44 protein-coding genes (2 of these 44 cut by a window edge) are annotated in these 57,671 nt (G+C 68.2%); 37 read left to right on the top strand and 7 right to left on the bottom strand.

All coding sequences use genetic code 11. The features are described 5' to 3' along the window. The 5 genes from AC3WMR_RS11625 to cysW all read left to right on the top strand — a co-directional run. Positions 1 to 221: the end of a MarR family winged helix-turn-helix transcriptional regulator gene (locus tag AC3WMR_RS11625; protein WP_492263222.1), read on the top strand. It extends 250 nt beyond the left edge of the window; the window shows 221 of its 471 coding nt (coding positions 251-471); the start codon falls outside the window, past its left edge; it ends in the stop codon at positions 219 to 221. Positions 222 to 268: 47 nt separating this feature from the next. Beyond that, positions 269 to 1,834: an MFS transporter gene (locus AC3WMR_RS11620; protein WP_492263221.1), complete on the top strand. Its 1,566-nt coding sequence runs from the start codon at positions 269 to 271 to the stop codon at positions 1,832 to 1,834. Positions 1,835 to 1,974: 140 nt separating this feature from the next. Then, a complete protein-coding gene (gene cysP, locus AC3WMR_RS11615) occupies positions 1,975 to 2,991 on the top strand; it encodes a thiosulfate ABC transporter substrate-binding protein CysP (RefSeq protein ID WP_492263220.1) in 1,017 nt (338 codons plus the stop codon). 74 nt (positions 2,992 to 3,065) lie between these two features. Next, positions 3,066 to 3,908, top strand: coding sequence for a sulfate ABC transporter permease subunit CysT (gene cysT / locus AC3WMR_RS11610; RefSeq protein ID WP_492263219.1), 843 nt, complete (start codon positions 3,066 to 3,068; stop codon positions 3,906 to 3,908). A gap of 3 nt (positions 3,909 to 3,911) precedes the next feature. After that, entirely contained in the window at positions 3,912 to 4,721 is an 810-nt protein-coding gene (cysW, locus tag AC3WMR_RS11605; RefSeq protein ID WP_492263218.1) for a sulfate ABC transporter permease subunit CysW, read from the top strand. 21 nt (positions 4,722 to 4,742) lie between these two features. On the opposite strand, the gene AC3WMR_RS11600 is transcribed toward cysW, so the two are convergent. Then, positions 4,743 to 6,068 (bottom strand): LLM class flavin-dependent oxidoreductase, encoded by a 1,326-nt coding sequence (locus tag AC3WMR_RS11600; RefSeq protein WP_492263217.1) that lies wholly within the window; start codon positions 6,066 to 6,068, stop codon positions 4,743 to 4,745. Positions 6,069 to 6,220: 152 nt separating this feature from the next. Here AC3WMR_RS11600 and AC3WMR_RS11595 point away from each other — a divergent pair, with 152 nt between their 5' ends. Beyond that, positions 6,221 to 7,042 (top strand): IucA/IucC family C-terminal-domain containing protein, encoded by an 822-nt coding sequence (locus AC3WMR_RS11595; RefSeq protein ID WP_492263216.1) that lies wholly within the window; start codon positions 6,221 to 6,223, stop codon positions 7,040 to 7,042. 57 nt (positions 7,043 to 7,099) lie between these two features. Here AC3WMR_RS11595 and AC3WMR_RS11590 read toward each other — a convergent pair whose 3' ends face one another. Continuing rightward, positions 7,100 to 7,972, bottom strand: a complete 873-nt coding sequence (locus AC3WMR_RS11590; RefSeq protein ID WP_492263215.1) for a GntR family transcriptional regulator — start codon at positions 7,970 to 7,972, stop codon at positions 7,100 to 7,102. A 212-nt stretch (positions 7,973 to 8,184) separates the two neighbouring features. Here AC3WMR_RS11590 and AC3WMR_RS11585 point away from each other — a divergent pair, with 212 nt between their 5' ends. The 23 genes from AC3WMR_RS11585 to AC3WMR_RS11475 all read left to right on the top strand — a co-directional run bounded on the left by AC3WMR_RS11585 (position 8,185) and on the right by AC3WMR_RS11475 (position 44,066). Further along, entirely contained in the window at positions 8,185 to 9,348 is a 1,164-nt protein-coding gene (locus AC3WMR_RS11585; RefSeq protein WP_492263214.1) for a C45 family autoproteolytic acyltransferase/hydrolase, read from the top strand. 5 nt (positions 9,349 to 9,353) lie between these two features. After that, positions 9,354 to 10,298: an ABC transporter permease gene (locus tag AC3WMR_RS11580; RefSeq protein ID WP_492263213.1), complete on the top strand. Its 945-nt coding sequence runs from the start codon at positions 9,354 to 9,356 to the stop codon at positions 10,296 to 10,298. After that, on the top strand, positions 10,295 to 11,113 hold the full coding sequence (locus AC3WMR_RS11575; RefSeq protein WP_492263212.1) for an ABC transporter permease: 819 nt from the start codon (positions 10,295 to 10,297) through the stop codon (positions 11,111 to 11,113). Before AC3WMR_RS11580 ends, AC3WMR_RS11575 begins: the two co-directional genes overlap by 4 nt. Beyond that, positions 11,110 to 12,837, top strand: a complete 1,728-nt coding sequence (locus AC3WMR_RS11570) for a dipeptide ABC transporter ATP-binding protein (protein WP_492263211.1) — start codon at positions 11,110 to 11,112, stop codon at positions 12,835 to 12,837. Before AC3WMR_RS11575 ends, AC3WMR_RS11570 begins: the two co-directional genes overlap by 4 nt. Beyond that, the gene (locus tag AC3WMR_RS11565) at positions 12,834 to 13,688 is read left to right on the top strand and encodes an alpha/beta hydrolase (protein WP_492263210.1); all 855 of its coding nucleotides are present in this window, start codon (positions 12,834 to 12,836) and stop codon (positions 13,686 to 13,688) included. Before AC3WMR_RS11570 ends, AC3WMR_RS11565 begins: the two co-directional genes overlap by 4 nt. A 38-nt stretch (positions 13,689 to 13,726) precedes the next feature. Next, positions 13,727 to 15,280, top strand: coding sequence for an ABC transporter substrate-binding protein (locus AC3WMR_RS11560; RefSeq protein WP_492263209.1), 1,554 nt, complete (start codon positions 13,727 to 13,729; stop codon positions 15,278 to 15,280). A 64-nt stretch (positions 15,281 to 15,344) separates the two neighbouring features. Further along, entirely contained in the window at positions 15,345 to 16,781 is a 1,437-nt protein-coding gene (locus tag AC3WMR_RS11555; protein WP_492263208.1) for an amidase, read from the top strand. Between the two features lie 153 nt (positions 16,782 to 16,934). Next, complete coding sequence (locus AC3WMR_RS11550) at positions 16,935 to 19,100, top strand: laminin G domain-containing metallophosphoesterase family protein (protein WP_492263207.1); 2,166 nt, start codon at positions 16,935 to 16,937, stop codon at positions 19,098 to 19,100. Between the two features lie 167 nt (positions 19,101 to 19,267). Next, complete coding sequence (locus AC3WMR_RS11545) at positions 19,268 to 19,843, top strand: sigma-70 family RNA polymerase sigma factor (protein ID WP_175195063.1); 576 nt, start codon at positions 19,268 to 19,270, stop codon at positions 19,841 to 19,843. Continuing rightward, positions 19,843 to 20,928, top strand: a complete 1,086-nt coding sequence (locus AC3WMR_RS11540; protein ID WP_492263206.1) for a FecR domain-containing protein — start codon at positions 19,843 to 19,845, stop codon at positions 20,926 to 20,928. Before AC3WMR_RS11545 ends, AC3WMR_RS11540 begins: the two co-directional genes overlap by 1 nt. A gap of 100 nt (positions 20,929 to 21,028) precedes the next feature. After that, positions 21,029 to 23,479, top strand: coding sequence for a TonB-dependent siderophore receptor (locus AC3WMR_RS11535; protein WP_492281569.1), 2,451 nt, complete (start codon positions 21,029 to 21,031; stop codon positions 23,477 to 23,479). A gap of 8 nt (positions 23,480 to 23,487) precedes the next feature. Beyond that, a complete protein-coding gene (locus AC3WMR_RS11530; protein ID WP_492263204.1) occupies positions 23,488 to 24,465 on the top strand; it encodes an alpha/beta hydrolase in 978 nt (325 codons plus the stop codon). Between the two features lie 189 nt (positions 24,466 to 24,654). Next, positions 24,655 to 26,175, top strand: coding sequence for an amidohydrolase family protein (locus AC3WMR_RS11525; protein ID WP_492263203.1), 1,521 nt, complete (start codon positions 24,655 to 24,657; stop codon positions 26,173 to 26,175). A gap of 28 nt (positions 26,176 to 26,203) precedes the next feature. Next, complete coding sequence (locus AC3WMR_RS11520; protein ID WP_492263202.1) at positions 26,204 to 27,418, top strand: ABC transporter substrate-binding protein; 1,215 nt, start codon at positions 26,204 to 26,206, stop codon at positions 27,416 to 27,418. A gap of 14 nt (positions 27,419 to 27,432) precedes the next feature. After that, on the top strand, positions 27,433 to 28,278 hold the full coding sequence (locus AC3WMR_RS11515; RefSeq protein ID WP_492263201.1) for an ABC transporter permease: 846 nt from the start codon (positions 27,433 to 27,435) through the stop codon (positions 28,276 to 28,278). Then, positions 28,275 to 29,105 (top strand): ABC transporter permease, encoded by an 831-nt coding sequence (locus tag AC3WMR_RS11510; RefSeq protein ID WP_492263200.1) that lies wholly within the window; start codon positions 28,275 to 28,277, stop codon positions 29,103 to 29,105. Before AC3WMR_RS11515 ends, AC3WMR_RS11510 begins: the two co-directional genes overlap by 4 nt. Positions 29,106 to 29,124: 19 nt before the next feature. Then, positions 29,125 to 29,991: an ABC transporter ATP-binding protein gene (locus AC3WMR_RS11505; RefSeq protein ID WP_492263199.1), complete on the top strand. Its 867-nt coding sequence runs from the start codon at positions 29,125 to 29,127 to the stop codon at positions 29,989 to 29,991. Between the two features lie 108 nt (positions 29,992 to 30,099). Then, positions 30,100 to 31,491: an LLM class flavin-dependent oxidoreductase gene (locus tag AC3WMR_RS11500; RefSeq protein ID WP_492263198.1), complete on the top strand. Its 1,392-nt coding sequence runs from the start codon at positions 30,100 to 30,102 to the stop codon at positions 31,489 to 31,491. Between the two features lie 213 nt (positions 31,492 to 31,704). Next, positions 31,705 to 35,061 carry an autotransporter family protein gene (locus AC3WMR_RS11495; protein WP_492263197.1) on the top strand — a complete coding sequence of 1,119 codons (3,357 nt, stop codon included), beginning with the start codon at positions 31,705 to 31,707 and terminating at the stop codon, positions 35,059 to 35,061. A gap of 199 nt (positions 35,062 to 35,260) precedes the next feature. Then, positions 35,261 to 38,560, top strand: a complete 3,300-nt coding sequence (locus AC3WMR_RS11490) for an autotransporter family protein (RefSeq protein WP_492263196.1) — start codon at positions 35,261 to 35,263, stop codon at positions 38,558 to 38,560. 239 nt (positions 38,561 to 38,799) lie between these two features. Continuing rightward, entirely contained in the window at positions 38,800 to 41,583 is a 2,784-nt protein-coding gene (locus AC3WMR_RS11485) for an autotransporter family protein (RefSeq protein ID WP_492263195.1), read from the top strand. Between the two features lie 169 nt (positions 41,584 to 41,752). Beyond that, positions 41,753 to 42,472 carry a glutamine amidotransferase gene (locus tag AC3WMR_RS11480; RefSeq protein WP_492263194.1) on the top strand — a complete coding sequence of 240 codons (720 nt, stop codon included), beginning with the start codon at positions 41,753 to 41,755 and terminating at the stop codon, positions 42,470 to 42,472. A gap of 64 nt (positions 42,473 to 42,536) precedes the next feature. Beyond that, positions 42,537 to 44,066, top strand: coding sequence for a hypothetical protein (locus tag AC3WMR_RS11475; RefSeq protein ID WP_492263193.1), 1,530 nt, complete (start codon positions 42,537 to 42,539; stop codon positions 44,064 to 44,066). 50 nt (positions 44,067 to 44,116) lie between these two features. Here the strand turns inward: AC3WMR_RS11475 and copD are convergent, their stop codons facing one another. Together copD and copC are read right to left on the bottom strand one after the other, a co-directional pair. Next, positions 44,117 to 45,004, bottom strand: coding sequence for a copper homeostasis membrane protein CopD (gene copD, locus AC3WMR_RS11470; RefSeq protein WP_492263192.1), 888 nt, complete (start codon positions 45,002 to 45,004; stop codon positions 44,117 to 44,119). Between the two features lies 1 nt (position 45,005). Then, a complete protein-coding gene (copC, locus tag AC3WMR_RS11465; RefSeq protein ID WP_492263191.1) occupies positions 45,006 to 45,365 on the bottom strand; it encodes a copper homeostasis periplasmic binding protein CopC in 360 nt (119 codons plus the stop codon). A gap of 235 nt (positions 45,366 to 45,600) precedes the next feature. On the opposite strand from copC, the gene AC3WMR_RS11460 reads away from it, so the two are divergent. Then, on the top strand, positions 45,601 to 46,371 hold the full coding sequence (locus tag AC3WMR_RS11460; protein ID WP_492263190.1) for a ProQ/FinO family protein: 771 nt from the start codon (positions 45,601 to 45,603) through the stop codon (positions 46,369 to 46,371). An 81-nt stretch (positions 46,372 to 46,452) separates the two neighbouring features. Here AC3WMR_RS11460 and AC3WMR_RS11455 read toward each other — a convergent pair whose 3' ends face one another. Both AC3WMR_RS11455 and garD read right to left on the bottom strand, forming a co-directional pair. Beyond that, complete coding sequence (locus AC3WMR_RS11455) at positions 46,453 to 47,430, bottom strand: Bug family tripartite tricarboxylate transporter substrate binding protein (RefSeq protein WP_492263189.1); 978 nt, start codon at positions 47,428 to 47,430, stop codon at positions 46,453 to 46,455. 146 nt (positions 47,431 to 47,576) lie between these two features. Then, a complete protein-coding gene (gene garD / locus AC3WMR_RS11450; RefSeq protein WP_492263188.1) occupies positions 47,577 to 49,154 on the bottom strand; it encodes a galactarate dehydratase in 1,578 nt (525 codons plus the stop codon). Positions 49,155 to 49,400: 246 nt separating this feature from the next. Here garD and kdgD (AC3WMR_RS11445) point away from each other — a divergent pair, with 246 nt between their 5' ends. The 3 genes from kdgD (AC3WMR_RS11445) (at position 49,401) to kdgD (AC3WMR_RS11435) (ending at position 53,072) form a co-directional block, all read left to right on the top strand. After that, on the top strand, positions 49,401 to 50,315 hold the full coding sequence (gene kdgD / locus AC3WMR_RS11445) for a 5-dehydro-4-deoxyglucarate dehydratase (RefSeq protein WP_492263187.1): 915 nt from the start codon (positions 49,401 to 49,403) through the stop codon (positions 50,313 to 50,315). Positions 50,316 to 50,379: 64 nt separating this feature from the next. Continuing rightward, entirely contained in the window at positions 50,380 to 51,960 is a 1,581-nt protein-coding gene (locus AC3WMR_RS11440) for an aldehyde dehydrogenase (NADP(+)) (protein WP_492263186.1), read from the top strand. A 197-nt stretch (positions 51,961 to 52,157) separates the two neighbouring features. Then, positions 52,158 to 53,072 carry a 5-dehydro-4-deoxyglucarate dehydratase gene (kdgD, locus tag AC3WMR_RS11435; protein ID WP_492263185.1) on the top strand — a complete coding sequence of 305 codons (915 nt, stop codon included), beginning with the start codon at positions 52,158 to 52,160 and terminating at the stop codon, positions 53,070 to 53,072. Positions 53,073 to 53,121: 49 nt separating this feature from the next. On the opposite strand, the gene AC3WMR_RS11430 is transcribed toward kdgD (AC3WMR_RS11435), so the two are convergent. Then, entirely contained in the window at positions 53,122 to 53,670 is a 549-nt protein-coding gene (locus AC3WMR_RS11430; protein ID WP_492263184.1) for a MolR family transcriptional regulator, read from the bottom strand. 148 nt (positions 53,671 to 53,818) lie between these two features. Between AC3WMR_RS11430 and AC3WMR_RS11425 the strand changes: the two genes are divergently transcribed. The 4 genes from AC3WMR_RS11425 to AC3WMR_RS11410 form a co-directional block, all read left to right on the top strand. Beyond that, a complete protein-coding gene (locus tag AC3WMR_RS11425; protein WP_263914633.1) occupies positions 53,819 to 54,541 on the top strand; it encodes a FadR/GntR family transcriptional regulator in 723 nt (240 codons plus the stop codon). 503 nt (positions 54,542 to 55,044) lie between these two features. Next, positions 55,045 to 56,061: an amino acid ABC transporter substrate-binding protein gene (locus AC3WMR_RS11420; RefSeq protein ID WP_492263183.1), complete on the top strand. Its 1,017-nt coding sequence runs from the start codon at positions 55,045 to 55,047 to the stop codon at positions 56,059 to 56,061. A 144-nt stretch (positions 56,062 to 56,205) separates the two neighbouring features. Next, entirely contained in the window at positions 56,206 to 57,414 is a 1,209-nt protein-coding gene (locus AC3WMR_RS11415) for an aminotransferase class I/II-fold pyridoxal phosphate-dependent enzyme (RefSeq protein WP_492263182.1), read from the top strand. A 3-nt stretch (positions 57,415 to 57,417) separates the two neighbouring features. Further along, on the top strand, positions 57,418 to 57,671 hold the start of the coding sequence (locus AC3WMR_RS11410; protein ID WP_492263181.1) for an amino acid ABC transporter permease. 934 nt of this gene lie beyond the right edge of the window; 254 of the gene's 1,188 nt are visible here — the first part of the coding sequence; it begins with the start codon at positions 57,418 to 57,420; the stop codon falls past the right edge of the window.

Genomic DNA, 57,671 nt, shown 5'->3' with positions numbered 1-57,671 from the left:
TCGAGCGCCTGGAAGACCCCGACGACCGCCGCGCCAAGGCGCTGGCCATCACGGCCCAGGGGCGCCAGCTGGTGCGGCGGGTCAATACCGTGTCCGCCGCGCTGGAACGCGAGCTGCTGCACGGCATGGCGCCCGAAGACGTCGACGCCGCGCACCGCGTGCTGGAACGGCTGGGCAGCCTGCTGCTGGATATGAACGGCGCCACTCAGGCCCGCGCTTGATGGCGCTGCCGTCCGCGCCTGAACTTGCACACTGACGTCCCCCCACCGTGACCGCCGCCGCGCCCACCCCAGCCTTGCCGGATGCCCCGGCCGCCAGCGGCCTGCGCTCGCTGTTGTTTCCGCTGGCGATCGCGCTGGCCGTGGGGCTGGACTATTTCGACAATTCCGCCTTTTCGTTCTTCATCAGCGACATCGCCGGCGGCATCGGCGCCCCGCCCGATGAACTGATCTGGTCGTCCAGCGCCTACGCCGTGGCCGGCGTGCTGGGCATCCTGCAGCACCAATGGTGGGTCGAACGCCTGGGCCACCGCCACTACCTCGGCGCCTGCCTGCTGCTGTTCGCCGCCGCGGGGGTGCTGGCCGCGCTGAGCCAATCGTCGGCCGAACTGGCCGTGGCGCGTGCTTTGCAGGGCTACCTGATGGGCCCGATGATGGGCGCCACGCGCATCCTCATCCAGCAAAGCTTCGCCCCGCGGGAGCGCGGGCGCGCCACGCGGCTGTTCCTGTGCAGCATTCTGCTGTGCAGCGCGCTGGCGCCGCTGGCGGGGGGCTACCTCGTGGCCGACTTCGGCTGGCGCGCGGTGTTCGTCTGCACCATTCCCGTGGCGCTGATCACGGGCGGACTGGTCATGCTGGCGGTGCCGGCCACCGGCCGCCTGCCGCCCGAACAACGCGGCGAGCCCCACCTGTGGCCCTACGTGATCGCGGCGCTGGCGCTGGGCGCCTTGCAGATCGTGGCGCAGCAATTGCGCACGTCGCCGTTCAGCGAATCGCCCGGCCTGGAAGGCCTGACGCTGGCCGGGGTACTGCTGCTGGGCGCCTTTCTGTGGCATCAATGGCATCATCCGCGCCCGCTGTTGCACCTGCATGGTCTCAAAGAAGCCACCTTCCGCACCGGCCTGATGCTGTATGCGCTGTACTACTTCATCAGCAACGCCTTCAGCTACCTGGTGTCGCGCTTCTTGCAGGCCGGGCTGGGCTATCCCGTGGAAAACGCCGGGCACCTTGTCGGGGTGACGTCACTGGTGGCGTTGGCCGGCGCCCTGCTCTATTTCCGTTTTGCCGGCCGGCTGACGCGCAAGAAGGGGTTGATCGCCACCGGTTTCGTGCTGGCCGCGCTGATCGGCGCCTGGCTGGCGCATCTGCCGCCCGACGTCAGCCAGTCGTGGCTGCTGCTGCCCCTGACGTTGCGCGGCCTGCTGTTGCTGTTCATTGCGCTGCCGGTGGCCAACCTGGCCTTCCAGCCGTTTGCGATGGAGCTGTATCCGCACAGCTACCGCGTCAAGAACATCGTCAAGCAGATGGCGTATTCGTTTTCCACGGCCACCATCATCGTGTTGGAACAGCACCGCCTGGCCCTGCACCAGACCCAGCTGGCCGCCAATGCCAGCCTGTCCAACCCGGTGTTCGCCAGCGCGCTCGACCAGCTGACGCAGCGTTTCGCGCAGGCCGGCGCGGCGCTGGCGGCCGCGCATGGCCTGGCGCTGGCCGAAATCCAGCGCGTGATCACGCAGCAGGCCAATTTCATGAGCGTGCTGGACGGCTTCGTGTTCCTGGGCGGGGTGTCGGCGGTGGCGGCCGGGTATGCGTTGTGGCAGCGCCGGATTCATTGACCTGGCGGCGCAACCCAACGCCCGGCTATTAGTTAAAAGTAATTGAATATTTCCGGATAAGGGCGGGCTTGCGCATCATGCAGGGTCGGGACGCGGCCCTGCCGCCTGTCTTTCACGCCCACTCTTTCCGGAGAAGCCCTTTGTTCCAACGACTGCTCGCCTCGGCCCTGACGCTGACGGCCCTGGCCGCCGCCCCGGCCCACGCCCAGCAAGCGCCCCAGGCCCTGCTGAACACGTCCTACGACATCGCGCGCGAGCTGTTCGCCGCCATCAACCCCAAGTTCCAGGCCGACTGGAAGGCCAAGACCGGGCAGGACGTCAGTATCGAACAGTCGTTCGCCGGCACCTCGCGCCAGGCGCAGTCCATCATCCAGGGCCTGAAGGCCGACGTGGTGACCTTCAACCAGGTGCCCGACGTGGACATCCTGGCGCAGAACAAGCTCCTGGCCGCCGACTGGCAGAAGAAGTTCGCCAACAACAGCTCGCCCTACTACAGCACCATCGCCTTCCTGGTGCGCCGCGGCAACCCCAAGAACATCAAGACCTGGGACGACCTGGTGCGCGATGACGTCAAGCTGGTGTTCCCCAACCCCAAGACGTCCGGCAACGCGCGCTATTCCTACCTGGGCGCCTGGCTCTACGCCCACGAGAAGTTCAAGGGCGACGACGCCCAGACCCGCGCCTTCGTCGGCAAACTGCTCAAGAACGTCGAAAGTTTCCCCACCGGCGGGCGCGGCGCCACCGTGGCGTTTGCCCAGAACAACCAGGGCGACGCGCTCTTGACCTTCGAATCCGAGGTCAACAACATTGCCCAGGGCGACGAATTCAAGGCCCAGGGCTTCGAAGTGGTGGTGCCGCCGGTCAGCGTGCTGGCCGAATTCCCCGTGGCGGTGGTGGACAAGGTGGCCGACGAGAAAGGCACGCGCAAGGTGGCCGAAGCCTATCTGCAGTTCCAGTATTCGCCCGCCATCCAGAAGCTGCTGACCGACTTCAACTACCGCGTCCACGACGCCGAGGCAGTCAAGGCCAGCGCCAGCCGCTTTCCGGCGATCCGCCTGATCAACCCGCAAGACGTGCTGGGTTCTTGGGACCAGATCACCAAGACCCACTTCGCTGCCAACGGCGTGCTGGACCAACTGCTGGGCGCCGGGCGCTGACACCGCGCTCTTGCCATTCGCCATGACAGCCGGCTGCCCCACGGGGTGGCCGGCGCATTTTCGTTCGGGTCCGCATGCCTAAGTTCTTTCGCCAGCACCCCACCCTGCCCGGTTTCGGGCTGAGCTTCGGGGTCAGCAGCCTGTTCATCACGCTGGTCATTCTGCTGCCCTTGTCCGCGCTGCCGCTCTACAGCAGCCAGATGAGCTGGGGCCAGTATTGGCAGGCGGTGACCGACCCGCGGGTGCTGGCCAGCTACCGCGTCACGCTGCTGTCGGCCGCCTATTCCACCACCGTGGTGCTGGCGGTGGGCTTGCTGCTGGCGTGGATCCTGGTGCGCTACCGCTTTCCGGGCCGCGCGCTGCTGGACGCAGCCGTGGACCTGCCCTTTGCCCTGCCGACGGCAGTCGCCGGGCTGACGCTGTCAGTGCTGCTGGCGCCAGGCGGCTGGGTCGGCCAGTTCTTCGCGCCGCTGGGCATCAAGATTTCCTACGCCTTTCCTGGCCTGGTCATCGCCATGATCTTCACCAGCCTGCCATTCGTGGTGCGCTCGGCGCAGCCGGTGCTGGCCGATATCGGCACCGAATACGAAGAGGCCGCGCGCACGCTGGGCGCCAGCGGCCGCCAGGTGGCCTGGCGCGTGCTGCTGCCCGCGCTGGTGCCGGCGCTGTTCACCGGCGGCTCGCAGGCCTTCATCCGCAGCCTGGGCGAGTTCGGCGCCGTCGTGATGATCGCCGGCAATATCCCTTACAAGACCGAAGTGACGTCCCTGATGATCTTCAGCCGCCTGGCTGAATACAACTACCCGGCCGCGGCCGCCATCGCCACCGTCGTGCTCGCCGCGTCGCTGCTGCTGTTGTTTGCCTTGCAGGTGTTGCAGGGCCGCCTGTTGCCGTGGCAACGCGTGGCCGGGGTCTGACGGATGCGCCCGGATTCCCCCTGGCCGCGCCGCCTGCTGATCGCCGCGGGCCTTCTCGCCGCCCTGTTGCTGCTGGTGCTGCCGCTCAGCCTGATCTTCACCCGGGTCATCGTCGGCGGCTGGACGGCCCTGGTGCAGAACCTGGGCAGCAGCGACATGCGCGCGGCCATCGGCCTGACCTTGCTGGCCGCCCTCATCAGCGTGCCGGTGAACCTGGTGTTCGGCGTGCTGCTGGCCTGGTGCGTCACGCGCTACGACTTTCGCGGGCGGCGCGTGCTGATCGCGCTGGTCGACATCCCCTACGCCACCTCGCCGGTGGTCGCCGGGCTGTGCTACCTGGTGGTCTACGGGCTGGAAGGCGCGTTCGGCCGCTGGCTGAACGGCCATGGCGTGCAGCTGATGTTCGCCTGGCCCGGCATCGTCATGGTGACCATCTTCGTGACCTCGCCCTTCGTCGCGCGCATCCTGATTCCGCTGATGCAGGCGCAAGGGCCCGAAGAGGAACAGGCCGCGCTGACGCTGGGCGCCGGCGGCTGGCAGATCTTCCGCCGCGTCACGCTGCCCAACATCAAATGGGGCCTGCTGTACGGCGCCGTCATCACCAACGCCCGCGCGGTCGGCGAGTTCGGCGCCGTATCGGTCGTGGCCGGCGCCATCCGCGGCAAGACGCTGACGCTGCCGCTGCTGATCGAACAGCTCAACGACGACTACAAGACGGTCGCCGCCTTCACCGCCGCCGCGCTGTTGGCCTGCATGGCGTTGCTGACGCTGCTGCTGAAGACGATGATGGAAAGGCAGCGGCCGGGATTGTGACACCCGCCAGGCAGGGAAGACCTACGCAAAATGCCGATTCGCTGGCCGCGGCAGCCCCAGATTCTCGCGCAGCGTGCGGCCTTCATACTCGCGCCGGAAGATCCCCCGCCGCTGCAGTTCCGGCACGACCTGCCCGGCAAAGGCATCCAGCCCGCCCGGCAGCCACGGAAACATGACGTTGAAGCCGTCGGACCCCTCGGTTTCCAGCCATTCCTGCATCTGGTCGGCGATGTGCGCGGCGGTGCCCACCATGGCCAGTCCGCCGTAACCGCCCAGGCGCTGGGCCAGTTGCCGCACCGTCAGCGATTCGCGTTCGGCCAGGCGCAGCACGCGTTCCTGGCTGCTCTTGCTGGCGTTGGTCTCGGGCAGCGGCGGCAGCGGCGCGTCGGGGTCAAAGCGCGACGCGTCACAGCCCAGGGCGATAGACAGCGACGCGATGGCGCTTTCGTAGTGCACCAGGCTGTCCAGCTTGGCGCGGATGGCGCGGGCCTCGGCGTCGGTGTCGCCCACCACCACCAGCACGCCGGGCAGTATCTTCAAGTGGTCGCGGCTGCGGCCCAGCTTGTCCATGCGCCCTTTCACGTCCGCATAGAAGCGCTGGCCGTCCTGCAACGTGCCCGCCGCGGCAAAGACGACCTCGGCGGTTTCGGCGGCCAGCTGGCGGCCCGGTTCGGACGCGCCGGCTTGCACGATCACCGGCCAGCCCTGCACCGGCCGCGCAATGTGCAGCGGCCCGCGCACCGACAGGTGTTCGCCCTGGTGATTCACGGCGCGCAGCCGCGACGGGTCGAAATAAATGCCGCTGTCCGCATCGCGGATGAAGGCGTCGTCGGCCCAGCTGTCCCACAGGCCCGTCACCACGTCGTAGAACTCGCGGGCACGGGCGTAACGGTGGGCGTGGTCTGGCTGCTCGGTGCGGCCGAAATTCAGCGCGGCGTCGGGGTTGGACGTGGTGACGATGTTCCAGCCCGCCCGGCCGCCGCTCAGGTGGTCCAGCGACGCGAAGCGCCGGGCCAAGTGGAACGGCTCGTCGAACGTGGTGGACGCCGTGGCCACCAGCCCCAGCCGCTCGGTGGCCTGGCTCAATGCGGACAGCAGCGTGAACGGCTCGAACGACGTCGCGGTATGGCTGCGCTTGAGCGCCTCGATGGGCATGTTCAGCAACGCCAGGTGGTCGGCCATGAAGAAGGCGTCGAACTTGGCCTTTTCCAGCGTCTGGGCGTAGCGCTTGAGGTGTTCGAAATTGAAATTGGCGTCGCGATGGGCGCCGGGGTAGCGCCAGGCGCCTGTGTGGATACTGACCGGGCGCATGAATGCGCCCAGCTTCAATTGACGTTGCGCAGCCATGGGTGCCGGCCTGTGTAGCGGAAACGAAAAAGATAGCGCCGGGCCCGCCCGCCGCGAACGAACCAAATGTTATATGGCTATGCCGCCGATTTGCACCGGCGCCGCTTTGTCTTTACGCTTGCCTGCTTTGCCCGCCTCGATCCCGGCCCCGCATGATCGCGTTCCTGCAGCCCTATTTCCGCGAAGAATGGCGTGTCTACGCCGAGTCCGTGCAGCTTGCGCCCACCCGCGCCGGTGAACGCTTGGCGGGCGCGCTGCTGCACGATCCGGACGGGCTGGGCGACGCATTGGCGCGCCACCGCCGCCACTGGTCGGACGCTGATCCGCGCGCGGTGGCCTCGGCCTGGGCCATGCGTTATCTGTGGGCGCTGCTGCCGCCGGTGGTGGCCGCCGCCAGCGGTGCGTGCCGGCCGTTGCCGATGGCCGCCGACGCCATGCGGGTGGAACTGGATGACACGGGCGCGCCCGTGCGCTTCCTGATTGCCGACCTGGGCGACGCCAAGGACGGGGATCCTGCCATTACCGCTGGCAGCACCGTCACACGCCGCGCCGAAGCGCCCGTCCACGCCCCCTCCGACGTCTGGCACCGCTACGGTCCCCTGGTCTGGAACCACCTGCACCTGCTGGCCGACGCGCTGTTCCAGGCCAGCCGCCTGCCGCGCAAGACGGTCTGGGGCGGCGCGGTGCGCTACCTGGAAGCCGTGCTGAAGGCGATGGAAACCCACGGCGCCGCGCCGCATGCCGCGCACGACCGCCAACAGTTGCTGCACGAATCCGCGTGGGGTCCGGCCTGCCAGGAACGCGACAACCCCTTGTGCCTGCCACCGCGCGTATCGCGGGGCGACGGCCCGGTCATGACGCTGCATCGCGAATGCTGCCTGTACCACCTGCTGCCCACGGCGCAGTACTGCGCGGCCTGCCCGTTGGCGCCGCAGCACCGGGCGCCAACTCGGCAATCTCAAGCCACGACGTAATCGGCCCAAGGTCGGGCCGACGGCCGGGTCGCAAGCCGCCCTTGCGCTCGCTACCCCTCAGATATCCGCGGCTCGCGTGATGTGGCGCTTCAGCAGCGCCGCCGCATACTCCCGGTCTCCCTCCGCCAGCGCCGCCAGGATCCCCAGGTGGTCGGTACAGGCCTGGCGGATGTGCACCTCGGCGAGATACCCGAAATTGGCGTATTCCGTCATGCGCCGCAGCGAATTCTGGCGCCGCACGGCCTCGGTCAGAAAGCGGTTGTTCGACCACGACGCCAGCGTTTCATGAAAATTGGCGTTGGCGTTGAACCAGACGTCGCGCTGCAATTGCGCCACCGGCATCTGCAGTATTTCGCCCTGCTCGCGCTGCAAGGCGGTCAGTTGGTCCGGCGGCGCGTGATAGCCCGGCGCCGTCAGCGCGCTGCATTCGACGATCAGCCGAAATTCATAGCTTTCGTTGACCGCCTGCTCGTTGTCCAGCGTTTCGGCGAACTGCCAGCCGTGGCCCGGCAGGCGCTCGGCCAGCCCTTCGGTGGCCAGGCGCATCAGCGCACGCCGCAGCGCGCCCCGCGTGACCTGGAACTGTTCGACCAGTTGCGCTTCGGACACCTCTGCCCCCAGCCGGCCGTCGGCGCGGGCGCTCATCAATTCGCCGTACAGGCTTTCGGATTCGGAATGCGGAACCAGCGCATCCAGGCTTTCGTCGCTGGCGGGCTCGCGTTCCAGCCGGTAGCCCTTGCCCGCCGTGTAGGCCAACAGGCCCTGGCGCGTCAGCAGGTTCAGCGCCTGGCGAATCGGCGAGCGCGACACCTTCAGTTCCTGCGCCAGGCGTAGATCCGACAGTCGCTCGCCCACCTGCCAGCGGCCGCTCTGGATCAGGGCGGTCAGCTTGCGGGCGACTTCGATCTGTAAGGGACTCAGCTCTTGCATGGCGTCGCGCTCCTTTGCCGAAGGATTATCCATGCCCGACCCGCGGGCGCAAGCGCGTGCTTGCCCGGGGCGCCGCGCGCTGCCCTGCCGCGTCCCGTGAGGTCGTACACGTTTTCCCTAGATTTCATATATCGCCCCATAAAACCGATTGACAGGAGATAACAGCGGTATTTAGTGTATTACGCAGCAACAAAATACAAAAGGAAGGACAGATGGCAATCACTCCCTTTCCCTGCGTTACGTTGACCGGCGGCCCTGAAAGCCGCGGCCGCCAGTATGGGCAGGCACTGCAACCCCGCATCCGCCAGAGCGCGGCCCTGTACGGCGGGGCGCTGGACGCATTCGGCATGGGCGCTGCGCAAAAAGCGGCGTTGATCGCCGACTACGCGCGCCGCATCGCCGACTTCGACGAGCACTACGTCGAAGAAATGCGCGGCATCGCCCAGGGCGCCGGCGTGCCCTTCGAAGACATCGTCATGATCAACGCCCGCACCGAAGTCATGGCGCTGGCGCGGGCCCAAAGCAGCGCGGCCAATCCCGACGACGAAGCCGACGACGGCTGCACCGGCACCATCCTGCTGCCCGAGCGCAGCGCCTCGGGCAACCTGATCCACGCGCAGAACTGGGACTGGCGCGCCGAATGCGCGGCCACCGGCGTCGTGCTGCGGGTACGCCAGGAACACGGGCCCGACTACCTGACCTTTGTCGAAGCCGGCGGCCTGGCCCGCAGCGGGCTGAACGCCGCGGGCGTATCCATCACCGCCAACTACCTGGAATGCGAGCGCGACTACAAGACCCTGGGCGTGCCCCTGGGCCTGATCCGCCGCAAGGTGCTGGAACAGGAACACTTCGCCCTGGCCGCCAAGGTCGTGGCCACCACGCCCAAGTCCTGCTCGAACAACATCATGATCGCGTCGGCCGCCGGGTTCGGCATCGACTTCGAATGCGCGCCGGACGAGGCCTTTCCGCTGTACCCCGACGACGGCCTGATCGTGCACGCCAACCACTGGGTCGGCCCCATTGCCCTGGCCAAGCTGCGCGACACCGGTATTGCCCATGTACCCGAAAGCTTCTACCGCGACTGGCGCGTGCGCCGGCTGCTGCAAGCCCAGGGCCGCCTCCTGGACCGCGAAGGCGTCAAGGCCGCGCTGTTCGACGACTTCCTGGCGCCCTATTCCGTCTGCCGGCCCGAACGCCACGGCGACGGCGGCAACCTCACCGCCACGGTCGCCATGATCGTGATGGAGCCGGCGCTGGGCCTGATGGAAATCGCGCCCATGCCGGCCAGCAACCGCCGCTTCACGACCTACCGGCTGGACGGCGACGAGCCGCGGGATGCCGTCGATACCCGCGAATCCGAGCTGGCCGGAGCCTGAGCGCCATGTTGCGCTTCATCGTGTCGCGCATCGGCATGGCGCTGCCCACGCTGCTGATGGTTGCGCTGGCGGTGTTCATCCTGGTGCGGCTGATTCCGGGTGACCCGGCCGCCTTGATGCTGGGCGATTCGGCCGATGCCGCCAGCCTGGCCGCGCTGCGCGAACAGTTAGGGCTGAACGCCAGTTGGCCGACCCAGTTCCTGTTGTGGGGCGGCCACGTGCTGCAAGGCGACCTGGGACTATCCATCGCCAACCGCGAACCCGTGCTGTCGCTGATCCTGGAACGCTTCGTCGTCAGCGCGCAGGTGGTGCTGCCCGCCGTGCTGCTGGCCACGCTGCTGGCGGTGCCGGCCGGGATGCTGGCGGCGTGGCGCCAGGGCCGCCTGGCCGACCTGGCGCTGGTGGGCGGCGCCACCCTGCTGCTGTCGTTGCCCGCCTTCTGGATGGGCCTGCTGCTCTTGCTGCTGTTCTCGCTCAAGCTGGGCTGGTTTCCGATGGTGGGCTTCGTCACCTTCGCCGAGAACCCGGGCCGCGCCTTGATGTACCTGGTGCTGCCGGTGGCCACGCTGCTATTGCACGAGATCGGCGTGATCCTGCGCATGACCCGCGCGTCCACGCTGGAAGTGCTGAACCTGGACTACATCACCCACGCCCGCGCCAAGGGCCTGTCCGAATTCAAGGTGCTGCGCCGCCACGCCTTCAAGAGTTCGTTCGGCCCCACCTGGACGCTGCTGGGCCTGATTCTGGGCAACCTGCTGGCCGGGGTGGCCGTGATCGAAACGGTGTTCACCCTTCCCGGCCTGGGCCGCCTCCTGGTCGACGCCATCTTCGCCCGCGACTACCCGGTGATCCAGGGCTGTCTGCTGTTCATCGCCAGCGTGTACGTGCTGGTCAATCTGGCGGTGGACCTGCTCTACCCGCTGTTCGACCCGAGGGTGGCCGCGCAATGAAACGTCGTTCCCTGACCTCCGTGGTGGGCGGCACCCTGGTGGCGGTGGTGGTCGTGACCGCCCTGGTGGCGCTATTCTGGACGCCCTACGATCCGCTCAAGCTCAACTTCAAGGCCCGCCTGGCCGCGCCCAGCCTGACGCACCTGATGGGCACCGACGAGCTGGGCCGCGATGTCTTCAGCCGCCTGATGCAGGGCGCCACCGCCAGCCTGCGCGTCAGCGTGATGACGGTACTGCTGGCCACCGGGGCGGGCGTACTCATCGGCGCCACCAGCGGCTTTCTGCGCGGCTGGACCGACCGCGTGCTGATGGCCATCAACGACACCCTGCTGGCCTTTCCCGGCCTGTTGCTGGCGCTGGGCCTCCTGGCCGTGTTCGGCGCCAGCGAAACCGGCATCATCCTGGCGCTGGCCCTGGCCTACATGTCGTCCGTGGTGCGGGTGGTGCGCGGCACCGTGCTCAGCCTGCGCGAACGCGAATTCGTGCGGGCGTCGCGCATCATGGGCAATTCCGAGTTCTACACCCTGATGCGGCACTTGCTGCCCAACTGCCTGGCGCCGGTCATCGTCATGGCAACGTCCATGTGCGGCTGGATCATCCTGGCCGAAAGCTCGCTCAGCTTCCTGGGCCTGGGCGTGGCGCCACCCGCGCCCACCTGGGGCAACATGCTGGCCGGCAGCCGCAGCTACATCGGCCAGGCCGCCTGGCTGGCGATCTTTCCCGGCCTGGCGATCTCGCTGTCGCTGCTGGGCATCAACCTGTTGGGCGACGCGCTGCGCGACCGGCTCGATCCCCGCATGCGGAGGCGCGCATGACATCCCCCGTGTTGCTCGACATCGACCGCCTGACGCTCGCCGCCGGCCCCCATCGCAACGTGGTGGCCGACGCCAGCCTGCAAGTGGCGCGCGGCGAGATCGTCGGCGTGGTGGGCGAATCCGGCTCGGGCAAGACCCTGCTGGGCCGCGCCATCATGCGCCTGACGCCCGACGCCATCGCGCGTACCGGCGGCGACATCAAGCTGGACGGCACGTCTGTCTACGGCCTGCGCCCGGCGCAGTTGCGCGCCCTGCGCGGCCCCAAGGTGGCGATGGTATTCCAGGAACCCATGACCTCGCTCACGCCGTCGCTGACCGTAGGCGAACAGCTGGTAGAAGGCCTGCTGCAGCACGCGCCGCGCGAACGCGCCAGCCACCGCGCTCGCATCGAAGCCATGCTGCGCCGCGTCGGCCTGCGCGACATCGACCGCGTACTGCGGGCCTATCCGCATGAATTCTCGGGCGGCATGCGCCAACGCATCATGATCGCCTCGGCCATGCTGCTGCGCCCCGCGCTGCTCATCGCCGACGAACCCACCACCGCGCTGGACGCCGTGATCCAGCGCGAAGTGATGGAAATGCTGGTCGAGCTGACCCAGGAACACGGCACCGCCGTGCTGCTGATCAGCCATGACTTGCCGATGGTGGCGCGCTACGCCAGCCGCATGGTGGTGATGCGCCGCGGCGACATCGTCGAAACCGGCGCCACCGCCCAACTGCTGGCCGCGCCCGCCCACGACTACACCCGCCAACTGCTGGCCACCCTGCCGCAGCGCCGCGCCCCGCGCCCGCTGGCCACTGCCGCGCCGCTGCTGTCCGCGCGCGACCTGACCGTGGACTATGGTGCCCGTAGCACCTGGTTCAGCCGCCAGGCCGGCGTGCGCGTGCTGCACGGCATCAGCCTGGACATCCACCCGGGCGAAGTGGTGGCCGTGGTGGGCGAATCGGGTTCGGGCAAGACCACGCTGGGCTCGGTGCTGACCGGCCTGGTGGCGCCCACCGGCGGCACGCTGCGCTACAAGGGCCAGCCGCTGGCTGCGCGCGGCGCGGGCTTTGACGACTATCGCTACCACTGCCAGATGGTGTTCCAGGACCCGTATTCGTCGCTGGACCCGCGCATGACGGTGTCGGCCCTGGTGGCCGAGGCGCTGCGGCTGGCGCCCGGCTTGAGCGCGTCCGACAAGGCCCGGCGCGTGGCCGAAACGCTGCAAGACGTGGGGCTGGGCGGCGACTTCGGCCAGCGCTATCCGCACGAACTGTCCGGCGGCCAGCGCCAGCGCGTGGCGATTGCGCGCGCCCTGGTGCGCCGCCCGGCGCTGCTGATTGCCGACGAGGCGGTGTCCGCGCTGGACGTCACGGTGCGCGCCCAGGTGCTGGACCTGCTGGCCGACCTGCAGCAGCGCTATGGCTTTTCGTGCCTGTTCATCAGCCACGACCTGGGCGTCGTCGAACAGATTGCCGACCGCGTCATCGTGATGCAGACCGGCCGCATCGTCGAACAAGGCACCCGCGACGCCATCTTCGACACCCCGCGCGAACCCTATACCCGCCAGCTGCTCGGCGCCATTCCGCTGCTCGAACCCACGCCCGCGGGCGGCGTGCGCCTGAAATGGCGCCGCGACACCGGCGGGCAGCCTGTCGATGACCGCCAAAGCCTGCCCGCCGGGCAATCGCCGGCGGCCTCCGCTTTCAGCACCGACCGGCCCCAGGAGGCCCATCCATGACCACGCTACCCGCCCGCCGCCAGGGCCACGGCATCAAGCTCAGCTTCTACGACTTCGGCGCCACGCCGTTCTTTGCCTGCCAATACGACCAGCGCTTCAGCTACTGCCTGTACGTGCCGGCCGATTACGACGAAACCGCCGCCAAGGCCTACGACCTGGCCGTCATCGTGCACGGCACCGGCCGCACCGCCACGCAATACCGCGACCTGTTCGCCGATTTCGCCCAACGCCACGACTGCATCGTGCTGGCGCCGCTGTTCCCGGTGGGCATCATCGAACCCGGCGACCTGGCCAACTACAAGCGCATCCAGTTCCACGACATCCGCTACGACCACGTGCTGCTGGCCATGGTGGACGAAGTCATCGCCAAATACCGCGTGAACGGCGGCCGCTTCCTGCTGTACGGCTATTCGGGCGGCGGCCAGTTCTGCCAGCGCTTTTTCATGCTGCACCCCGAACGCCTGCAAGCCGTCTCCATCGGCGCGCCCGGCGTGGTGACGCTGCTGCATCCCGACTACGACTGGTGGGTGGGCGTGCGCGACGTGCCCGCGCGCTTCGGCAAGGCCATCGACATCGACGCCATGCGCCAGGTGGCCGTGCAGACCGTGGTCGGCACCGACGACACCCAGACCTGGGAAATCACCATCCCGCGCGACAGCAAACTGTGGATGCCCGGCGCCGACCTGCAAGGCGACAACCGCATCGAGCGAATCGAGGCGCTGGCGCAAAGCTTCGAACGCCACGGCATCAAGGTCCGGCGCGACACCGTGCCGGGCGTGGCGCACGAGCCGTTCAAGGTCATCGACCCGGTCCAGGCGTTCTTCGAGGAATTTCTGAAGGCCCGCCGCTAAAGCCTGCCATCAAGACCCACAAACACAAGGGGAACCCCATGACACGCAAACCTGCCCTGGCCCTGCTGCTGTGCGGCCTGCTGGCCGGCCCGGCCGCCCACGCCGTCGGCGACATCGGCACGCTGCGCGTGGCGCTGCACGCCGATATCGCCAGCATCAACCCCGGCGTGAACCGCGATGCCAACGCCGACATGGCGCTGGCCCACGTGGTCGAAGGCCTGGTGGCCTATGGCGAAGACCTGAAGATCAAACCCGTGCTGGCCGAAAGCTGGCAGGTCAAGGACGATGGCAAGGTCTACGAGTTCACCCTGCGGCCCAAGGTGCATTTCCACAACGGCGCGGTGCTGACGGCCGCCGACGTGACCTGGAACTTCAAGCGCTATCTGGATCCGAAGACCAACTTCCAGTGCGTCAACCGCTACAACGGCAAGATCGGCCCCGCCTTGCAGCAGGTCGACGCCGTCGATGCGCAGACCGTACGGTTCACCTTCGCCTCGCCCGCGCCCAACTTCCTGATGACGCTGGCCACCATCCAGTGCACGCCGTGGATCCTGCACCCGGATTCGGTCAACGCCGACGGCAGCTTCAAAGCCCCCATCGGCACCGGCCCCTATGCCTTCGCCGGCATGATGACCGGCCGCCAGCTGGACTTGAAGCGCTTTGAGGCCTACGACGCCCTGCCCGGCGCACGCGACGGCTACGCCGGCAACAAGACCGCCACCATTGCCCTGCTGCGTTTCATGACGGTGCCCGACGCCAGCACCCGCAGCAACGGCCTGTTGTCCGGCGACCTCGACGTCGTGGACGGCATCGAGCCCGCCACCATGCAGACGCTGCGCGGCCAGGGCCTGACGGTACAGGTGCAGCAGACCCCCAGCTGGCTGGTCATGCAGGTGCAAAGCAATGCGCCCGCGCTGCAAGACGTGCGCATGCGCCAGGCGATTGCCCACGCGCTCAGCCTGCCCGACCTGGCCGAGGCCTCGGGCGAAGGCCTGTACAGCGCCAATCCGTCGGTGCTGGTGCCGCAAAGCCCGTACTACGACGCCCGCAGCAAGACCTGGCCGGCCTACGACCCGGCCGCCGCCCGCACCCTGATGGCGCAGGCCGGCTACAAGGGCAAACCCATTACATTGCTTGTCGCCAACCGCCAGGAACGCATCCAGGCCGCCACCATCGTGCAGGCCATGCTGGCGGCGTCGGGCATCAACGTCGAACTGAAAGTGCGCGACTGGGCCTCGCAGCTGGACCTGTACGGCCGTGGCCAATACGAGCTGGCCATCTTCGGCTATTCCGCCCGGCTGGACCCGCTGCTGATGTACGAATCGCTGATCGGCGACAAGAAGGTCGAACCCACCCGCCAATGGGACGACCCCAAGGCCTCGGCCCTGCTCAAGCAGGTGGCGATGGAACCCGACCCGAACAAACGCCGCGACCTCTTCAACCAGCTGCACGAACTGATGGCGCAAGACATCCCCATCATCGGCCTGTTCAACCTGCCCGTCGTCACCGCGCTGCGGCCGTCGGTGCAGGGCTACCAGGGCTGGCCGGGCGGCACGCACCGGTTCTGGGGCGTGAGCAAGACGCAACCGTGATGCCAGCTCGCACCGCCCCGCCATTGGCCTGTTTCCATTCATACTGACCCGCATTCCCGCAGCCATGCCCATCCCTGATTCCGACTATCTCCAGGCCGACGCCACCGCGTTGGCCGCCGCCATCCGCGCCGGCCGCCTGACCCCGGCCGAAGCCGTGGCGCAGGCCTTTGCCGCCATCGACCGCGTCAACCCGCAACTGAACGCCGTCATCCTCACCATGCGCGACGAGGCCGAAGCGCAATTGCGCGAGCTGCCCGCCGACGCCCCGCTGCGCGGCGTGCCCGTGCTGCTCAAGGACGACTGCCCCACCTACGCCGGCACGCCCATGTCGTTCGGCTGCCGCGCCGCCGTGGGCTACACCCCCGCGCACGACCACGAACTGGTGCGGCGCTACAAGGCCGCCGGCCTGGTCATCGTCGGCAAGACCAACTTGCCGGAATTCTCGGCCAATATCCACACCGCGCCCACCCTGCACGGCGCGACGCTCAACCCCTGGGACGCCCGCCGCAGCCCCGGCGGCTCGTCCGGCGGCGCTGCCGCGGCCGTCGCCGCGCGCATGGTGCCGCTGGCCTATGGCAACGACGGCGCCGGGTCCATCCGCATCCCGGCCGCCTGCACCGGCCTGTTCGGCCTGCGCCCTTCGCGCGGCCGCGTGCCTTGCGGCCCCGTGTCCAGCGAAAACTGGGGTGGGCTGGTCAGCCATCACGTCCTGACCCGGTCGGTGCGCGATTCCGCCCTGTTGCTCGACCTGACCGATGCGCCCGAACCCGGCGCGCTGTATGCCGCCCCGGCCAAGTCCGGCGCGTACACCGAGGCCGCCGGCCGCGATCCGCGCGCGCTGCGCATTGGCCTCATCACCCAGCCAGGCCTGGACATGACGCTGGACCCCGCCGTCGCCGCCGCATTGGACGACGCCGCCACGCTATGCCGTCAACTGGGCCACCGAGTCGAGACCGCGGCCTTCAACTTCGACCAGGCCGCGCTGGCCGACGCCTACCTGCGTATCGTGGCCGCCTACACCGCGCTGGAAGTCGACGCCATCGCCGCCGACACTGGCCGCCCCGCCGACCCTGGCGGTTTCGAACCCGCCAACCTGGGCCTGGCCGAATACGGCCGCGCCCTGTCCGCCCCGGCCCTGCTGGCTGCCCGCAACACCGCCAACGCCATCGCCCGCAGCGTGGGCCGCCTGATGGCCGATTACGACGTGCTGCTCACGCCCGTGCTGCCCACCCTGCCGCCGCCCGTGACCGCGCTGGACGTGCGCAGCAGCGACTGGCGCGCCTTCGCCGACGAGTTCATGCGCGGCACCGTCTTCACCCGACCCGCGAACGCGGCCGGCGTGCCCGCCATGAGCGTGCCCCTGTGCCGCGACGCGAACGGGCTGCCGATCGGCATCCAGTTCATGGCGTCTTATGGCGACGACACCACGCTGATCGAACTGGCCGGACAATTGGAACGCGCGCGGCCCTGGGCCGACCGCTTGCCGCCGGTGCATGCGTGACACCATCGCGCCCGTCGCACGGCAGATCCGGGCGCGCGACCCTGCACACACCCGGGCCCGGGCCTGCCGCGCTGCACACAATGTTCACGCACGCTTAACATTTCCGTCATTTCGCGTTTCTAAGCTTCCCACTTTTTCATTGGGGTGGCACAGATGGCGCACGACCGGAAAGACCTGAAACAGCGCGTTAATACGCGGCACGACGATCATGACATGGCCGAGACAAGCGGCCTTGTGCCAACCGCAACGGACCCGCGCCGCCGCAGCCTGCTCAAAGCCGGCCTGGGCGCCACGCTCATGCCGGTCGGCGGCTCGCTGCTGCTGTCGGCCTGCGCCAGCGACAACGACGACGAAGACCCCGCCGCGCCCGATGCCCCCGCGCCGGCGCCGCAGCCGCAACCGCAGCCCAAGAACATCTCCAGCTTCGCCGTCGCCGTGCTGCCCGACACGCAGTTCTATTCGCGCTACGCCACCGACGCCGAAAACCAGCAGTTCATGCGCAAGTACGGCAGCGAGCCCTACAAGGCGCAGACGCAATGGGTGGCCAACAACGCCAAGGCGCTCAGCATTCCCTTCCTGATCCACCTGGGCGACGTGGTCGACCAGCAGAACAAACCCGACCAGTGGAAGGTGGCCGACGCGGCCATGAAGATCCTGGAAGACGCCAAGGTGCCGTATTCCATCCTGGCCGGCAACCACGACGTGATCCTGGACCGCGACTACGTCGATCAAAGCAGCCAGGCCAGCGCCACCGACGCCCAGCGCATCCTGGCCAACGAACCCTATCTGCAGACCTTCGGCACCGACCGCGCCAAGAAACAGGCCACTTTCGGCGGCCGCGACCCCAGCGGCTTTCACGAATGGCACGTGTTCGAAGCCGAGGGCCAGAAGTTCATGGTGCTGTCCCTGTCGTGGCGCATTTCCGACGCCGCGCTGGCCTGGGCCAACCAGGTCATTCGCGCCAATCCGGCGCTGCCCGTCATCCTGGTCAACCACCAGTTGTTGAACATCGACAAAGACGGCATCAGCCCCCTGGAAGTGCCCTATGGCCTGATGCTGTGGGACAAGCTCATCCGTGACAACGACCAGATCTTCATGACGCTCAACGGCCATTACCATGGCGCGGCGCTGCTGACCAAGACCAACGCGTTCGGCAATCCCGTACATGAAATGGTCGTCGACTACCAGATGGCCTACCAGGGCGGCAACGGCCTGATGCGCCTGTACGAATTCGACCTGTCCAATAACGAAATCCGCGCGCTGTCGTTCTCGCCCTGGGTGCCGCAAAAGCCCAAGAACACGCTCAACGCCTTCGACCAGGCCGTTCTGCCCGGCACCAATGAGGAATTCACCATCAAGATGGATTTCGCCAAGCGCTTTGCCGGCTTCAATAAGGACTTCAAGGCCGGCACGCCCAGCCACACCGCGCTGATCGACCAGGCCCGCGCGCTGATCCTGGCCAACTACACCGAGCCGCCCGCCACCACGCAAAAGCCCGCCGCCGACAGCGACGACTACCCGCAGGTGTCCGGCACCCTGGCCCACTGGCGCTTCTTCGGCGGCGCCGACGGCCAGCCCGTGCCGGTGGGCACCGTGGTCGCCGATCGCACCGGGTTGAATCCCGTGCGCCGCGCCGCGCTGAACATCGACGGCGTGGCCGGCGCCCAGCTGGGCGACCTGCTCTGGTCCAACGACCACCACTACCTGTCCGCCGCCCCGGGCTCGGTGCGCTTCTTGAACACCGACAAGAACACCGCCCGCATGAGCTACTTCACCACCGATACGGCCGCGGCGATCAATGCGGAAACCGTGCCCAACGGCTACACGGTTGAAGCCTTCATCAAGATCGACCGCGACTGGACCGCGGGCAAGAACGCCTGGATGAACATCATGACCCGCGACGGCAAGCGCGGCGACCTGCCCGGCTTCAACGGCGGCGACGGCGAATCCCCGCCGCTGCTGTTCGCCGTGTCCAGCCTGCGCGAAATCCAGTGGGAAGTCGTGCCCGACGTCACCGGCACGCGCGACGCCAAGACCAACTGGTCCGGCGAAATCATCGCCGACAAGTGGCTGCACATCGCCGTGGTCAATGACAACACCACCCACGAAACCATCCTGTACGTCGAAGGCGCCCCGGTCCTGCGCAACGCGTCCGACGCGCCCGGCCTGGCGACCCTGGCCGCCAACATGCCGTGGGTCGTGGGGGCTGGCTCGTGGGATGGCAGCCGGGCCGACGGCTTCTTTGGCAGCATCGGCGAGGTGCGGATCGTGAACAAGGCGCTGCTGCCGGCGCAGTGGCTGACGGCGCGTCGCAGCTGAACACGGGGCGCTGTGCCCGGGGTGGGCATGGCCCGGGCCAGCGAGGTGCCGCTCATGTGCCAGGCGGCAGGCCAATGCCTGCCGCCTGGCGAACATCGGGGCGATGCCCATGTAACTGATAATCGTTCCTGTTAAACTCCCGGGGTATTTCGTCACGTTGCCCCGCCATGCGCCCCGACTCCTCCCCTTCGGACATCCATCACCTGTACCAGGCGCACCACGGCTGGCTGCGTACCTGGCTGCTGCGCCGGCTGGGCAATGCGTTCGATGCGGCCGATCTGGCGCATGACGCCTTCGTGCGCCTGCTGGCCGCCCCCCGCGCCTTTGACACGCCGCAAGGCGCCCGCGCCTATCTGCGCAGCATGGGCAACGGGCTGTGCATCGACCTGTGGCGACGCCAGGAAGTCGAGCGCGCCTGGCTGGACACCTTGAACACCTGCGCGGGCGCGGCGGCGCCGTCGGCCGAGCAGCAGGCGATCATCATCGAAACGTTGATGCAGGCGGCCGAGATGCTGCGGCAACTGCCGCCCAAGGTGGCGCGGGCGTTCATCCTGTCGCATGTGGATGGCTTGAAGTACCGGGAAATCGCCATCGAGCTGGACGTGTCCGAGCGCACCATCAAGAAATACCTGGCGCAGGCGATGCTGCATTGCGCGCTGTTGGAAGCGGCGCACCATGCCGCCACGCAGCCCGTGCATGTGCCGCCGGCCGCACTGGGCGCCCCCGCCCCCTCGGCAAGCTGATGGGCCGCCCCGCTTTCTCCACCGCGCCCGCAGGCGCCGCCGATCATCGCAGCCTGCAACAGGCGGCCGACTGGTATGTGCGGCTGCATGACGAGGCCGCCAGCGCGGCCGACTGGACGCAATGGCGCGCCTGGCTGGACCGCAGCCCGGGCCATCAGGCCGCCTGGCGCTATATCGAGGCCGTGAGCCAACGCTTTGCGCCGCTGCGCACGGACGGCGAGCCGCGGGCCGCATCCGCCGGCTTGCAGGCGGCGCTGATGCCGGCGCGGCGGCGCCACCTGCGCACCCTGGCCTGGCTGTCGGGTGGCGTGCTGGGCAGTTGGCTGGCGTGGCGCCATACGCCGCTGCGCATCGAACTGCAGGCGCTGGCGGCCGATTACCGCAGCGCCACCGGCCAGGTCCGCGAATGGCGCCTGGCCGATGGCAGCCACTTGTGGCTGAACACGGCCAGCGCCGCCGATTTTGCCATCGGGTCCACCGAGCGGCGCCTGACGCTGCTGCGCGGCGAGATGCTGGTGGCGGCGGCAGCCGATGCCGCCCGCCCGTTCGTGGTATCCACGCCGCAAGGCCGCCTGGCCACGTCGGCCCCGCCCCGGACGTCCCAGCCTGCAGGCGGGCCGCAGGGACAGGACTTCGGAATCCTCTCGGGATCTTCCGCGATCGCCGCTGCCCCCGGCGCCCGCTTCAGCGTCCGCCTGCTGGACCAGGCCACCCGGCTGGCGGTGCTGGACGGGGCGGTGCAGGTCCGCACGGCGGACAGCGGCGAGCGGCTGACCGTCGCGGCCGGCCATCAGGTCGTGTACACGGCGGACCATATCGGCCGCCCGGGGCCGGCCGACGCCGGGGCCGCCGCCTGGACCCAAGGCATGATCGTGGCCAACGACATGCGGCTGGACGAGCTGGTGGCCGAACTGGCCCGGTACCAGCGCGGCCACCTGGGCGTGGCGCCCGAGGCCGCCGGCTTGCGCGTAATGGGCACCTATCCGCTGGCCGACCCCGAACGCACGCTGCAACTGCTGGCCCGCGCCCTGTCGCTGCGGGTCGAGAAAAAGCTGCCCTGGTGGACCACGCTGACACCGGCGTGAGCGCCGCGCCTTCCCCTTTTTCCGTTTCGTTCGATCAGGTAGATGCGGGGCTGCCATACCTGGCGCCCCAGCCCGCCTGACGCACGCTTACGGAACCACGATGAAACGCCCGCACGATCTGCCCGTCGATTTGCCTTTCGATTTGCCCCACGCTTTGCCTGCCGCCCCTGTTGCGCCCCTGCCCACCGCCCGGACGATGCGCCCCTGGCTCCTGGCCGCCGGCCTGACGCTGACCGCGCTGTTGCCCACGGCGCCAATGCCTGCCCATGCCCAGACGGCCCCCGCCGACGGCCGCCGCAGCTATCAGATTCCCGCCGGTCCGCTGACCCAGGCCCTGAACACCTTTGGCCAGATGGCGGGCATTCCGCTCAGCGGCGCCATGCCGTTGACCCAGGGCAAGTCCAGCCCCGGCCTGTCCGGCCGCTACACGGTGCCCGAAGCGCTGGCTGCCCTGCTGGCCGGCTCCGGCCTGACTGCCACGCGCACCCGCGACGGCCAGTACGTGCTGGAACCCCAAGCCACGGGCCCGGCCACGCTGGCGCCGATCGCAGTGGTCGGCGCATCGGCCGGCGTCGACGGTTTCGTGGCGCAGACCAGCAGCAGCGCCACCAAGACCGACGCCTCGCTGATGGAAACGGCGCGCTCGGTGAGCGTGGTGACGCGCGAACAGATGGATGCGCGCGGCGTGACGTCGATGCCCGAGGCGGTGCGCTATGCCGCGGGCGTGGGCACGGGCAGCGCGGGCTTTGACCCGCGCTTTGACCAGATCACGATCCGCGGCTTTCCGGTCAACACCACCGGCGACTACCTGGACGGCCTGCGCCAGACGCCGGGTTCCTATGCCTATTTCCGCACCGAGCCCTATGCGCTGGAGCGCATCGACATCGTCAAGGGCCCCATGTCGGTGCTGTATGGCCAGGGCACGCCCGGCGGCGTGGTGAACCGGATCTCGAAGCGGCCCGGCCCCGACCCCATTCATGAAATCGTGCTGCTGGGCGCCACCCACGACCGCAAGCAGGCCGCCTTTGACATCGGCGACAACATGAACGAGTCCGGCTCGGCGAAGTTCCGCGTGGTCGGCCTGCTGCGCCGGGGCGACACCGACCGCATGATCGCCGACGATCGCGACCTGTTCGCGCCGTCGTTCGAATTCCGTCTGGGCGAAGACACCACCCTGACGCTGCTGGGCCAATACATGAAGGACGAGACCGACGCCAACGTCGGCAACTACGTGGAAAACGGCAAGGTGACCCACATCCGCGTCAGCGATCCGCGCTATGACCACCAGCGCCAGACCCAATACCAGGCCGGCTACGAGCTGGAACACCGCCTGGGCCAGGACGTGACGCTGAAGCAGCAGTTGCGCTACGGCCATATCTCGCTCGATGCCCGCTACCTGAGCGGCGGCGCGCTGGAACCCGGCACACGCCTGTTGACCCGCAGCGCCTGGGGCGTGGAAAGCACGGTCGAGACCCTTTCCGTGGATAACAACGCCACCTTCCGCTTCAATACCGGCGCGGCCGCGCACAGCCTGCTGGCCGGTTTCGACTACCAGTGGCTGAAATGGGACCAGGGCGTGGGCTACCTGGCGTCGGGCTACCCGTCGTTGAATCTGGACAATCCCCAATACGGCTACGTGCCCGGCCCCACGCCGCCCATGAACATGGTGTCGGTGCTGCAACGCAATTCACAGTACGGCACCTACCTGGCCGACCAGGTCAAGCTGGGCAACTGGCGGCTGTCCTTGGGCGGGCGCTACGACATCGCCAGGCAGGACAACCGCAACCTGCTGACCCAGGCGCCGGCCCAGGCCAAGACCGACAAGGCCTTTACCTGGCAGGCAGGCGCCCTCTACCTCGCCGACAACGGCCTGGCGCCGTATGCCAGCTATTCCACGTCGTTCACCCCCAACACCGCCATCGACAAGACCGGCAAAGTGCTGGGCCCCACCCGCGGCTCGCAAGTCGAGGCCGGCATCAAGTACCAGCCCGATGGCTCGCACAGCTACATCACCCTGGCGGCCTACCGTATCGAGGAAAAAGACGCCGCCCGCGTCGTGCCCGCCACGCCCTATTCCGAACTGGCGGGCAACCTGCGGTCTACCGGTATCGAACTGGAAGGCCTGGCCGAACTGGACCGCGGCCTGCAGCTGGTGGCCAGCTACAGCTACAACGTGGGCAAGGTCACCCAGAGCAACAACCCCGCCGAGGTCGGCAAGGTGCCGTCCTACCAGCCGCGCCACATGGCCAGCCTGTGGCTGGACTACCGCCTGCCGCAAGGGCCGCTGGCCGGCGTGGGACTGGGCGCCGGGGCGCGCTATATCGGCACCAGCTATGGCGATTCGCTCAACGTCATGCGCAACCCGGCCGCGACGCTGTTCGACGTGTCCCTGAGCTACGAACCCGGCTATGCCCACCCCGCGCTCAAGGGCTGGCAGGCCAGCATCAGCGTGCAGAACCTGGCCAACAAGGAAGTGCAGACGTGCAGCGACGGCTACTGCTACCTGGGCCAGGGACGCCAGATCGTCGGACAGGTGCGCTACAAATGGTGAGGCCGCGCATGACCCAGACACGCGCGGCGATGCGCCAGACGCCAGGCGCTGCCCGGCGCGTCGCCCTGGCCGCGCTGTCGGCGATGCTGGCGCTGTCAGCGTCGGGGCTGGCTATCGGGCAGCAGCCCCTGACGGCCACCGCCACGGCCAAAGCGCCCGCCGCCCAGGCCTTACCCGACACCCGCGCCACCCTGCCCGGCACCGTGCAGTTCGACCTGCATCCGCCCGGCCAGCCCGACCGCGCCTACCGTATCCAGGTGGTCGAGCCCCGCGGCAAGCCGCCGGCAAGCGGCAAGCGTCCGGTCATCTACCTGCTGGACGGCAATGCCGTGTTCGGCGCCTATTACGACGCGGTGCGGCTGCAGCAGGACCTGGCCGGCAGCGCGATCGTGGTGGCGGTGGGCTACCCCACCGACCTGCCCTTTGATTTCCTGCGGCGTTCGTACGATTTTTCGCCGCCGGAACCGCCCGGCAAGCCGCTGCCGCGCGTCAACGGCTATCCCCCGCCGCTGGGCGGCGAACAGGCCCTGCTGGCATTCCTGGAAGGCACGCTGTTACCGGAGATCGCCCGCCGCTACCCGGTGGACGAGCGGCGCCTGACGCTGGCCGGCCATTCCTTTGGCGGCATGTATGCGCTGAACGTGCTGTACACCCGGCCGGACCTGTTCAACCAGATCGTGGCCATCAGCCCGTCGCTGTGGTGGCAGGACCACTACCTGCTGGACCGCGAAAGCGTCTTCGTGCGCCAGGCCCAGGCGGGCAAGGCAGACCTGCGCCGCAGCCGCCTGCTGCTGATGGCGGGTGGCGCGGAAACCGCGCAGACGGTGCACGAGGCGCGTTCCCTGGCCCGCCGGCTGGACGTGGCGCTGGCGCCGCAAGGGCTGGCCACGGTCTATGTGGAACTGCCCGATGAGACGCATATGTCGGTACCGGTAGCGGCGGCCACGCATGTGCTGCGGCACGTGCTGACCGCACGCCAGCAGTAGCGGCAGCCCCGCTCGCGGCCCCCCTGGCCCGGCCATTCACGCCGGGCCTGGGGCGGCCGGTTATTTGAAAATGCCGCACAAATAAAGAACAAAAGCATCGTTTGGCGTTGCCCGCGCCTCCCGTAAGGTGTGCCGACAGCCAGGGGATTTCCTCTGGCGCCCTGCACCCACCCTACGGAGCGCGCCAGCATGAACCAGCCTTTGAAGCCCAGCCAAGCGTCACGGTCCGCCGCCGTCAAGGCCACCCTGGACTACCCGGTGATCGACACCGACGTGCATGTCAACGACTATGCGCCCGTGCTGGAAGACTACGTGCAGCACTACGGCGGCGGCAAGCTGGTCGACGCGCTGCGCAAGGCGCTGGGTTCGCGCTTCGCGACCAGGAGCGGCGGCAAGGACTGGTACCAGCAGACCCCGGCGGAACGCCAGCACCACCGCACGCTGCGTTCGCCCTGGTGGGCGCGGGTCACGCGCAACACGCTGGACCTGGCCACCTACACGCTGCCCGAGCTGCTGAACGAACGGCTGGCCGAGCAAGGCGCCGACTACTCCGTGCTGTTTCCCAATGACGTGCTGGCGCCCCTGGCCGCGGGTAACGAGTTCCGCCAGCCGCTGCACCGCGCCATCAACCACTTCCACGCCGACCAGTACCGCAAGTACAGCGACCGCCTGACCCCGGTGGCGGGCATTCCCCTGAACACCCCGCAGGAAGGCATCGAAGAACTGGAATTCGCGGTCAAGACGCTGGGGCTGAAGGTCATCAACATCGCCGGCGGCGTGAAGCGCCCGATCAAGGCGGTGGCCGACAAGTACCCGGCCGCCGACCACCCTGAAGTTGCCAAACACGCCAGCTATATCGACTTCTACGGCATCGACAGCGAATACGACTACGACCCGTTCTGGGCCAAGGTGGTCGAGCTGGGCGTGCCCGTCACCACGCACTACGGCAGCCAGGGCTGGACCGGGCGCCATTCGATCAGCAACTACATGTTCAATCACATCGGCCACTTTGCCGATGGCTCGCAGGCCTTTGCCAAGGCGCTGTTCTTTGGCGGGGTGACGCGGCGTTTTCCGAACCTGCGGGTGGCGCTGCTGGAAGGCGGCGCGGACTGGGGCTCGCACGTCTACACCCACCTGGTGGACCGCTGGGAAAAGCGCAACCGCCACGCGGTGCAGAACTACAACCCCGCCAACGCCGACGTGGCGCTGCTGCACGAGCTGTTCCAGCGCTACGGCGCCGATTTCATCAAAGGCCGCGACATCGACCCGCAGCAACTGCTGCGCGACAGCCTGGGTATCTCGGCGCTGCCGCACAGCCGCGACCCGCACCCCGACGAACTGGACGACTTTGCCGCCGCCGGCATCGAGTCCGCCGAAGACATCCGCACCCGCTGGGTCGACAGCTTCTACTTCGGCTCGGAAGCCGATGACCGCACGGTGGCCGCCGCCTTCAACGACAAGGTCAACCCGCTGGGCGCCAGGATCAACGCCATCTGGTCGTCGGATATCGGCCACTGGGACGTGCCCGACCTGACCGAACCCCTGGCCGAAAGCTGGGACCTGGTCGAGCAAGGCGTCATCAGCGCGCAGGACTTCAAGGCGCTGGTGTTCGGCAACCCCTACCGCTTCTACACCCAGGCCAACCCGGACTTCTTCCGCGGCACCGCCATCGAACGCAAGCTGGCCAACCCCGTCGCCCGCGCCGCCTGATCCACCTTCCCGACAAGAGCCTCTACCCATGAAGTCATTGATTCGCTTGAAATTGTTCCGCCTGGCGCTGGCCGCCAGCGCCTTGTTCGGCGGCGCCGCGCACACCGCTGCGCATGCCGCTGCGCACGCCGCCGACGTCATCCGCGTGGGCGTGGCCACCGCGGGCGGCGGCGACCCGATCACCTGGGGCGGCTCGCCGGGCGGCGTGGTGCGCGTGAACCAATGGCTGGAACAGGCCTTCGCCGCCGACGGCGTCAAGGTCGAATGGCTGTTCTTCAAGGGCGCCGGTCCCGCCGTCAACGAAGCCTTGTCCAACAAGCAGATCGACTTTGCCTACCAGGGCGACCTGCCCCAGGTGGTGGGCCGCGCCAATGGACTGAAGACCAAGCTGCTCTTGGTCAGCGGCGCGCGCAACAACCTGTACCTGGTGGCCCCGCCCAATTCGCCGCTGAAATCCATCGAAGACCTGAAGGATCGCAAGGTCTCGATCTTTCGCGGCACCAACGGCCATCTCGTCGCCATCAACGTGCTGGCGGCCCACGGCCTGGCCGAACGCGATATCAAGGGCGTGAACCTGGATGCCGGCAGCGCCCAGGCCGCGCTGGTGTCCAACGGCGTGGACGCGGCCTTTGGCGGCTACGAATGGTTCAAGGTGCGTGACCAGGGCCTGGCCAAGGTCATCTACAGCACCCAGGGACAGGACCCCGCCTACACCCGCCAGGCGTCGCTGCTGGTACGCGAGGATTTCGAACGCGACAACCCGGCCCAGGTGCAGAAGGTGGTCGACGTATTCGTGCGCGCCGCGCAGTGGTCGTCCGATGAAAAGAACCGCGACGCGCTCTTCAAAATCTGGGAAAAGAGTGGCGTGCCCTATGCGTCCTGGGCGGCCGAGTTCGACAAGCAGGACCTGGCCTCGCGCAATTCGCCCCTGATCGATGACTTCATCATCGCCCGCTACAAGGCGGTGGTGGCCGATGCGGTCAAGCTGAAACTGATCCGCCGCGACGTCTCGCTGGATGGCTGGTTCGATCCGCGCTATTTGCAGAACGCGCTGAAGGCGCAGGGGCTGGAGAAGTACTGGACGGCATTCGATGCCAGCGGCAAGCCCGCGGCGGGCAATGCGGCCGCGGCAAAGTCCGTCGACGCCAAGCCTGTTGCCGCCGCCCCCTCCGCTGCCGCTCTCACTGGCGCCACATCCACCACCGCCACGGTCGCAGGCGCCAGCCAGGCCGCCGCGCGCTGACCCGGGGCGCCGCCATGTCCCCCACTACCCTCTCCGGCGCGACGCCGCTGGGCGCCATCACCTGGCCGGCCTGGGCTCGCCAGGCCGCCTGGACCGCCGCGCCCTGGCTGCTGCCCCTGACCCTGATCGTGTTGTGGCAGACCGGCGCCAGCCAGGGCTGGATCTCGCCGCAGGTGCTGCCCCCGCCCGCCTACGTCTGGGACACCCTGCGCGACCTGGCCACCAGCGGAGACCTGTGGCTGAACACCCGCGCCAGCCTGCAACGCGTGCTGGTGGGCTTTGCCCTGGGCAGCGTGCTGGGCCTGCTGCTGGGCACCGCCATGGGCCTGTCGCGCCGGCTGGAAGCCTACGTGCTGCCCACCTTCAATGCGCTGGTGCAGATTCCGGTGCTGGCCTGGCTGCCCTTCGTGCTGCTGATCGTGGGCATCGGCGAGCCCCTGAAGTACATCCTGATTGCCAAGGCCGCGCTGGTGCCGGTCACGCTGAACACGCTGCAAGGCTTTCGCCAGGCCAGCCCGGCGCTGCGCGAAGTGGGCAGCGTCTACGGCTACAGCCGCCGCCAGGAAGTGCTGGAAATCGTGCTGCCGCTGGCCCTGCCGACCCTGTTCACCGGCCTGCGTTTGGGCTTCACCAAGGCCTGGCTGTCGCTGGTGGTGGTGGAACTGGTGGCGTCCAGCGAAGGCCTGGGCTACCTGATCGTCTACGGCCGCCAGCTGTTCCAGCTGGACCTGGTGATGGCAGCGGTCATCGTGGTGGGCGCCATCGGCTACGCCATCGACCGCTTCCTGGACTGGGCCGAAACGCGGCTGATCCACGGCCGCCGCGCGGCGCGTCTTGTCCCTGCGGAGGCCCGTCCATGAGCGCATCCCTGTCCCCCGCGTCGTCCCGCGACGCCGCCGAGCTGGCCGTGTCCCAACCCCTGGCCGTGCGCGGCGCCGGCCGCTGGCGCGGGTTGGTGCTGCCAGTGGCCGCCATCGTGCTGTGGTGGCTGGCGGCGCGCGCCGACCTGGTCAATTCCGCGCTGCTCGTATCGCCCGAGAAAGTACTGGCCACCGCCGTCGACCAGATCCTGGGCGGCAAGCTGTGGCGCGCCCTGGGCGCCAGCCTGGGCCGCGAACTCACCGGCTTTGCCATCGGCACCGTGTCGGGCCTGATCCTGGGCGTGTTGCTGGGGCTGTCCCCCGCGTTCAACCGCCTGGTCGGCCCCAGCTTCAACACCTTCAAGCAGATTTCCCTGTTCGCCTGGATTCCGCTGATCTCGGTGTGGTTCGGGCTGGGCGACACCGCCAAGGTGGTGTTCCTGTCGCTGGCCGCCCTGGTGCCGGTGGTGGTCAATACCTGCGACGGCGTGCGCAACGCGCCGGCCAAGCTGCTGGAAGTGGCGCGCGTCTACCAGTACAGCCGCTGGCAGACCTTCAGCCAGGTCGTGCTGCCGGCCGCCGCGCCCGCCATCTTCACCGGCGTCTACCTGGCGCTGGTCTATTCCTGGCTGGCCACCATCGGCGCCGAATACCTGCTGGTGGCGGGCGTGGGCATCGGCAACCTGCTGATCGAAGGCAGCGAACACTTCCAGATGGACCTGGTGATCTTCGGCATGTTCGTGGTGGGCCTGGTCGGCTGGCTCATGAATGCCCTGGCCCGCCTGGCCGAGCGCCGGCTTGCGCGCTTGCGCGGCCAGGACCAATAACCCGCGGGAAACCTCAAGCATGGCTCAAGACAATTCGCTGGACCTCGAACTGCAATCCGTCGGCAAGCGCTACCCCAGCGCGCAGGCCGAAGGCGGCGTGCTGCAAGTGCTGACGGGCGTGGACCTGGCCATCCCGGCCGGGCAATTCGTATCCATCGTGGGCGCCAGCGGCTGCGGCAAATCCACCCTGCTGCGCCTGATCCTGGGGCTGGACGACAGCTACGAAGGCGCCATCACCCTGGGCGGCCAGCCGGTACGCGGCACCAGCCCCGAACGCGGCATCGTGTTCCAGGACCATCGCCTGTTCCCCTGGCTGAACGTGGCGCAGAACATCGGCGTGGGCCTGCGCAACGCCAACCTGCCGGCTTCGGAAAAGCGCGACCGCGTGGCCGAGCACATCGCCCTGGTCGGACTGGAAGGCTTCGAGCAGTCGTATCCGCACCAGATCTCGGGCGGCATGGCGCAACGCGTGGCCATCGCCCGCGGCCTGGTCAACCGGCCGCGCGTGCTGCTGCTGGACGAGCCCTTTGGCGCGCTGGACGCGCTGACCCGCGCCCGCCTGCAGACCGAACTGCAGCGCATCTGGCAGAAAGAACGCATCACCATGATCCTGGTGACTCACGACGTGGAAGAAGCCGTCTACCTGGGCGACCGGGTGGTGATCATGCAGCCGCGCCCTGGGCGCATCCGCCGCATTGTGGACGTGCCGCTGCCGCACGCCCGCAACCGCAGCGACCCGCGCTTCATCCGCCTGCGCGACGACGTGCTGTCCGACTTCCTGGAACCGGACGGCGCCCCCGCCGACGACAGCCCGCCGCTGGGCGTGGATGCCAATGCCGGCGTGCCGGCGCTGCCATCCCTGGCCTCGCTGCGCATGGCCTGGTAGTGCCGCCCGGGCCGCACCGCCGGGGCGGCCTGCCCCCAAACGTATCGACCCCGCGATCCCTGGCCGCCGCGTCCGCGGATCGCCTATCCCTTTGCCTGGAGTCCCCCCATGTCCCGCCCTTCGCGCCAGATCAAGCTCGGCGCCTTCCTGATGCAGACCGGCCACCACATCGCCGCCTGGCGCCACCCCGATGCCCAGGCCGACGCACCCGTCAATTTCCGCCATTACGCCGACCTGGCCCGCCGCGCCGAGGCCGCCAAGTTCGACGCGGTGTTCCTGGCCGACTCGGTCGGCGTGCGCAATACCGACCTGCCATCGCTGTCGCGCACCGCCCGCAGCGACCATTTCGAGCCCCTGACGCTGCTGTCCGCGCTGGCCGCCGTCACCGAGAAGATCGGCCTGATCGCCACCGTCTCCACCACCTACAACGAGCCCTATCACGTGGCGCGCAAGTTCGCCTCGCTGGACCACATCAGCGGCGGCCGCTCGGGCTGGAACCTGGTCACGTCCAGCGGTCAGGGCGAAGCGCAGAATTTCAACCTGGACGAACACGTCGAACACGCCCGCCGCTACGCCCGCGCCGCCGAGTTCCACGACGTGGTGCTGGGCCTGTGGGACAGCTGGGAAGACGACGCCTTTCTGCGCGACAAGGCCAGCGGCCAGTACTTCGATCCGGACAAGCTGCACCCGCTGAACCACCGTGGCGAACATTTCTCGGTACGCGGTCCGCTGAACGTGTCGCGCTCGCCGCAAGGCCGGCCGGTGGTGGTGCAGGCCGGCGCGTCGCCCGCCGGCCGCGACCTGGCCGCGCGCACCGCCGAGGTGATCTTCGTGGCCCACCAGACCTTCGACGAGGCCCAGGCCTTCTACCGCGACATCAAGGGCCGCGCCAGCGCCTATGGCCGCGATCCCGACGGCATCAAGATCATGCCCGGCATCTTCCCCGTCATCGGCCGCACCCAGGCCGAAGCCGAAGAGAAGTTCGCCCGCCTGCAGGACCTGATCCACCCCGTGGTCGGCGTGCAACTGCTGTCCAACATGATCGGCGGCTTCGACCTGTCGCGCTACCCGGTGGACGGGCCGCTGCCCGAGATCCCCGAAACCAACGGCGGCAAGAGCCGCCAGCAACTGTTGATCGACCTCGCCCGCCGGGACGGCCTGACGATCCGCCAGCTGTACCTGCGCATCGCCGGGGCCCGCGGCCACCAGCAGGTGGTCGGCACGCCGCAAAGCGTGGCGGATCAGTTGCAGCAATGGTTCGAGGAAGACGGCGCCGACGGCTTCAACATCATGTCGCCGTGGCTGCCGGGCGGGCTTGACGACTTCATTGAACTGGCGCTGCCCGAATTACGCCGCCGTGGGCTGTTTCGCACGGAATATGAAGGCAATACGCTGCGCCAGCACCTGGGGCTGGCGCGGCCGGGGCATCGCGCCGTGCCGCAGGCGCCGGTGTCCCTCACCGCCACGCCAGCGCCACGATCCCACGTCGCGCTAGCGTGATTCGTCCTAGATTGAGGCATGCTTGCCGCAAACCTCACAATTTTGAGAATGTTCTAATTCCGCCAGCCGCTTCGCCCCGGGAGCATGGGGTTTCCTGCAACGTCTACGCTCTGGCTGGCAAAGCTCCTGTGCGCGAGAACAACGCCGCTGTCATCTGGCTGCGTCCTGTTCGACGGGTATCGGTGTTCCACGGCCAAGGGCAAGGAACCCCGCATGCGCATTCCTTTGAATCCCGTCATGGCAAGCTTGCTCGCGGCCTTCCTGCCGTATGTTCCCACCATCGCACTGGCAGCAGAGCGTGGCCAGGTCGTCAACGAGACCTATCCCGGCGGCCGTACGATCAACCTGAACATCGGCGATACCATCACTTACGCAGGCGCCGGCGCCGCCATTGTCGTGTCCCAGCCCGGCAATATAGTGCAAGGCGCTGGCGCCCTGGTCACCGCTGGATCCGCGCAGTACCGCAACACCATCGGCGTACTGACGCGGCTCGGCGGTGTGGCCGTCCTGAGGGACAGCACCGTCATCACGCAGGGCGACGGCCAGAGCGCTCACGCCCTGGCCGTTCTCGGCACGAACGTTCCCTACGGGTCCGGCAGCGGCATTTCGATGCACGGCGGCACGGTCAAGACGCGGGGGAATTCATCCTACGGCGCCATTGCCCGGGACGGCGGCCGCATCACCCTGATGAATACCTTGATCGCCACGACGGGGATGGGCTCTGCCGGCCTGTGGGCCGAGGGTGTCAGGGATATCGACCACATGCGCACGGTCATCGCGGGCACGAACGTGACGATTTCCACCCAATCGACCAATGCCCCCGGTGTGCAGGCCTCGGTGGGCGCAGAGGCCATCCTGACCGGCAGCAACATCTCCACGGGCTTTGGCTCGCCCGGCGTCAGCGTCAACGGTGACGGCTCGCGGGTCGTGCTGACCGACACGCACGTGCACGCTACCGACGACATGGCGGCCCGCCTGTTCGGCGGCAAGCTCGAGGTATACGGCGGCAGCCTGACGGGCGCCTCGGCGGTGCTGCTGGGCGCCCCCACCCTGCCCTCCACCCGCACCCCCGCGTCTGCCTTGATCCGCAACGCCACCCTGACCGCTACCGGCGCGCATGGCTATGGCCTGGACATCAATGCTGCAGGTACGTCAGCCGTTGTCGACAACGTGACCATCACGGCCCTGGGCGCGCAAGGCAGCGGCATCTGGCTAACGGGCGTCGGCAGCCGCCTGTCGGCCAGCGCCTTCACTATCACCTCCAGCCAGGTTGGGGTGGACGCCCAGGGCGGCCAGGCTGAGCTCACGAACGGGTCGATCACCACGCTGGGGGCCCAGGCTCATGGCCTGTACGCGTCGAGCGGAAGGGGTAATCTCTCCATCCTCAACGTCTCCCAGGTTGATATCGAAACCCGTGGCGTGCTGGCCATTGGCGCCGTCGCCCGACTAAGCGGCGCCGAAGTCACGTTGCAGGACGTGCGCATTACCACCCGCGGCCAGGCTGCGCACGGCATCAGGGCCTCCGAGACGGGTGCCCAGCTGACGACCCGCGGCACGCGCGTCAGCACCACTGGCGCGGAAGCGGCCGGGCTGGTGGCCGCCAATGGCCCCATCGTGTCCCTCGACCATTCCGAGCTCGTCGTCCAGGGGCGCGGCAGCCCAGGCATCTGGAGCTATCAACGCAACCCCGCCCTGGGCAACGCCATCGCCATTGCCAACAGCAGCCAGGTCAGCACCCAGGATGGCGTCGGCCTGCTGGCCGCCGGCGGCGACCACGCGTTTCATATCAGCGATTCCACCATCACCGCGCGGTCGGGGGGCAACGTCGATCAAGGCGTCCTGCTGCGCAGCGAACGCCTGCCCAGGGGAATAAGCGGGGCGTCGGCCGACACCGATAGCGGCCGGATTTTGCTCGATGCCCGGCATTCGCTGCTTGTCGGCGACGTGCAGGCCGACAACGGCGCCATCGACATTTCGCTGACGCGCGGCGCCATGCTGGTCGGGGCGGTTACGCCCAGCGGCAGCGGCCGCATCGATACCCTGGCGCTGGACGCCACGAGCACCTGGCTGGTGCGCGGCAATTCAATCGTAGGCACACTGACCCATACCGGCGCCATCGCGTTCAGCCCGCCCGGCAACGACGGCTTCAAGACCCTGACCGTCAACCAGTATCAAGGCGGCGGCCTGCTGGTATTGGGTAACCGCCTGCGCGGCGACGGCTCGGGCGGGGACAGGCTGATCATCAATGGCGGCACGGCAACGGGCGTCACGTCGCTGCGCCTGCTGAATCACGATACCGCCGATGGTGCCGATGGTGCCGTGCGTACCAGCGTCCCGCTGGTGCAGACCGTCAACGGCGGCAGCACCTCGCCCGACGCCTTCAGCCTTGACCCGGGGTCCACCGGCTACCGGGCCACCACCGGTACGCTCGCCCTGTACGGCTATGACTACAGCCTGTTCCGAGACGACAGCAACGGCTCGCCGCAGTGGTATCTGGCCGCCGAAGATATTCCTGCCGAAACGCTTGTTCCCGCCGTGACCACTGCCGCCGCCAAGCCGGCTCAAGCGCTACGGCCCGTAAAACTGCCTTTCCAGAACATTTCGCCCGAAGGCGGCGCCTACCTGGGCAACCGGCTGGGCAGCAGCCGCTTCTTCAGCCATGGCCTGCGCGACCGTGTGGCGTCTCCCCCACAAGACGGCGCCGCCGGCAGCGGCCTGCAGCGCCGTCTGTGGACCCGCGTGGAAGGCCGCCAGGACGCCGGCCTGCATCTGGCCCAGGGGCGGGTCGACATCGCCACGGACAGCGCCATCGTGCAACTGGGAGGCGACCTCATCGCGGCGTCGCTCGGGCCGCAAGGCGCCGTGTACGCTGGCCTGATGGCTGGCTATGGCAGCGCCCGCACTCGCGCCAACGCCACGTTGCTGCACGCGGGCGGCTCCACTGTCCAGGCCCGTGCCGACGGCAAGGTGTCCGGCTATTCGATCGGCCTGTACGGCACGGCCTACCAAGACTGTACAACCGAGATGGGCGCCTACGTTGACGCCTGGCTGCAATACGGGCGCCATGCCAACCAGATCACCAGTGAACTGGGGTCGGCGCGCTATCACTCCAACCAGCTCGGCACCTCGCTCGAAGCCGGCTACGCCCTGGCGCCGTTCGCACCCGGTTCGGCCCTGGGGCCGGTGGTGCTGGAACCCCATGCGCAACTGATGTACAGCCGCTACGCCGCCCAGGACGCCACCCTGCAAGGCACCCGCATGCGTAGCGGCAGCGACAACGCCTGGAATTCGCGTATCGGCGTGCGCCTGTACCCGCGGCTTGCCCCCAACGCGCCTGCCGTGCGGCCCTTCCTGGATGTCAACTGGCTGCACAGTTTCGGCGGCCCGTCAGTCGCCATGGGACCCCACACCGTGGAGGCCGCCTTGGCGCGCAACACCCTGGAGCTGAAGCTGGGCGCCCAAGGACAGGTCACCCGCGCCGTGCAGGTCTCGGGCCATGTGTTCGGCCAGGCTGGCAACAACAACCAGCGCGGCTACGGCGGCATGCTGAACGCCGGCTACCGCTGGTAGCCCGACGCGTTCGTTTCAGAATTTTCCAATTCCGTTTTTAGAGTTATCCAATATCAACCCGCCCTCCTTGTCTGCATCATGAAAACCACCTCGACATAACCGCCCCCCCAACGTTCTCCGCTGTCATCCGCGCTCCCGGCCCGTTCAAGGCGCGCGTTTGACGCACGGACACGTCTGTACACGGGGGCCAGGAGCCTCCGTGCAACCCTCCCTCAAGCCCATCATGGTCGGCCTGCTCGCGACCACGTTGCCTACCCTTGCCTCGCCCGCCTGGGCCGCTGAACATGGCCGCGTCGCCGTCGCCGACCCCGGCGGCAAGACGCACATGCAGTTCAACCAGGGCGACACGTTCACCTTTGACGCCCCTGGCGCGGCAATTGACGTGTCGGTTTTCGGCAATTCGGTGCAAGGCAATGGCATCACCGTCTCAGCGGGCTCAAGCACCCAGAATCACACTCGTGGCGTGGCAGCGAGCGCAGGCGGCGCCGTGCATCTGTTCGACAGCACGGTGCAGACCCTGGGCAACGGCCAATCCGCCCACGCCCTGGCGGCCTCGGGCGCCGACAGCGTGATCACCGCCACCGGCGGGCAGCTTGCCACGCGCGGCAACGCCTCTCACGGCGCCTACGCCACGAGCGGCGGGCGCATCGACCTGCAGGGCGTCCGGATCACCAGCAGCGCCCATAACAGCGCCGGCTTGCAGGCCGAGGGGCGAGGGTCGTCCATCACCAGCAAGAACGCCCTCATCACCACGCAAGGCAGCAATGCCAGCGGCGCAGCGGCCGGCGCGGGCGCAACCATCACCCTGGAAGGCGGCCGCATCTCTGCCGGCGGGGGCTATGCCAACGGCGTCACCACGCAGGGCGCCGACGCCCTGCTGCGCTTGACCAACACTGAAGTCTTTGCCACCACGCACGGCGCGCGCCTGGCCGGCGGGCGGCTGGACATGACGGGCGGCAGCCTCTCGGGCGGTGAATCGGCGCTGCTGCTGGATGCGGGCATGGGGGGGGCGCCCAGCGCCGTGTTGCGCAACGCCGCCTTGGTCAGCACCGGCATGTTCGGCTACGGCATCAACCTGAACGCGGCCGGCTCGTCGGCCACGGCGGACAACGTGACCATCGCTGCCCAAGGCCCGGGCGGCACCGGCGTCTGGCTCGCGGCCGCGAACACCGCGTTCTCGGCCACGCGCTTTGACATCGCCTCGACGCATGTTGGCGTGGACAACCGCGCCGGCCAGGTCCGGCTGGCCCAGGGCACGATCCGCACGCTTGGCCGGGGCGCGCACGGCCTGTATGTATCCCACGAATACGGCGCCGCCGCCGGCCTGCAGGGCGACCAGTTGCAGATCGAGACCCGCGGCGAATCGGCGGCCGGCGTGTGGGCGCGGCTGGATGGCGCCCGCATCGACCTGCGCAACAGCAGCGTCGTGACGCACGGTGAAGGCGCACATGGCGTGCAGGTCAGCGCCGCGGGCGCCCGCTTGTCGTCGCAAGGCAATACCATCCAGACCCGAGGGGCCGGCGCCAGCGCGGCCGTCATTGGAGATCGCGGCGAGATCGTGCTGGACAGCACCCGGCTCACGGCGTCAGGCCCGCGCGGCCGGGGCATCTGGAGCTATCAGACCAGCCCCGACCAGCCCAATACGGTCACCCTCGCCAACGGCAGCCAGATCAGCACGCAGGACGGCGCGGCGCTGGCCGCTGCCGGCGGCAACCATCGATTCCTGCTGTCAGACGTCAATGTCGCGGCACGCGCGGGCGGCGGTCTCGACGGCGGCGTCCTGCTGCGATCCGACTCTCTGACCGTCACCCGGCCCGCCAGCACCCTTGTCGTCGACACCGGACGCGTCAGCCTGCAGGCCAGCCGCAGCGCGCTGACGGGCGACGTGGTGGCGGCCAACGGCACCATCGACCTGGCCCTTGCCCAAGGGTCCACGCTGACCGGCGCCATGACCGAACGCGCCGGCGCACGCATCAGCGGCGTGACGCTGGATGCCTCCAGCGCCTGGTACGTGCGCGGCGACTCCACGCTGGGCACGCTCGCCAACGCCGGCACCGTGGCGTTCGTGGCGCCCACGGAGGCCGCGGGCTTCAAGACCCTGACCGTCCGCGACTATGTCGGCGGCGGCACGCTGGTGCTGAACACGCGGCTGGGCGGCGACGCCTCCGCCACCGACCGGCTCGTGATCGACGGCGGCGCCGCCACGGGCAATACGGGCCTGCGCCTGATCAATGCAGACGGCGCCGGCGGCCAGACCCTGGCGGGCATTTCCCTGGTGCAAACCGTCAATGGCGGCACCACGGCCCCTGACGCCTTTCACCTGGACGCCGGCTCCACGGGCTACCGGGCCAGCGCCGGCACGCTCGCCTTGAACGGCTACGACTACAGCTTGGTGCGCGACGAGGCGGCATCCGGTTGGTACCTGACCTCGCGTTATACGCCGCCCGACGTCGTGCAGCCCGTCGTGCCCGCCCCTCGCAACGTCTCGCCCGAAAGCGGCGCGTACCTGGGCAATCGCCTGGCCAGCGCCCGGTTCCTGGCCCACGGCATGCATGACCGCACTGCGGCGTCGGGCCTGAACGACCCCTCGCGCACGGGCGGTGACGGCGGTGACGAGAGCGCCGACAACGGCTCGGGTATCCGCGCCGGCCGCCGTCTGTGGACGCGGGTCGAAGGGCGGCAAGACAGCGGCCTGCGCATGGCCCAAGGCCACGTCGCCACGAATACGGACAGCACGATCCTGCAGTTGGGCGGCGACTTGATCCAGGCGCCCGTGGCTCAAGCCGGCATGATCTATGCCGGTCTGATGGGCGGCTACGGCGATGCCCGCAGCGCGGCCACCTCGACATTGCGGCTTCCCGGCGGGGCCACCGTGCAGACTCGCGCCCGCGGCAAGGTCTCCGGCTACTCAGCAGGCATCTACGGCACGGTCTACCAAAACGACGTCACCCGCCTGGGCGCCTACGCCGACACGTGGCTGCAATACGGCCGCTATCACAACCAGATCAACAGTGAACTGGGTGCCACCCGCTACCGCTCCAGCGTCTGGAGCGCCTCGGTCGAAGCCGGTTATGCCGTCAAGCCCTTCGACGACGGCACGGCCCTGGGCCCCGTGATCATCGAACCTCACGTCCAGTTGGTCTACAGCCGCTACGACGCCCAGGACGCCACCCTGCAAGGCACCCGCCTGGGCAGCGGCAGCGACAACGCCTGGAACTCGCGCATCGGCGCCCGCCTGTATCCGCAGGCCACGGCCAACGCACCCAAGGTGCGCCCCTTCCTGGAAGCCAACTGGCTGCATGGCTTTGGCAACCCGTCGGTGCAAATGGGGCCCAACACCCTGGATGCCGCCCTGTCGCGCAACACCCTGGAACTGAAGCTGGGCGCCGAAGGCCGCGTCAACCGCGCCGTGCAGGTCTCCGGCCACGTCTTCGGCCAGGCCGGCAGCAACAACCAGCGCGGCTATGGCGGCATGGTGAATCTGGGGTACCGCTGGTAGGCCAGCACGCAGGCGGCCTGGCGGGAGCCGCCTCACGCCGGTCATCAATCACGTCCGCCGCTCAATTATTAGAATGTTCTGATTCCCACGCCCTTTTCAGTCCTTCAAGATGACGCATTCACCCGAGCCTATCCGGCAGCTGGATACCTCGCTTTATGCGTCACCAAATGCCTTCTTTTCCTGATCAGGATTTTCTGCGCGTTGCATAACCGAGCTCCAGTTCAATCAAGGAGCCCCCAATGCGCAGCACCCTCACCCCCATCATGTTGGGACTGATCGCCGCCGCGATCCCCACCGCGATGCTGGCCGCCGAACGCGGGCAGATCCTGATCAAGAATCCCGCCGGCCCCACTCAAATCATCCTGGACGATGGCGACACGGTCACGACTGATGTCGACCCGGCCATGCCGGCGGCCTCCATTGAAGTTTGGGGGGCCGGCAATTCCGTGCAGGGAAACAACATCACCATCAACACCAGCGCGTCCCCGTCAGACCTTTCCTGGAGCGTGCGCGCGGTGAATGGCGGACTGATCACGCTGAGCAACAGCATCATCAACAGCGTTGGGGGGGGCGGCCCAGGTTCCAGTACGATTCTCGCCAGCGGTGTCAACAGCCGGGTCATCGTACGCAATGGCCAGATCACTTCGCACGACGCTGGCCCGGGCGCCACTGCCATCAATGGCGGCCACGTGGACATTGACGGCGGGTTCATCGAAACCTCCAGCCACAATGCCTCGGGCGTTTCTGCCCAGACCAGTGGTTCTGTTCTTACCGCCAACGATGTGACCATTTCCACGCAAGGCCGCTACAGTTCAGGCGCAACGGCCCTTGGCGGCGGTGACGTGACGCTGACAAGCGTGACCATCACGACCGCCGGCAACGCTGCCCACGGCCTGCGTATGGATAGCTTTGGATTGACCGCTACGCCCACCACTCTGTCCGCCACCAACACCGAGATACGAACTACCGGCCAGCAGTCGCACGGTCTGCAGATCGCTGGCGGCGCCAGCGCCACTTTGGACAACACGCATCTTCGCGTGCAAGGCGTCCAGGGGAGCGGCATCGAAAGTCAACTGACGCTAGCTGGACCAACCAACACCGTCCACCTGGCCAACGGCAGCCTGGTTGATACCCGGGACGGCGCCGGGATCGTCGCCAAGGGCGGCAACCACACCTTCGTGGTTTCGGACTCCACCCTTATCGGGCGCACCGCGAGCGACATCGACACCGGCACGCTGCTGCGCGCCGATGTCGGCCTTGACGCCAGCACCGGCGGGCCTCTTGCCACCGGACAGGTCACCCTGGACGCTACCCGCTCGACGCTCACCGGCGACGTCGTGGTCAACGACGGCACGGTCAACGTCGCCCTCAAAGACGGTTCGGTGCTCACCGGCGCGGTGACACGGCCCGCAGCCGGCACGGGCGTTGCGAATGGTCTGTCGCTGGATGCCAGCAGCGTCTGGAACGTGCGCGGTGATTCCCGGCTGACCACGCTGAACAACGCCGGCACGGTCGCGTTCATGGCGCCTTCGGGCGGTGCGCGCTTCAAGACCTTGACGGTCACGAACTACGTCGGCGGCGGCACGCTGGTGCTCAACACCCAGCTGGGCGACGACGCCGCGGGCACCGACCGGCTGGTGATCGACGGCGGCACCACGTCCGGCACGACCTCCCTGCGCATCCTGAATGCCGGCGGCACGGGCGCGCAGACCGGCAATGGCATCCCCGTCGTCCAGACCATCAATGGCGGCATGACCGCCACCGATGCCTTCCGCCTGGACGCCGGCTCCACGGGCTACCGCGCCAGCGCCGGGACCTTGGCCGTGAACGGCTACGAATACAGCCTGGTGCGCGGCGGCAATGGCGGCGCAGCGCCTGATTGGTACCTGACGTCGGACTATTCGGCCATTGTCCCGCCCGGTCCCGGCACGTCCATTGACATTGATCTTGTCGTCCCCGTCGACCCGTCCGCCAAGCCCGCGTTCCGCAACGTCTCGCCCGAAAGCGGCGCGTACCTGGGCAATCGCCTGGCCAGCGCACGTTTTTTCTCCCACAGCCTGCGCGACCGCAACGCGGCCGCTGGCACGGGCGGCGCCGTGGCCTATTCGGGCGACGTCACGGGCGGTGACGGCAGCGACGCGTCCGCCGACAGCCGCCAGCTGGCTACCGCCGGCCGCGGCCTGTGGACGCGGGTCGAAGGGCGGCAAGACAGCGGCCTGCGCATGGCCCAAGGCCGCGTCACCATGGATACCGACAGCGCCATCCTGCAACTGGGCGGCGACCTGATCAAGGCGCCGCTCGGCCAGGCTGGCGCGGTCTACGCTGGCCTGATGGGCGGTTATGGTGACGCCCGCAGCACGGCCACCTCGACATTGCGGCTTCCCGACGGGGCCACCGTGCAGACTCACGCCCGCGGCAAGGTCTCTGGCTACTCAGCAGGCATCTACGGCACGGTCTACCAAAACGACGTCACCCGCCTGGGCGCCTACGCCGACACGTGGCTGCAGTACGGCCGCTATCACAACCAGATCAACAGCGAACTGGGTGCCACCCGCTACCGCTCCAGCGTCTGGAGCGCCTCGGTCGAAGCCGGTTATGCCGTCAAGCCCTTCGACGACGGCACGGCCCTGGGCCCCGTGATCATCGAACCCCACGTCCAGTTGGTCTACAGCCGCTACGACGCCCAGGACGCCACCCTGCAAGGCACCCGCCTGCGCAGCGGCAGCGACAACGCCTGGAACTCACGCATCGGCGCGCGCCTGTATCCGCAGGCCACGGCCAACGCACCCAAGGTGCGCCCCTTCCTGGAAGCCAACTGGCTGCATGGCTTTGGCAACCCGTCGGTGCAAATGGGGCCCAACACCCTGGATGCCGCCCTGTCGCGCAATACCCTCGAACTGAAGCTGGGCGCCGAAGGCCGCGTCAACCGCGCCGTGCAGGTCTCTGGCCACGTCTTCGGCCAGGCCGGCAGCAACAATCAGCGCGGCTATGGCGGCATGGTCAACATCGGGTACCGCTGGTAGGCAAGCGGTTGCTTGCCACGACGGCAACCGGGACGGCTCATGGACGAATCTGGCGGCGATATCAACGCCACGCATACCAGATAGGCTGTTTTTCATATTGATGAATGTGCGTGCAGGGGGCATCATGGCGCTCGGCCCAACCGGGCCGCCGTTCCCGTCCCGCCACGCCATGACAAACAGACCCCTGGCCATCCTGCAACTGGGCCGCCCGCCCGAAGACCTGCGCGCCACGCACGGCGAACAGGGCGACTGGGTCATGGCCGCGCTGGCCGGCATCGACGTGCCGTTGACGGTCCTCCATCCCGCCGATAGCCCCACCCTGCCCGACCCGGCCCAGTTGCGAGGCGCCGTGCTGACGGGGTCCTGGGCCATGGTGACCGACCGCGAGCCCTGGAGCGAGCGCACCGCCCAATGGCTGCGCCACGCCCTGCACGCGCAACTGCCGTTGCTGGGCATCTGCTACGGCCACCAGCTGATGGCTCACGCCTTCGGCGGCGTGGTGGGCTACCACCCGCGCGGCCGTGAAATCGGCCAGCACACGGTGCAAGGCTTGCCGGCCCTGGCGCACGATCCGCTGCTGGCTGGCTTGCCCGCCCGCTTCACCGCCAACCTGACCCACGAGCAAACCGTGCTGCAGCCACCCGCGTCGGCGGTCGTGCTGGCGGGATCCGCGCACGATCCGCACCAGATCCTGCGCTACGGCCCGCAGGCGCTGTCGGTACAGTTCCACCCCGAATTCACACCCGGCGTCATGGACGCCTGCCTGGCGCGCCGGCAGGACCTCTTTGTCCGCGAAGGCCACGACGTGGCCGCCCTGCGCGCCGCGCTGGCGCCCACCCCGCACGCCCGGCAGGTCCTGCGCGGCTTTGCCCAGGCTTGCGCGGCATGACGCCCTTCTCCCTCCCCATGCCCCATGGCGGGTGCGCACCGGCGCCCACGGCCCGCCTCATCCCATGACCTACCTGCTGTGGTCCCTGCCCGCGCTGATCGTCATCGGCGCCATCGCCAGCGGCCGTCTCAACACCACCCTGGCCGCCGTGCTGGGGCTGCTTGCCGCCATCCCGGTGGCGCTGTTCGCCGCGCCCGCCGCGTTCGGCGCGGCCCCGCTCGGCCATGCGCTGGCGCGCGGGCTGTGGATCGGCGGCATCATCACGCCTTACATCCTGGGCGGCTTGCTGTTCTGGCAGATGGCCGCGCGCGGCGCGCCGGGTCAAGCGCCCACGGCGCATTCAGCCAACGGCGCGGCGGCGCCGCAGACCGGCCCAGCGGCTTCGGCCATCAACCCGGCTTCCGATTCCGCTGCCGCCGACACACTGGCGCGCCGCCGCCTGCTGTTCTTCGCCTGCTTCCTGGTCGGCCCGTTCGCCGAAGCGGCTACCGGTTTTGGCGTCGGCATGCTGGGCACGGTGCTGCTGATCCGGCCGCTCGGCTTCAAGCCGCGTGAACTGATGGTGTTCGCCCTGCTCAGCCAGACGCTGATCCCCTGGGGCGCCATGGGCAGCGGCACGCTGCTGGCCTCGGCCTATGCTCGCGTGCCGCCGGCGCAACTGGCCTTGTACGGCATGGTGCCGGTGGCCCTGTTGATGATTGTCTGGATGACGCTGTTCTGGTTCACCGCGCGCCGGGCAGGCCTGCCCGCCCCGGCCGCCGAGCGCGGACGCGAAGCGCTCTGGCTGCTGGCCAGCCTGGCGCTGCTGGCCGCTGCTACGGCCCTGCTCGGCCCGGAAACCGCGCTGCTGGCCGCCTACGGTCCGCTGATCGTGCTGCGTTTCGTGCTGGATCGTCGCCCCGGCCGGGCCCAGATGCAAGACGCCGCGCGCGGCGCGCTCCCCTACATTCTGCTGATCGCCGGCCTGGTCGCGACCCGCCTTGCGCCCGGCCTGAACCAGGGCCTGGCGGGCCTGGCCCGTTTCAGCCCCTACCCCGACCTGCCGAGCTGGACGCCGTTCCTGCACGCCGGCAGTTGGCTCATCGGCGGCGCGCTGCTGATGGCAGCCGTGCGTCGCCAGCCCGGGCTGCTGGGCACCAACGCGCGCCACGCCTGGACCACCGGAAAACACGCGGTGATGTCGGTGTTCCTGTTCGCGATGATGGCCGAAGTGCTGGCCGGCGCCGGCATCTCGCAGGCCTTCGCCGACGGTCTGTTCCGCACCATGCAGGACTGGACCTTGCTGATGACGCCGCTCATGGCCGGCGCCTTCGGCATCCTGGCCAACAGCGGTAACGCCCCGAACAGCCTGTTCATGCCGTCGCAGCTGTCGCTGGCGCTGCATGCCGGGCTGAGCGTGCCCGCCGCCGCCGCGCTGCTGCACGTGTCCGGCACCTCGATGGGGTTTTTCTCGCCGATACGCATGTCCATTGCGGCAGGCCTGGCCCATGGCCGGGGGCAGGAGCGCGCGGTCTATGCGCAGTTGCTGCCGTGCGCGCTGGCCGCCTTTGCGATCTTGCTGGCGCTGGCCGTGCTGCTGGTGCTGGCCGGATAGCGCGCGGCGGCAAGCCGCAGGGCGGCAGCCCTGCGACGTCTCGCTGCGTCCTACAACGGCGACATCAGCCCCAGAAAGCCCACGGCCGTCAGCACCGCCGCTCCCAGGACCAGCTCCACGATCGTATTGCGGTGAATGGCCTGCAAGGCATCCGCCCGCTGCGTGCCGATACGCGGAATCCAGCGGTAGCGGTTCACCACCGCCAGGCCCGTCATGACCAGCGCCAGCGCGATCTTCACGGCCAGCAGGCGTTGATAGTCCGAGCCAGGGTCCACGCTGCCGGCGCCCAGGATCAAGAGCGCATTGCCGATACCCGTCGACAGCAGCATCGCCACGGCGACGTGTCCCCAGGTGGAAAAGCGCAGCAGCGCGCGCGCCGCCTCGGCGCGCCTGCCTGGAAGCCGCCACGCTGCCAGCCACAGCAGGAACACCGGCAATGACCCCAGCCAGAAGGCCGCGGACAGGCCATGCAGGTAATCATTGAGCGCGTGCGCTACGCCCAGCCCGCCCTCGTGCATGGCCGCATGGCCGCTGAAACTCAAAGGCGCCAGGGCCAGCGCCGCCACCCCGGCCAGCACCCAGGGGCGGCCGGGCGGCACGGCCACCGCCACCGCCAGCGCCAGCAGCGCGCCCAGCACGCGCGGCATCCACGCCTGGCCGTAGCGGGTTTGCAGCGCCACCGTGCCCAGCATGTCGCCATTGCCCAGCGCGCCCCAGTCACCCGCGATGCTGACGGTCTGCAGCGGCAGCAGGCACAGCGTGGCCACCAGCCCGATCGCCGCCGCGCCGCGCAGGGTGCGGCGCAAGGCGGTTTCCGCTTCCAGCGCCAGGCGCGGCGACCCGGCCAGGGCCAGCATCGCCGCGGCCCCGAACAGCAGCACCATCGCCGCCGCGCTCACCGCGCGGCACAGCGCGAACGCGGCGAACAGCAGGCTCATCTCAAGGCTTGACCGTGAAGGTCCATGCGCCGTCGGTCTTGTGGCCGTCCTTGGACAAGGCCTGCCACTTCACCGTGTAGGCGCCAGCCGGCAGGTTCTTGGGCACCGGCAGCACCAGCGTCTTGTCGTCGCCCGGCGCGGGCGCGGCCTTGGCCGTCGCCGCCGGCTTGCCCGCGGCGTCCAGCAAGGTCAGGGACGAAAACGCGGGCTCCAGGCCTTCGGAAAAACTGGCCGTCACCGAGGCCGGAGCGGCCACCACGGCTTTGTCCGCGGGCGTGGCCTGCTTCAGATGGGCGTGGGCCCAGGCAAACTGCGGGGCCAGGGCCAGCGTGGCGGCGGCGATGAGAACGGGCTTGAACATCGTGGGACTCCTGATGCAATGGCGGCGCACAGCCGCGCGTTAGGTCACGCGTAAGGGAGTCAGCCACGCCACCCCGCGCCGGCAGGGGGCGGCGTGGCGCATAAACGTAACAGACGGGGGCAGATGCATGGTGCCAAGGAGCTTACGACGCCCTTCGGGGCCCCCGCAACTTCAATCTGTCGGGTAACAGCTGTTATGCTCCCTGCTTTCAACATCAGAACGTGCAGCACACACTATGGGTCTAGAACAGCTCGCCGCCATCCGAGGACTGCTTTTCAAGCAGGATCCCGAAGTAACGGCTTCCCCCAAACCTGCGCGCCCCGCCGCCGCCAAAGGCGACGGCAAGCGCGATGAAAAGCGTGGCGGCAACCGGAACGGCAAGCGTGAAGGACAGCGCGACGGGCAGCAGGCTGGCCAGCGTCAGGCGCCGCGCGAAAAGCGCGAGACCGATGTCGACCCGGTCCTGATCGCCATTTCGCGACTGCAACGCCAGTTTCCCAAGGCATTCCCCAAGAAGCCGGCCGCCAAGGTCCCGCTCAAGCTGGGCGTGCTGGAAGACCTGCAACAGCACGCCAAGGCCTTGCAGCTCACCGCCGAAGAAATCAAGGTGGCCGTCAAGACCTGGTGCGACGGCCGTCGCTACTGGGACAGCATGGTCGAAGCCGCCGCGCGCGTCGACCTGAACGGCGAACCCGCCGGCGCCGTCACCGCCAATGAAGCGCAGCACGCCAAGCGCATGGCCTCGCGCCGCCATTCCAAGGGCGCCGCTGCCCGTGGCAAGGGCAACGCCAGCAAGGCCAAGCCGCAAGCGGATGCCGCCTCGGCGGAGGCCGCCCAGGACGTCGCTGCAACCCCGGTATTGGCTGATGCCGCCGCTCCCGTCGCCAACGCCCCCGTGAAAGCGTCGGCCGCCGCGCCGGCGCAAGCCGCGGCCGACACCCCGGTTGCCCAAGCTCCCGAGCAAACGCCTGATCAAGCAGCGGCCGATACGCCCGCCAAAGACTGATCCCCGCTTGACAAAACCGCGGACCGCGCAGCGCCTGCCCAGGCACTGAACGGTCCGCGGTTTTTCATGGCCGGGCCACGCTCAATCCAGCCGGATATCCGCGCTGGCCACCACCTTGGCCCAACGCGCCCGTTCGCTGCTGAAGAATTGCGCCAACTCGGCGGGATTGCGCACCACGATCTCGGCGCCCTGCTCGTTCAGTTGCGCCTTCACGTCGGGTTGGTTGACGATCTGCCCCATCAGCGTGGCCAACAGGTTCGCGGTCTTGTCCGTGGCCGTCACCGGCGCCATCACCCCTTGCCAGGTGCCGGATTCAAACCCCGCCACGCCCTGCTCGGAAATCGTCGGAATGTCGGCCACCAGCTGCATGCGTTCCTTCTTGGAAATCGCAATGGCGCGCAGCTTGCCGCCCTTGATGTGCGGCAGGGTGGCCAGCAAGCCGTTCATGATGACCTGCGTTTGCCCGCCGATCGTGTCCGTCACCGCTTGCGAACCGCCCTTGTACGGCACGTATTCCCACTGCGCGCCAGTCGCCTGCTGCACGGCCACCGCTGCCAGGTGTGGCGCGCTGCCGATAGCGGTCACGGCGAAATTCAGCCGCTGTTTCCTGGACAGCGCCACCAGTTCCGGTACGGTCTTGGCCGGCACGTCCGGATGCACCGCCAGCACGTGCGGCGAATACGCCAGCATGCCCACCGACCGCAGGTCCTTGGACGGATCGAACGACAGCTTGGTGTAGACCGACGGGCTGATCGCCAGCGCGCCCACGTCGCACAGCAGCACGGTGTGGCCTTCCTGCGCCGACTGCACCACGATGCCCGCACCCAGGTTGCCGTTGGCGCCGGGCTTGTTCTCGACCACCACGGTCTGCTTGAGCGCCTCGGCCAGCCGCGGCGCGATGACCCGCGCGATGATGTCCGACGAGCCGCCGGGCGGGTACGGCACCACGATGCGCACGGGCCGGGTGGGCCAGGCGTCGGCCTGGGCCCAGGCCGGTGTGATGCGCGCCAGTCCCAGCGCGGCGGCGCCGGCCAGCAGATGCCTTCTGTTTGAATCCATGTTGTCTCCGTTGTTGTAGAAGCCCGCGCCTCGATGGGCCGGTGCCAGGTGGTGTCAGGCCCGCTCCACGGCAAGCCCGTCGAAACCGAATGGGTCAGGCATGCACGCTTCCAACTACATGCCGCAAAGCCCGCGACGCCAGCGCCTCAGGTCACCGGCCCCGGGTTGAACAGCGCCAGCGCGTTGTGCAGCTTGAGCTTTTCCGCACAGGTCTGGCGGCGGCCGCTGGCCACGTCCAGCATCAGGCGAAACAGTTCCCAGCCCACGTCTTCGATGCGGGCCTGGCCGGTGGCGATGCGGCCCGCGTCCACGTCCATCAGGTCGTGCCAGCGCCGCGCCAGGTCGCTGCGGGTGGCGACCTTGATGACCGGCACCTGCGCCAGGCCGTAAGGCGTGCCGCGCCCCGTGGTGAAGATGTGCAGGTTCATCCCGGCCGCCAGTTGCAGCGTGCCGCAGATGAAATCGCTGGCCGGCGTGGCCGCGAAGATCAGGCCCTTGCGCGTCAGCCGCTCGCCCGGCGACAGCACGCCGTCGATGTTCGACGAGCCGGATTTCACGATCGAGCCCATCGCCTTTTCGACGATGTTGGACAGGCCGCCCTTCTTGTTGCCCGGGCTGGTGTTGGCGCTGCGGTCGGCGCTGCCGCGTTGCAGGTAATCGTCGTACCAGGCCATCTCGCGCACCAGCGCCTCGGCCACTTCCGGCGTGGCGGCGCGCGCGGTCAGCTGGTCGATGCCATCACGCACTTCCGTGTTCTCGGAAAACATCACCGCGGCGCCCGCGCGCACCAGCAGGTCGGCCGCAAAGCCCACCGCCGGGTTCGCCGTCACCCCCGAAAACGCGTCGCTGCCGCCACACTGCACGCCCACCACCAGGTCAGCTGCCGGACAGGTCTCGCGTCGCCGCTGGTTCAGCTTTTCCAGGTGGCGTTCGGCGGTGCGCATGATGTTGTCGATCATGGATTCGAAACCCACGTGCTCGTCATCCTGCAACACGATGGTGTCCACGCCGTCCTGGCCGTCCGCCATGCCCTGGCCTGCCCGGATCGGAATGGCGCCGGGGGCCAGGAGGCGTTCGGGCTGCAGCTTTTCACAGCCCAGGCTGACCACCATGGTGGTGCCGCCAAAGTTCGGGTTGCGGGCGATGTTGTGCAGCGTGCGCACCGGAATCGCCGCGCCCGGCGCATCGATCGCCACCCCGCAGCCGTAGGTGTGTTCCAGCCCCACCACGTCGTCCACGTTCGGATAGCGCGGCAGCAGCTCGCGCCGGATCCGCGCCACGGCGTGTTCCACCACGCCCTGCACGCATTGCACCGTGGTGCTGATGGCCAGGATATTGCGCGTGCCCACCGTGCCGTCGGCGTTGCGGTAGCCCTGAAAGGTGTAGCCGTCCAGCGGCGGCAGCGGCGCCGTGCGGCGCGTGCCCACCGGCAGGTCCTGCAGGGTGCGGGCGGCGGGCATCGTCGTGACGCGCTCGTTGACCCAGCTGCCGCGCGGCAGCGCCTTGGCCGCGTAACCCACCACCACGTTGTAGCGCCGCACCGCCTCGCCCTCGGCCAGGTCCTGCAACGCCACCTTGTGGCCCTGCGGCACCGTGTCGACCAGCACCAGGCCGTCCGGCAGCGCGGTGCCGGCGGGCAAGCCGCCGTCGTTGGCCACGATGGCGACGTTGTCCTGGGGATGGATCTGGATAAGCACGGGCGCTTGGCCTGCCGCGAGCTGCATTCGGGTCTCCTGATCTTGTTCGGTGCCGTGAACATCGGCATCCCGTACGTTATCGTACAACTAAGAGAATAGCTGCTGCCGATTGCGTCAATGAATTGCGGATTTCCCCAAGGCTGTTCGGCACGTCATAGGGGAACTGGTCTTGAAGCGTTAAAAATCATGTTGTACGATGACGTACCTATTCACCGCGACCGACTCGGCAGACCATCCGCCGGCGCGTCGCCCGCCTCACAGGGAACCCCGCCCATGACCACGCCGCAGGAACTCAAGGAAATCGTCTCGGAAGGCTTGCTGTCCTTTCCCGTCACCGATTTCGACCGGAATGGCGACTTCAACGCCAAGACCTACGCCCAGCGCCTGGAATGGCTGGCGCCCTATGGCGCCACCGCCCTGTTCGCGGCAGGCGGCACGGGTGAGTTCTTCTCGCTGGCGCCGTCCGAGTATTCCGACGTCATCCGCACCGCCGTGAACACCTGCGCCGGCAAAGTGCCGATCCTGGCCGGCGCGGGCGGCCCCACCCGCGTCGCCATCGCCTACGCCCAGGAAGCCGAGCGCCTGGGCGCCAAGGGCGTGCTGCTGTTGCCGCACTACCTCACCGAAGCCTCGCAGCAAGGCATTCTTGACCACGTCGAACAGGTCTGCAAATCGGTCAAGATCGGCGTCATCGTCTACAACCGCGCCCAGTCGCGCCTGTCGGCCGACAGCCTTGCCGTGCTGGCCGACCGCTGCCCCAATCTGGTCGGCTTCAAGGACGGCATCGGCGACATCGAAGCCATGGTCCGCATCCGCCGCAAGCTGGGCGACCGCTTCTCGTACCTGGGCGGCCTGCCCACCGCCGAGGTCTACGCCGCGGCCTACAAGGCCCTGGGCGTGCCGGTGTACTCGTCCGCCGTCTTCAACTTCGTACCCAAGACCGCGATGGATTTCTATCGCGCCATTGCCGCGCACGACCACGACACCACCAACCGCCTGCTCGACGAGTTCTTCCTGCCCTACCTGGAAATCCGCAACCGCTGCGCCGGCTACGCCGTCAGCATCGTCAAAGCCGGCGCCAAGCTGGTCGGCCACGATGCCGGCCCGGTCCGTGCCCCGCTGACGGATCTGAAGCCCGACGAGCTGGAAGCGCTGAACGCCCTGATCAAGAAGCTCGGCCCCCAATAAGCCGGCCTTGCAGCCACGCCTGCCCGCCCCCTGCCTGGGGGCGTTTTCATTCGGAGAATCACGCATGACTTTGACCGGCAACATGTTGATCGGCGCCAGCGCCGTCAAGGGCACCGGCGCCCCGCAGCACGCCATCAATCCCGCCAACGGCCAGGCCCTGGAACCCGGCTTTCCCGCCGGCACCGCGCAAGACGTCGCCCGCGCCGCCGAGCTGGCCCAGGCCGCCTTCGACCCCTACCGCGCCGCGCCCCTGGAAACCCGCGCGCAGTTCCTGGAAAGCATCGCCGACGGCATCCTGCAACTGGGCGACGCGCTGATCGAGCGCACGCATCTGGAAACCGGCCTGCCGCTGGCCCGCCTGCAAGGCGAGCGCGGCCGCACCGTCGGCCAGCTGCGCCTGTTTGCCCGCGTGGTGCGCGACGGCGACTTCCTGGACGCCACCATCGACCCCGCCCAGCCCGACCGCCAACCCTTGCCGCGTGCCGACCTGCGCCTGGCCAATGTGCCACTGGGCCCAGTCGCCGTGTTCGGCGCCAGCAACTTCCCGCTGGCTTTCTCGGTGGCAGGCGGCGACACCGCATCGGCCCTGGCGGCCGGCTGCCCCGTCATCGTCAAGGCCCACAACGCCCACCCCGGCACCTCGGAAATGGTCGGCCGCGTGATCCAGCAGGCCGTTGCCAAGCACGGCCTGCCCGAAGGCACGTTCTCGCTGCTCTTTGGCGCCGGCAATGACATCGGCACCGCGCTGGCCACCCACCCAGCCATCACGGCCGTGGGCTTCACCGGTTCGCGCCGCGGTGGCCTGGCACTGGTCGCCGCCGCCAACGCCCGCCCCGTGCCGATTCCCGTGTACGCCGAGATGTCCAGCATCAACCCGGTATTCCTGCTGCCGGCGGCCCTGGAAACGCGTGCCGAGGCCATCGCCAAGGGCTTTGTCGACTCGCTGGTGATGGGCGTGGGCCAGTTCTGCACCAACCCGGGCCTGGTCATCGGCATCGAAGGCCCGGCGCTGGAACGCTTCCGCCAGGCCGCCGCGCAGGCCGTCCAGGCCAAGGGCGCAGCCACCATGCTGACGCCCGGCATCTTCTCGGCCTACGCGCAAGGCGAACAGGCCCTGGCCGGCCACGCCAGCGTCGCCACGCTGGGCCGCGGCGAAGCCTCAAAGCCCGCCGCCAACGCCGCCGGCCCCGCCGTCTTCGGCACCGATGCCGCCCGTTTCCTGGCATCGCCCGAACTCGAAGCCGAAGTCTTCGGCCCGGCGTCCCTCGTCGTGGCCTGCCGCGATGCCGCCGAGATGCGCGCCGTGGCCGAACACCTGGAAGGCCAGCTGACCGCCACGCTGTTCGTCGACGACGCCGACACCGATGCCGCGCGCGCGCTGCTGCCCGTGCTGGAACGCAAGGCCGGCCGCATCCTGGCCAACGGCTACCCCACTGGCGTCGAAGTCAGCCATGCCATGGTGCACGGCGGCCCCTTCCCGGCCACGTCCAACCCCGCCTCGACCTCGGTCGGCGCCACCGCCATCCGCCGCTTCCTGCGCCCGGTCTGCTACCAGGACCTGCCCGATGCGCTGCTGCCCGATGGCGTCAAGCGCACCAATCCGCTGAACCTGCCGCGCAGGGTGGACGGGGTCATCGCCGCCTGACGCGTCCTGCATTCGGCCAAGGCGGGCGGCGATGAGCCGCCCGTTTTTTCGCGGTGATTTTGTTGTACGACAACATCAGCCAGAGATTTTTTCTGCTTTGCCCCACCATCTTGTATGTTGTACGATGACATACATCTACTGATCTTTCTTCCCGCCGTCCTCACCGATGGCTTCTTCCCGCTATCACGGATCCAGGTATGACCACTCCCCAGGAACTCAAGGCCATCGTCTCGGAAGGCTTGCTGTCCTTTCCCGTCACCGATTTCGACCAGAACGGCGACTTCAACGCCAAGACCTATGCCCAACGCCTGGAATGGCTGGCGCCCTACGGCGCCACCGCCCTGTTCGCGGCCGGTGGCACGGGTGAGTTCTTCTCGCTGGCGCCGTCCGAGTATTCCGACGTCATCCGCACCGCCGTGAACACCTGCGCCGGCAAAGTGCCGATCCTGGCCGGCGCGGGCGGCCCCACCCGCGTGGCCATCTCCTACGCACAGGAAGCCGAACGCCTGGGCGCCAAGGGCGTGCTGCTGTTGCCGCACTACCTCACCGAAGCCTCGCAGCAAGGCATTCTTGACCACGTCGAACAGGTCTGCAAATCGGTCAAGATCGGCGTCATCGTCTACAACCGCGCCCAGTCGCGCCTGTCGGCCGACAGCCTTGCCGTGCTGGCCGACCGCTGCCCCAACCTGGTCGGCTTCAAGGACGGCATCGGCGACATCGAAGCCATGGTCCGCATCCGCCGCAAGCTGGGCGACCGCTTCTCGTACCTGGGCGGCCTGCCGACTGCCGAGGTCTACGCCGCGGCCTACAAGGCCCTGGGCGTGCCGGTGTACTCGTCCGCCGTCTTCAACTTCGTACCCAAGACCGCGATGGACTTCTATCGCGCCATTGCCGCGCACGACCACGACACCACCAACCGCCTGCTCGACGAGTTCTTCCTGCCCTACCTGGAAATCCGCAACCGCTGCGCCGGCTACGCCGTCAGCATCGTCAAGGCCGGCGCCAAGCTGGTCGGCCACGACGCCGGCCCGGTCCGCGCCCCGCTGACGGACCTGAAGCCCGACGAGCTGGAAATGCTCAACGCGCTTATCAAGAAGCTGGGCCCGCAGTAAAGGCGATGCTTGGGGTGACGCTCGACGCGTCACCCCAAGCATCGCGCCCCTACCCCACCGACGGCTGGTTCAACACCGCCAACATCTCTTCCAGACGCGCCTGTTCCTGGTCTGCGAATTCCCAGTTCGGATACTTGCTGCGCGCCCGCGCGTTCAGCCACAGCTGATCCGCAATGGCCGACTTGGCCAGGCCCAGCAATTCGGCATCGATACGGCCGGCAATCTTCAGCTGCCCGAACGCCGTCGCCACGATCGCACGGCATTCGCCCTGGAAAAAACGTTCGTGCATGTCGTCTTCGTCCAGCCACTGCGTCCTGGCGTCCAGGTCATGGCGAATGCGGTCCCAGGGCACGTCCAACCCCCAGTCGGCCAGAAACTCGTTCATGAACGTGACGATGCCGCGGCCGCTCTTGTTCTCGCGGTACCAGTCCTGCAGGCCGCTCAACGCATCATTGCCGTCATCGCTGCCAAACGGGCTGAAATCGTCGGCGCAGTCGTAATAGAAGTCATCGCCGGCCAGCGCCACGAAGTTGGGGTGGCTGGTTTCCCGAGCCAGGCCTTCGTCTTCATCGTCAAAGTACAGATCGTTTTTCGGCATCGTGCGTGGGTTCCATTTTTTGTGTGTGTCGGAAGGGGCATGATAAGCCAGCCCCCCCCCCCCAATTCCTCTCCTGTATGCTGTCATACGGCCCCAGCCGTTTATCATTAGGCCTTCGTCCCCCGGCACTACCCCCCAAAAAGAGACAATGGAAACTCCCCGGCCCCGCCCGCGTTCGCGCTTGACCGACGTCGTGATCGACGAACTGACCAAGCGCCTGGACGCCCGGCAGTACCGCCCCGGCGACAAGCTGCCGTCCGAACACGCGCTGTGCGCCGAGTTCGACGTCAGCCGCACCGTCATCCGCGAAGCCGTGGCCTCGATGCGCCTGAGCGGCCGGCTGGTCAGCAAGGCCGGCATCGGCGTCTTCGTCACCGAAGACCGTGAAAAACCCATCGACTTCGTCGTGGCGCCGGCAGGCGACCCGCGCTGGGCCCTGCACATCATGGAATTGCGCGCCGGGCTCGAGGTCGAGGCCTGTGGGTTGGCGGCAGAGCGCCGCAGCGCCGCCGACCTGAGCGGCATCGTCGAGGCGTTCGACGCCTTCAACCGCGCCACCCGCGACATGGAAGCCGCCGTCAAGGCCGACTACGAATTCCATCTGTCCATCGCCCGGGCGTCCAACAACCCGCACTTTCCCGCGCTGCTGCAGGCCGCGGTGCGCGACGTCATGCTGGACCTGAACATCAAGCACGGCGGCAAGACGCCCGAAGAACTCGAAACCTACGAAACCCGCAACGTGCAGGAACACGAGGCCATCCTGACGGCCATCATGCGGCGCGACCCCGGCGCCGCCCGCGCCGCCATGGCCCGCCACCTGGGCGACAGCATCGCCCGCTACCGCAAGCTGCTGTCGCACCCGCCCGCCTGATCGGCCGCGGTCACGTCCCTTCCCTGGTCGGATGCGCTCATGCGCATCCCACAAGACCACGACAGCACGCTGCCCCAGGCATCGGCCCTGAATATCCTTCGGCGCCCCGCGGGCGCCATATCCCCCAGGCATTCCTCAAATTACGGGAATCCCCTTACTTGCTCACTTGTATGATGGCTGCCATCATATGTCTCATGTGTTCGTAAAGCCCGCCAGTGACAGCCGCCACTCGGGATCAGTTACGCAAGACCTGCCGTCCAAGTGCCGCCGATGACCACGTTGCCTGCCCTGCGCCCGACCTTCCAACGCTACGCCACCCGTATCCACCGGTAGCCGCCCGTCTGGAAAGCCGCTGCCGCGACCTCGCCGCATTCCTCGCTTTCCCCTCCCCTGTCCGTACCCGCACACACCGCCGCTTCTGCCCGACAGGCGTGAGGCGCGTTGTCGCGCGTCCGGTCTCTGCCCTTCGCTTCGTCCTACCCCCTCCCCTGGAGAACACTTTCATGCGCAAGTTCCTGACCACCGCCGTCGCGGCGACCCTGCTGTGCGTGGCGTCCGGCGCCCAAGCCGGCGTTACCTTCGAAGCCGTCAAGAAAAAAGGCTTCCTGCAATGCGGCTTTGCCGGCATTCCCGGTTTCTCGGTGCTGGACAGCAAGGGCGAATGGACCGGCCTGGACGTGGACATGTGCCGCGCCGTGGCGGCCGCCATGTTCGGCGACGCGTCCAAGGTCAAGGGCAACGTGCTGACCGCCCAGGCCAAGTTCACCGCCTTGCAGTCCGGTGAAATCGACATGCTGTCGCGCAACACCACCCAGACCCTGACGCGCGACACCACGCTGGGCCTGATCGGCGTGGGCGTGAACTTCTATGACGCGCAGGGCCTGATCGTGAAGAAGTCCATGAACGTGAAGACGGTCAAGGAACTGGACGGCGCCACCGTCTGCGTGCAGCCCGGCACCACCACCGAACTGAACCTGGCCGACTACTTCCGCGCCCGCGGCATCACCTTCAAGCCCGTGCTGGTCGAGAACTACGACGAGAACTTCCGCCTGCTGGAATCGGGCCGCTGCGACGCCTACACCAACGACAAGTCCAACACCGCCGCCAACATGCGCACGCGCCTGGCCAAGCCCGACGACTGGGAAATCCTGCCGGAAAACCTGTCCAAGGAACCGCTGGGCCCGATGGTGCGCCAGGGCGACGAACAGTGGTTCAACGTGGTGCGCTGGTCGCTCAACGCCATGCTGGAAGCCGAGGAATACGGCATCACCTCCAAGAACGTCGATGAGATGCTCAAGAGCACCAACCCCAACGTGCAGCGCATCCTGGGCGTGACGCCCGGCATGGGCAAGAACCTGGGGCTGGACGACAAGTGGGCCTACAACATCATCAAGCAAGTCGGCAACTACGGCGAAAGCTATGACCGCGCCATGGGCAAGGAAAGCCCCCTGAAGCTGGACCGCGGCCTGAACAAGCTGTGGACGCAAGGCGGCCTGATGTACGGCTGGCCGGTGCGTTGATGCCCAGGCTCGCCTTGCCTTCCGGCAAGCGGGCCGCCTCGCGGCCAGGCGGGTTCCGCCCGCCTGACCGCGCCACACGTTTCCCTTGATTTTCGCGGGGCCGGCGGGTGTGCCGGCCACCGCCTTTTTTCAGAAGCAGTCACCATGAACAGCATCGTCAACGCCCGCCTCAAGCAGATCAAACCTTCCCCCAGCATGGCCGCCAAGATCGTCGTCGACGAACTGCGCCGCGCCGGCCGCGAGATCGCCGACTTCACCCTGGGCGAGCCCGACATGCCCACGCCCGCCCACATCGCGCGCGCCGGGCAGGCCGCCATTGCCGGCGGCGACATCCGCTACACCAGCCCCAACGGCACGCCGGGCCTGCGCCGCGCCATCGCCAACAGCCTGGAACTGTCGCTGGGCGCCAAGTACGGCCTGGACCAGATCACCGTGGGCGCCGGCGCCAAGCAGATCATCAGCGCGGCACTCACCGCCAGCCTGGAACCCGGCGACGAAGTGATCGTGTGCGCCCCGTACTGGGTCTCGTACCCGGACATGGTGCTGCTCAACGAAGGCAAGCCCGTCGTCGCCGCCGGCCCGGAATCGCAAGGTTTCAAGCTGGACGCCGCCACGCTGGAAGCCGCCATCACGCCGCGCACCCGCTGGCTGATCCTGAATTCGCCCAGCAACCCCAGCGGCGCCGTCTACAGCCGCGCCGAAATGCGCGCCCTGACCGACGTGCTGCTGCGCCATCCGCGCGTCTGGATTCTCAGCGACGAGATCTACGCGCCCTTCTGCTATGGCAATGAGCCGCACGTGTCGCCCGTGCAGGTGGAACCGCAACTGGCCGACCGCACCCTGATCGTCAACGGCATGTCCAAGTCGTACGCCATGACCGGCTGGCGCGTGGGCTACGGCGCCGGCCCGGCCGACCTCATCAAGGCCATGAGCACCGTGATGTCGCAAAGCACCAGCTGCCCCAGCGCCATCTCGCAAGCCGCCGCCCAGGCCGCCCTGGAAGGCGACCAGACCAGCGTCACCGACATGGTTGCCATCTTCAAGGGCCGCCGCGACCTGATCGTGCGCCGCCTGAACGCCATTCCCGGCATCTCGTGCGCCATGCCCGACGGCGCCTTCTATGTCTACGCCAACGTCAGCGGCCTGATTGGCCGCACCGGCCCCGACGGCGAGCTGAAGACCGACCTGGACGTCAGCCTGTTCTTCCTGCGCCAGGCCGGCGTGGCCGTGATCGATGGCGGCTCGTATGGCCTGTCGCCCTACGTGCGCTTCTCGTTCGCCACCGCCACCGAAGTGATCGAGCAAGGCATGGACCGCCTGACCGCCGCGGTCAACGCGCTGATGGCGGGCTGAACCGTGGGTAAAGCACGTTCCGCCAACGCGCGGCGCGCGCCGCGCCGCTGGTCCTGGAACGACCCCGCCACCCGCGCCCTGGCCTATCAGGCCCTGGCGCTGGCCCTGGCGGGGTCGGCCATCTGGTTCCTGGTCCACAACACCCTGCAAAACCTGGCGCTGCGCAACATCGCCACCGGCTTTGGCTTCCTGTCGCGCGAAGCGGGCTTCGCCATCGGCGAATCGCCCATCGCCTACGGCCCGGCCGACACCTACGG

Source organism: Achromobacter sp. FW305-C-28 (assembly GCF_058783235.1).
Note: the sequence above shows the minus strand (reverse complement) of the source record. Positions and strands in the feature narration are given on the sequence as shown.

Excerpts from the sequence above, each read along its gene's own strand:
- AC3WMR_RS11500 (WP_492263198.1), top strand. The coding sequence starts at position 30,100 with ATGTCCCGCCCTTCGCGCCAGATCAAGCTCGGCGCCTTCCTGATGCAG.
- AC3WMR_RS11455 (WP_492263189.1), bottom strand. The coding sequence starts at position 47,430 with ATGGATTCAAACAGAAGGCATCTGCTGGCCGGCGCCGCCGCGCTGGGA.
- cysW (WP_492263218.1), top strand. The coding sequence starts at position 3,912 with ATGCGCCCGGATTCCCCCTGGCCGCGCCGCCTGCTGATCGCCGCGGGC.
- AC3WMR_RS11535 (WP_492281569.1), top strand. The coding sequence starts at position 21,029 with ATGAAACGCCCGCACGATCTGCCCGTCGATTTGCCTTTCGATTTGCCC.
- AC3WMR_RS11415 (WP_492263182.1), top strand. The coding sequence starts at position 56,206 with ATGAACAGCATCGTCAACGCCCGCCTCAAGCAGATCAAACCTTCCCCC.
- AC3WMR_RS11595 (WP_492263216.1), top strand. The coding sequence starts at position 6,221 with ATGATCGCGTTCCTGCAGCCCTATTTCCGCGAAGAATGGCGTGTCTAC.
- AC3WMR_RS11545 (WP_175195063.1), top strand. The coding sequence starts at position 19,268 with ATGCGCCCCGACTCCTCCCCTTCGGACATCCATCACCTGTACCAGGCG.
- AC3WMR_RS11540 (WP_492263206.1), top strand. The coding sequence starts at position 19,843 with ATGGGCCGCCCCGCTTTCTCCACCGCGCCCGCAGGCGCCGCCGATCAT.
- AC3WMR_RS11570 (WP_492263211.1), top strand. The coding sequence starts at position 11,110 with ATGACATCCCCCGTGTTGCTCGACATCGACCGCCTGACGCTCGCCGCC.
- AC3WMR_RS11590 (WP_492263215.1), bottom strand. The coding sequence starts at position 7,972 with ATGCAAGAGCTGAGTCCCTTACAGATCGAAGTCGCCCGCAAGCTGACC.
- copC (WP_492263191.1), bottom strand. The coding sequence starts at position 45,365 with ATGTTCAAGCCCGTTCTCATCGCCGCCGCCACGCTGGCCCTGGCCCCG.
- kdgD (WP_492263187.1), top strand. The coding sequence starts at position 49,401 with ATGACCACGCCGCAGGAACTCAAGGAAATCGTCTCGGAAGGCTTGCTG.
- AC3WMR_RS11510 (WP_492263200.1), top strand. The coding sequence starts at position 28,275 with ATGAGCGCATCCCTGTCCCCCGCGTCGTCCCGCGACGCCGCCGAGCTG.
- AC3WMR_RS11515 (WP_492263201.1), top strand. The coding sequence starts at position 27,433 with ATGTCCCCCACTACCCTCTCCGGCGCGACGCCGCTGGGCGCCATCACC.
- AC3WMR_RS11555 (WP_492263208.1), top strand. The coding sequence starts at position 15,345 with ATGCCCATCCCTGATTCCGACTATCTCCAGGCCGACGCCACCGCGTTG.
- AC3WMR_RS11495 (WP_492263197.1), top strand. The coding sequence starts at position 31,705 with ATGCGCATTCCTTTGAATCCCGTCATGGCAAGCTTGCTCGCGGCCTTC.
- AC3WMR_RS11420 (WP_492263183.1), top strand. The coding sequence starts at position 55,045 with ATGCGCAAGTTCCTGACCACCGCCGTCGCGGCGACCCTGCTGTGCGTG.
- AC3WMR_RS11430 (WP_492263184.1), bottom strand. The coding sequence starts at position 53,670 with ATGCCGAAAAACGATCTGTACTTTGACGATGAAGACGAAGGCCTGGCT.
- AC3WMR_RS11520 (WP_492263202.1), top strand. The coding sequence starts at position 26,204 with ATGAAGTCATTGATTCGCTTGAAATTGTTCCGCCTGGCGCTGGCCGCC.
- AC3WMR_RS11505 (WP_492263199.1), top strand. The coding sequence starts at position 29,125 with ATGGCTCAAGACAATTCGCTGGACCTCGAACTGCAATCCGTCGGCAAG.
- AC3WMR_RS11525 (WP_492263203.1), top strand. The coding sequence starts at position 24,655 with ATGAACCAGCCTTTGAAGCCCAGCCAAGCGTCACGGTCCGCCGCCGTC.
- AC3WMR_RS11425 (WP_263914633.1), top strand. The coding sequence starts at position 53,819 with ATGGAAACTCCCCGGCCCCGCCCGCGTTCGCGCTTGACCGACGTCGTG.
- AC3WMR_RS11475 (WP_492263193.1), top strand. The coding sequence starts at position 42,537 with ATGACCTACCTGCTGTGGTCCCTGCCCGCGCTGATCGTCATCGGCGCC.
- AC3WMR_RS11485 (WP_492263195.1), top strand. The coding sequence starts at position 38,800 with ATGCGCAGCACCCTCACCCCCATCATGTTGGGACTGATCGCCGCCGCG.
- AC3WMR_RS11480 (WP_492263194.1), top strand. The coding sequence starts at position 41,753 with ATGACAAACAGACCCCTGGCCATCCTGCAACTGGGCCGCCCGCCCGAA.
- AC3WMR_RS11460 (WP_492263190.1), top strand. The coding sequence starts at position 45,601 with ATGGGTCTAGAACAGCTCGCCGCCATCCGAGGACTGCTTTTCAAGCAG.
- AC3WMR_RS11550 (WP_492263207.1), top strand. The coding sequence starts at position 16,935 with ATGGCGCACGACCGGAAAGACCTGAAACAGCGCGTTAATACGCGGCAC.
- AC3WMR_RS11560 (WP_492263209.1), top strand. The coding sequence starts at position 13,727 with ATGACACGCAAACCTGCCCTGGCCCTGCTGCTGTGCGGCCTGCTGGCC.
- AC3WMR_RS11585 (WP_492263214.1), top strand. The coding sequence starts at position 8,185 with ATGGCAATCACTCCCTTTCCCTGCGTTACGTTGACCGGCGGCCCTGAA.
- AC3WMR_RS11580 (WP_492263213.1), top strand. The coding sequence starts at position 9,354 with ATGTTGCGCTTCATCGTGTCGCGCATCGGCATGGCGCTGCCCACGCTG.
- kdgD (WP_492263185.1), top strand. The coding sequence starts at position 52,158 with ATGACCACTCCCCAGGAACTCAAGGCCATCGTCTCGGAAGGCTTGCTG.
- AC3WMR_RS11530 (WP_492263204.1), top strand. The coding sequence starts at position 23,488 with ATGACCCAGACACGCGCGGCGATGCGCCAGACGCCAGGCGCTGCCCGG.
- garD (WP_492263188.1), bottom strand. The coding sequence starts at position 49,154 with ATGCAGCTCGCGGCAGGCCAAGCGCCCGTGCTTATCCAGATCCATCCC.
- copD (WP_492263192.1), bottom strand. The coding sequence starts at position 45,004 with ATGAGCCTGCTGTTCGCCGCGTTCGCGCTGTGCCGCGCGGTGAGCGCG.
- AC3WMR_RS11600 (WP_492263217.1), bottom strand. The coding sequence starts at position 6,068 with ATGGCTGCGCAACGTCAATTGAAGCTGGGCGCATTCATGCGCCCGGTC.
- AC3WMR_RS11575 (WP_492263212.1), top strand. The coding sequence starts at position 10,295 with ATGAAACGTCGTTCCCTGACCTCCGTGGTGGGCGGCACCCTGGTGGCG.
- AC3WMR_RS11440 (WP_492263186.1), top strand. The coding sequence starts at position 50,380 with ATGACTTTGACCGGCAACATGTTGATCGGCGCCAGCGCCGTCAAGGGC.
- AC3WMR_RS11565 (WP_492263210.1), top strand. The coding sequence starts at position 12,834 with ATGACCACGCTACCCGCCCGCCGCCAGGGCCACGGCATCAAGCTCAGC.
- cysT (WP_492263219.1), top strand. The coding sequence starts at position 3,066 with ATGCCTAAGTTCTTTCGCCAGCACCCCACCCTGCCCGGTTTCGGGCTG.